This window comes from Actinoplanes ianthinogenes (assembly GCF_018324205.1).
Taxonomy (GTDB): domain Bacteria; phylum Actinomycetota; class Actinomycetes; order Mycobacteriales; family Micromonosporaceae; genus Actinoplanes; species Actinoplanes ianthinogenes.
This window is the reverse complement of the sequence record NZ_AP023356.1, coordinates 5500183-5557853: the sequence shown is the minus strand read 5'-3', so window position 1 is coordinate 5557853 and position 57671 is coordinate 5500183. Positions and strand designations below refer to the sequence as shown.

Sequence of the window (57671 nt, the reverse complement as noted above, 5' to 3'; positions counted from 1 at the left end):
GCCCAGCCCTGCCGTGTGCTGCCGAGCTGGCCCTGACGGCCCCGTCCCGCCCGGAGATAGGGCCACCAGCACCAGCCCGACAACCACCGGCTGGCCCTGACCGCCCTATCCCCACCCGGAATAGGGCCACCAGCACCAGCCCGACAACGCCAGCTGGCCCCGACCGCCCCGTCCCGGCCGGGCATAGGGCCACCAGCACCAGCCCGACAACCCCCAGCTGGCCCCGACCGCCCTATCCCGGCCGGGGACAGGGCCACTAGCGCCAGCCCGACAACCACCGGCTGGCCCTCACCGCCCTATCCCCACCCGGAATAGGGCCACCAGCACCAGCCCGACAACCCCAGCTGGCCCCGACCGCCCCGTCCCGGCCGGGCATAGGGCCACTAGCGCCAGCCCGACAACCCCCGGCTGGCCCTGACCGCCCTATCCCCACCCGGAATAGGACCACTGGCGCCAGCCCGACAACCGCCGGCTGGCCCTCACGGCCCTGTCCCGGCCGGGCATAGGGCCACTAGCACCAGCCCGACAACCGCCGGCTGGCCTTGACGGCCCTGTCCCGGCCGGGCATAGGGCCACTAGCGCCAGCCCGACAACCCCGGCTGGCCCTGACCGCCCTATCCCCACCGGGGACAGGGCCACTGGCGCCAGCCGGGAGCCGGCCCGAAGCGGTAGGTGGGCACGGTGCTGTGGGCGTACCGGAAATGTCGGACAACGGTCGAGGGTGGGCAGCGGACCGTGAGCCGGACGTGGATCGGCCTGGTGCCGGGCGGGCCGTGGGCGGCGGCCGGGTCGGCGCGAAGGGCGCTTCGTGGCCCGGGACGCATGATCGTTACCGGTGGCGGGCCGGGGCAGATCGGCGGCCCCGGGCGGAAACGGGAACGCCCCGCGCGGGAGATCCGCGCGGGGCATCGGGGTCGAGAGGGGTCAGCTGGTTTCGCCGGCCAGGCTGAAGGAGCCGAGGCGGTTGATCGCGACCACCGTGCACAGCACCACGAACACCGCGCTCATCACCGCGGCCGTCATCAGACCGACCTTGGCGTCGAGGATGGTGGTGGGGTGGAGCTTGTCCGCGATCGTGATCACGTACTGCTCGATGGAGAGGACGCGGGTGCCGCTCACCCAGCGGCCCAGCAGGCCCTCCCAGATCAGGATGTAGACCAGGCCGAGCAGGACCGGGCGCTTGGTGAGCAGGCTGAGCAGCAGGAACAGGGCGGTGTAGGCGAACGAGCCGACCAGCGCGGCGACCGCGAGGGCGACGCCGAACTGCACCGAGCCGGCCAGAGCGCCGGCCGCGAAGAGCGGGATCGTGGTGGTGACGGCGGTGGCCAGTACGGCGACCACGAATTTCGCCAGGATGATGTCCCGGCGGGGCAGCGGCTTGGTCAGGATGTGCACCAGCGTGCCGTCGTCGATCTCGGAGCCGAGGACCCCGGTGCCGACGATCAGGGCCACCACCGGCAGCACCACGGCGAAGCCGAGCCCGACGATGACCGCGGTGCCCCACTGGGTGGGGTCCAGGTCGTACGCCTTGCAGACGGCCGCCAGGCCGATCAGCAGCAGGGGCAGCGGCAGGAGCATGAGCGCCCGGCGCCGGCCGAAGAGGCCGCGCGCCGTGATCATGGCGACGGTCGACATCAGGCCTCCAGCAGGTAGGAGAAGACGCTCTCCAGGGACTCGTCCGACGGCACCAGCTGGTGCAGGCGGATCCCCTGGTCGAGGGCGATACGGGGAAGGGCGCGGGTGAAGTCGCCGTAGTCCGAGGCACGGACGGTCATCCCGCCGTTCTCGATCTCGATGCCGGCCACCGATTTCTCGGCGATCAGCGCGACCGCCAGCCGCCGGTCGTCGGAGCTGCGCACGGCGAACACGTGCGGCCGGTTGGTCATCAGCCGGCGGATCTTGCGGTAGTCGCCGGAGGCGGCGAGCCGGCCCGCCACGATCACCTGGACCAGCCCGGCGACCTGCTCGACCTCCTCCAGGATGTGCGAGCTGAACAGGATGGTGTGCCCGTTGTCGCCGAGGGAGTGCAGCAGCTCCATCATGTGCATCCGCTGCCGCGGGTCCATGCCGTTGAACGGCTCGTCGAGCAGCAGCACCTTCGGCTCGTGGACCAGCGCGGCGGCCACCCGGGTGCGCTGCCGCATGCCCTTGGAGAAGGTGCCGATCCGGCGGTTCGCGGCGTCGGTCATCTCGACCAGTTCGAGAGCGCGGCGGGTGGCCCCGGCCGGGTCACGCAGTTTCTGCATCTTGGCGCAGGCCAGCACGAACTGCTCGGCGGTGAGGAAGGCGTGCACCGCCTCGCGCTCGGTGACCAGGCCCAGGTCGCGATAGACGGCCGGGTTGCGCCAGGTGGGCTTGCCGTGGATGGTGACCGCACCCCGGGACGGGGCCAGGAAGCCGGCCATCATGTGCAGGATCGTGGTCTTGCCGGCGCCGTTCGGGCCGAGCAGGCCGGTCACGCCGGTGCCGAGCGCCATGGTGATGTCGTTGACCGCGACGACGTTGCCGTACCAGCGGGAGACGTTGCGCAGGTCGACCACGCCGGGCGCGATGTCGTCCGGCACCGCGGGGGCCGAGGGTTCCACAGAGGTCGTCACAGCGCGGCCACCTTCCGGTAGCGGGCGAGCAGGAGCAGGAGGCAGGCGGCGATCAGGCAGAACGCCTCGATGCCGTAGATCGGGCCGTACCGGCCCAGGTCGATGCCGATCTCGGTGCCGAACGCCCAGGAGCCGAACCCGCTGATCAGAGTCATCGGGCTGACCAGGCCGGCCAGGTGGTTGGCGGTGGTGGACGGCAGCACGCTCATCACACCGACCACCGGGGTGGTCATCAGGAACACCGCGACGATGCCGCCGGCGGCGAACGCCTGCTTGCCGGTCAGCGACGCGATCAGCAGGCCGATGCTGGTGAACAGCAGCGCCCAGACCACGCTGTACCCCAGTCCGGGCACCAGGTCCCGCACCTCGTCCCAGACCCCGGAGAAGCCCTTCTTGGTGGTGAACGCGGCGCCCAGGAACATGATCAGCTGCGGGACGCCGAGGAGCAGGAAGATGGCCGTGGTCATCGCCAGGAACTTGGCGATCACGTAGTCCGCGGCGCGCAGCGGGCGGCTGAAGTACAGCGGGAGCGTCCCGGAGCGGATGTCCCGGGAGACCAGCGTGGGCGCCAGGATCGCGGCGAAGAAGATGATCAGCCAGCTCAGCGAGTCGTCGAACTCGGCGTAACCGAACTCGAAGTCCGGGATCTGCGACTTGACCGCCGCGATGATCACCGCGACCAGCACGGTGATGCCGGCGACCAGCCACGGGAAGATCTTGGCTTTGGCGGAGCGGCCCAGCCCGTACGCGGCACGCAGCCCGTGCACGTAGAGCGCGTTGATCGCGGCGGCGCGGCCCAGCCGGGGGCCGGTGTACCGCTGATAGCCGATGTCATGGATGACGCCGGTCTCAGACATCGGCGGTCTCCTTCGTGGTGAAGAGCTCGGCCACCCGGTGCCGGCGCTGGTCCAGACGGTGCAGGTTGAGGTCGAGCTCGGTGACGGCGCGCAGGATCCGGTCGTACGCCGCGTCCGAGTCGAGCGGCACCAGCAGCATCCGCCCGTCGCGGGACACCACCAGACCCATCTGGGTGAGGTGGGCGGCGAGCTGGTCGGCGCCCTCGCTGACCTCGACCGCCAGCACGTCGGAGGCGGCGGTCATCGAGGAGATCCGGTCGGCGCGCAGCAGGCGGCCGCCCTGGATGGCGATCAGCGAGTCGCAGATCCGCTCGACCTCGCCGAGCAGGTGCGAGCAGACCACCACGGAGATGCCGAACTCGTTGCCGATCCGGTGGATCAGGGCGAGCATGGCGTCCCGGCCGGCCGGGTCGAGGCCGTTGGTCGGCTCGTCCAGCAGTAGCAGGTCGGGGTCGTGCACCAGCGCCTGGGCGAGCTTGACCCGCTGCTTCATGCCGGTGGAGTAGCCACCGATCTGCCGATACCGCTCCTCGTAGAGGCCGACGTGCCGCAGCGCCTCGGAGGCCCGCTCCCGGGCCGTGGTGCGCGGCAGGCCGCTCATCCGGGCCAGGTGGGTGACGAACTCGGCGGCCGACACGTCGGGCGGCAGGCAGTCGTTCTCCGGCATGTATCCGACCCTGGCCCGCACCTTGTCGGTCTGGGTGACCGGGTCGAGGTCGAAGACCCGGACCGTGCCGGCGCTGGGCGCGATCAAGCCGAGCATGATTTTGATGAACGTGCTCTTGCCGGCGCCGTTGGCGCCGACAAGGCCGATGACGCCGGCCTCGACCTCGACGGTGAGATCGGCCAGGGCGGTCACCCCGCCCCCGTACGTCTTGGTGAGCGCTTGAGTAGCGATGATGTTCACGGCCTCAGCCTAGGAAGCCATCGCACCCCACTGAATCCGGAAGGACCCTGAGGCGCTCTCAGGGTCCCTCAGCATCCTCACAGGTTCAGCCCAGCGACACCTGGAAGACCGGGAGCTTGCCGAGCCGCCGGTACTCGCGCAGGGCGGCCGGCGTGCAGTCCACCGACGAGTCCTGCCCCTTCTGATTGGCCGGCGTCTCGAAGTGCACCATCGCCTTGATCGCCGGGAACCGCCCGATCTGCTGCCCCACCTCGCGGTAGAACTCGGCCATGTGCCCGGGGTTGCGCTTGCTGAACCACACCCCCCACTCGGCCACCATCAGCGGCTTCCCGGGGTGCCGGGCGCGCACCCAGTTGTAGAACCCGGGCCACCCCGGCTTGAGCGCCGACCGCCGGTTGAGCAGCTCGGCGAAGTCCCCGTGTCCGTACCCCGGGTCGCTGTACGAGTAGGTGTCGAACCCGATCCAGTCGACCACGTCGTCCCCCGGATACATGTCGCTGAACCAGCTCTTCGTGGTGTGCGGGACATACGCCATGTGCACCAGCACGGTCACCATGTTGGTCGCCCCGTGCGCCCGCAGCCGCTGCACCACGTGCCGGAACATCGCCGCGTAGTCGCGCGCCGTGTACCCCGAGCCGCGCCGCTCGCGCACCTGGTCCTCGGCCTCGTGGTGGATCGCGAAGTAGAACGGCTCGCGGAAGTCGCGGCGCAGGTGCTCGGCCATCCGGTCGAGGAACGCGTCGGTGCGCCGGTCGCCGCGGGCGATCCCGGCCCAGGTGGTGCTCTCCGGTTTCCAGTTGAGCAGCAGGATCCGCTTGCGCCCGGGCTGCCGGGCGATGGCGATCTCCTGCTCGGTCGGGAACACCTGCCGGATCCCGTGGTGGTAGGCGTGGTAGATCGCCTGGTGCCGGCCGGTCTTGCGCTCGAAGTCGGCGAGCGCGCCGGGCCCGCGCTCCTCGGTCCGCGCGCCGGGCGCCACGCCCCACAGCACGCCGCAGGTGGGCACCAGCTTGTCCGCGAGGTGGCAGGGCTTGCGTGCCGAGGCCGCGCCGCCCGGCAGGCCCTGCCGCAGCGGTCGCTCCGCGCCGCTGAGCACGGTCGGCCGGATCCGGGACGGCCGATCCAGGTCCGCGGTGAAGGTCGCGGTGGGCGAGGTGGTCTCGGCAGGCTGAATTTTCCGGTACGCCGTGCTGGCGCCCGGTGCGGCGGTGACCACCGGATCTCCGTACGGGGTCAGCCCGAGCTGTTCCACACCTCCGGTCCAGGCCCAGGCCAGGGTGGCCGCGACGGACATCGCGAAGGCGGTGCCCAGCGCGGTGACGTGCAGGATCTGTCTCACAATCGCCCAGTATTAGAGGATGATCCGTAATTGTCCAGGAAGCTCCGCTCGCAAACTGGTATCGGGCAAACGGACGATTTTGGGGCCGCCGACGCGAGATCGCGATCCCGCCTCGACCGGATCAGACCGGGCTGCGAAACTGTCACCCAAGTCAGCCGCGGCAAGGGGATCGCAAGGTGAGTGGCTCGGTACTGCCCGAAGACGTCCTGCGGGACGCACCGTCGTTCGCCCCGCGCCCGTTTGAGCTGGCAGATCTCGAGCTGCTGCTCTCCGGGGCGTACGCACCGCTGACCGGGTTCCTGGTCCGCGCCGATCTGGTCGCGCTCGGGCGGACCGGCCGGCTGGCCGACGGCACGCCCTGGCCGGTCCCGGTCACCCTGGAGGTCCCGGCCGAGATCGCCGAGAAGGTCGACCCCGCCGACCCGGCCCGGCGCACCGTGGTGCTGACCGACCTGGAGGGCGCGCCGATCGCCGCGATCGAGGCGGCCGACGTCTGGCGGATCGCCGACAACCGGTTCGGCCTGGGCGGCCCGGTGCGCAAGATGGGCGACGGCGGGCACGGCCCGTTCCAGCGCCTGCGCCGCTCGCCGGAGGAGGTCAAGGCGCTGCTGCCGCCCGGCCGGGTGCTCGGCGTGATCGCCGACCGGCCGCTGCACCGGCCGCAGCTCGCGCAGATCGCGCACGCCGCCCGGACGCTCGCCGCGCACCTGCTCATCCTGATCCCGATCAGCGGGCACGGGCCGGACGGCCTGCCACCCGAGGCGCTGGTCCGGGCGGTCTTCGCGGCCCGCGACCGGATGCCCCCGGCCACCGTGGTCGCGGTGCCGCTGATGCCGCGCGGCGACGAGATGCGCGACGCCCTGCTGCGCTCCCGGGTGGCCGCCGCTTACGGCGTGACCCACGTGCTCTCCACCGTCGAGGCGCTGCCCGGCGCCGGCCTGCGGGTGCTGGTCCCGCGCGAGTTGGCGTACGACAACCGGGACGGGCAGTGGCGCTGGCGCGACGACATCCCGCCGCGCAACCGCCGGCTGGCGATGACCCCGGCCGAGATCGACGACCTGCTGGACCGGGGCTTCCCGCTGCCCGAGTGGCACACCCCGCCCGCGGTGGCCAAGGAGCTGTCCCGGGTCCGGCCGCCGCGCCGGCACCGCGGCCTGGTGGTCTTCTTCACCGGGCTGTCCGGCTCCGGCAAGTCGACCATCGCCCGCAACCTGGCGGACGCGCTGCGGGAGACCGGCGACCGGACGGTGACCCTGCTCGACGGTGACGTGGTGCGCCGCGAGCTGACCGCCGGGCTGGGCTTCAGCAAGGCCGACCGGGACCGCAACGTGCGCCGGATCGGCTGGGTGGCGGCCGAGGTGGGCCGGCACCGCGGGATGGCGGTGGCCTGCCCGATCGCGCCGTACGAGGCGGCCCGTGCCGCGGTGCGCCGGATGGCCGTGGAGGCCGGCGCCGGCTTCATCCTGGTGCACGTGGCCACCCCGCTCGAGGTCTGCGAGCGCCGCGACCGCAAGGGCCTGTACGCCCGCGCCCGGGCCGGCCAGCTGCGCGGCATGACCGGCATCGACGACCCGTACGAGGAGCCGGCCGACGCCGAGCTGACCCTGGACACCACCACGATGTCCGTCGCCGAGGCCGTCGAGCTGGTCCTCGGCTACCTGGTCGAGAACGGCTGGGTGGAGCCCAAGCTCAGCTGACCCATCACTCGCGGCAGGAGTCGGGCGTTGACCCCCTTGGGGCGAAACGCCCAAAACTCCTCCTCGAAAGGCCGCGGAAACCGATGGAAGCGGATCGTCCACCGTCCTCCGATGTCGCCCACTACCTGGGCGCGGTTCGCCGGCACTGGTGGATCGCCCTGCTGGCGACGGCCGCCGGCCTGGGTGTCGGCACGGTGGTGACGCACGCGCTGCCCCGGGTCTACGAATCCTCCTCGGCGGTCCTGGTGCAGGCGGTGGACCAGGACGTGAACGCGCAGGGCGGCCGCACCAAGGGCGCGGTCAACCTGGACACCGAGGCGCAGCTGGTCGGCTCCGGCGCGGTCGCCGCGAAGGCCGCCGCGCTGCTGCGCACCGACGTGTCGCCGCTGGAGCTGGCGCACTCGGTGTCGGTGCAGGTGCCGGCGAACACCACGGTTCTGATGATCACCTTCCAGGCGGACACGCCGATGAAGGCGCAGGCCGGGTCGCACGCGTTCGCCGAGGCGTACCTGCGCAACCGGGAGGAGACCGCCCGGTCCGCGCTGGACAAGCAGATCGCCTCGCTGAACCTGAAGGTCAAGCAGCTCACCGCCACGCTCACTGGGATCAACGCCCGGCTGGCCACCGCGCGCAAGGGCAGCTCGTCGGAGAGCAACCTGCAAAGCCTGCGCAGCAACTCGCAGAACCAGCTGAACAGCCTCACCGGCCGGTTGAACGAGCTGACCACCACCACGGTCGGCGGCGGCGCGATCATCAGCGACGCCCGGATGCCGGACACCCCGTCCAGCCCGAACACGCCGCTGGACATCGCCACCGGTGGGATGATCGGGCTGCTGCTCGGGCTGGCGCTGGCGTATCTGCGGGAGCGCTTCGACCGGCGGCTGGTCACCGCGGTGGACGTCCGTGACCGGGGACGGGTGCCGGTGCTGGCCGCCCTCGACGAGCGGACCACCCCGCACTTCGACGACGTGCTTCAGCCCTACGGACCGGGTGGCCGGGTCTTCAACCGGCTGCGCAACGAGGTGCTGGCCAGCCTGCGCCCGGAGGACCGGGTGATCGTGGTGACCGGCACCAGCCGGGGCTCGGCGAGCACCCTGGTCGCGGCGAACCTGGCGGCCGCGCTGGCCCGGACCGGCGGTGACGTGGTCCTGATCGGCGCGCACCTGCCGGACAGCGTGGTGGACGCCGCGCCGCTGGCCCGGATGCTCGGCGTCGCGGCCACGCCCGGCCTCTCCGACCTGCTGGCCGGCCGGGTCGCCCTGTCCCGGGCCTTGCAGCGCACCCCGCGCATCCCGTCCCTGCGGGTGATCACCACCGGCGGCACCGCGACCGCGGCCGGGCTGATGCAGTCGCAGCGGCTGCGCGACACCCTGGACGCGCTGCGCCGGCAGGGCGGTTACGTGGTCGTCGAGGCCCCGTCGACCAGCAGCAGCGCCGACGCGCAGAGCCTGGCCAGTCTCGCCGACGCGGCCATCCTCGCGGTCGAGCTGCGCCGCACCCGGCGCCCGGCGCTGGTGGACGCCACCGAACAGCTCCAGCGGGTGGGCACCCGGCTGCTCGGCGCCGTGGTGCTGCCGCGGCTGGCCGCGCGGCGGCCCGGCGACGTGTCCGGCCCGGCGGTCACGTTGCCGCTGACCGGCACCGAACCGGTGATCGACGAGGCCACCCAGCAGATCTCCTCGCTCAAGGACCGCTCCTCGCTGCCGGAGCGCGGGGAGCCGGTGTCCGCCACGGTCCGGCCGCGACCCGCCGACGGCGATTCCGCCGACCAGACCTCCGTCATCGACCGCGTCACCACGGACGGCGACGAGAAGTGACCGCGGTCGCCCCGGCGGCGCCGCCTCACCATCGCGCCGGGCGGGACCTGAGTCTGCCGGCCTGGCCGGTGAGCGGGATCCTGCTGCTGTACCCGCTCTGGTGGGCTCTCGGGCTAGGTGTGCTGATCTTCCCGCTGGCCGCCGTACCGATGCTGGTCCTGATGATCCGGCGGCGGGCCGCGGGCCGCCCGCTCCGCCTGCCCCCGGGTTTCGCCTGGTGGGCGATCTTCCTGATCGCCGCGGTGGTGAGCATCGCGGCGCTGGGCGCGGACCCGGCGCAGACGGTGGTGGAGCGGGCCGCCGGCCGGCTCCCGGCGGCCGCCTACAAGCTGGCCATGTACGGCTCGCTGACCGTGCTGCTGCTGTACGCCGGGAACCTGACCGAGCGCGAGCTGCCCCGCCGCCGGCTGGTCCGGCTGCTCGCCGGAATGTTCGTGCTGACCGTGCTGGGCGGGCTGCTCGGCATGGTCGCCGGGACGTTCGAGTTCACCTCACCGGTGGAGTGGCTGCTGCCGCACGGGATCCGCGAGAAGGGGTTCGTCCGGTCGCTGGTGCACCCCTACGCCGCGCAGATCATGGACATCGTCGGCGGTGACAAGCCGCGCCCGGCCGCGCCGTGGGGATACACCAACACCTGGGGCAACAACTTCTGCCTGCTGGTCCCGTGGCTGCTGGTGGCCGCCGCGGCCGCCCGGCGCCCGGGGCGGCGGGTGCTGGCCTGGCTCTGCCTGCTGGTCTCGGTGGCGCCGGCCGTGGTCTCGTTGAACCGCGGCCTGTGGATCGGCCTCGGCGTGCTGATCGGCTATGTCGCGATCCGCTACGTGCTGGCCGGCAAGATCTGGGTGCTCGGCGCGCTGGCGCTGGCCGCCGCCGGGATCTCGGTGGCGCTGCTGGCCACCCCGCTCGGCGAGACCGTGCAGGCCCGGCTGGACAACGGCAAGTCGAACGGGGTCCGCTCGTTCCTGATCGAGCGGGCGATGGACGGTTTCGCCGACTCCCCGGTGATCGGTTACGGCGGCACCCGCAACACCCTCGGCGGGCGCAACTCGATCACGGTCGGCGAGAGCTCCGAGTGCGAGCGCTGCGGCAACTTCACCGTCGGCGGCAACGGTCAGCTCTGGCAACTGCTCTATTCGCACGGCGCGGTCGGCGCCGCCGGATATCTGGGCTTCTTCGCGTACGGCCTGTGGCGTTTCCGCCGCGACCGCAGTGCCGTCGGGGTGGCCGGCAGCGCGGCGCTGGTCAGCTCGTTCTCCGCGATGCTCTGGTACAACGCGCTGGTCACCCCTCTGGCGTTCATGGTTGTCGGGTACGCGCTGCTCTGGCGCAACTGGATCGAGGGGAATAACGATTGAGTCCGGTAAAGACCGCGCCGGCGGAGCTGACCGCCGGTGACGCGGCGCTGCGCACCCAGTACCTCACCGAGGTTCTCGGCCTGCTCTACCCGCCGCCGTGCGACGCGAACGGCGGCGAGGGCAACCTGATCGCCGAGTACCTGGTGGTGCCGAACGCGCACCGCCCTCGCCTGCTGGTCCCGAACGCGTCCCGGCCGGTCGCCGCCGCCGCGGTCCGCCGATACGCCGAGCCGCAGTCCCGGATGGCCCGCCTCAAGCGCACCGCCGTGGTGGCCGCCGTGCAGACCCGGACCGACCGGCTCGTCTTCCGCGACCGGATCCGGGTCACCGGCCCGGTGTCGGCCAGCATCGACGGCTACCTGAGCGACGCACTCCGGCGCGATTTGTCAGTAAGTGTTCACATCGGTCCGGCTCGGGCCAACCGCAAACCGGTCCTCCAGCTGCTCACCCCGGAGGGCGAGACGTTCGCCTTCGGCAAGATCGGTACCGGGCCGCTCACCCAGCGCCTGGTCCGCGCCGAGACGGCGGCGCTGCACGCGCTCAGCACCAGCGGGCTGACCAAGCTGACCGTGCCGCGGGTGCTGCACGCCGGGCAGTGGCGCGGCCTCCAGGTGCTGGTCCAGACCGCGCTGCCGGTCTGGCTGCCGCGGGCGCCGCTGACCCCGCGCCGGCTTGCCGCGGCGATGGTCGACATCGCCGGGTGCTGCGGATACACCACCGGGCCGCTGGTGCAGAGCGCGTACTGGCACGAGCTGCGGGCCCGGCTGGCCGCGGTCGCCGAGCGTTCCGAGGGCGCCGGGCTGGCCGCCGCCGTGGACCTGCTCGCCGCGCACAGCGGCGAGACCACGCTGCGCTACGGCGCGTGGCACGGCGACTGGGCGCCCTGGAACATGGCCAACCTGGCCGACGCGCTGCTGGTCTGGGACTGGGAGCGGTTCGCCACCGGGGTGCCGCTCGGCTTCGACGCCGTGCACCACGAGCTGCAAAAACGCATCCAGACCAGCGGCGACGCCCGGGGCGCGGTGGAGGCCACGGTACGCCGGGCCGACGAGCTGCTCGCCCCGTTCGGCGTGGCGCCGGTGGCCCGCGAGACCACCGCGCTGCTCTACCTGGTCGATCTCGCCGTGCGCTACCTGACCGACCGCCAGGCCGAGGCCGGCGCCCGGCTCGGCGTGCTCGGCACCTGGCTGCTGCCGGTGCTCATCCGGCGCGTGGAGGAACTCTGATGAACGTCCGCAACCTGCCCGCCCCGATGAAGGCGGTGGTGCACCTGGGCTCCCGCTCGTTCGGCCGGCTCACCTCCGACCAGCGGATGCTCCCGTCGTTCCTGATCTGCGGCGGCCAGCGCTGCGGCACCACCTCGCTGTACCGGGCGATGGCCGCGCACCCGGTGGTGCTCAAGGCGGTGCTGCACAAGGGCGTGCACTACTTCGACACGTCGTATCACCGCGGGATCGACTGGTACCGGGCGCACTTCCCGGCCCGGCGCGCGGCGGAACGGGTGGCCGAACGGTACGGCGTCCCGGCACAGACCTTCGAGTCCAGTCCGTACTACATGTACCACCCGCAGGCGGTCGCTCGGATCGCGCGCGACCTGCCGTACGCGAAGATCGTGGTCCTGGTCCGTGATCCGGTGGAGCGCGCCTACTCACAGCACCATCACGAGGTGGCTCGCGGTTTCGACACCGAGCGTGACTTCGGTGCGGCACTCGCGCTGGAGCCGGCCCGGCTGCACCGGCAGGAGGAACGGCTGGCCGCGGAGCCGAACTACTACAGCTTCGCCCACCAGCACCACGCCTACCGCGCCCGCGGCGAGTACGCCCGCTACCTGAGCGTGATGGCCCAGCACGTCGGCCGGGAACGCATCCACGTGGTGGAGTCCGAGCGGTTCTTCACCGACCCGGAGCCGGTCTACGACGAGGTCTGCCGCTTCCTCGGGCTGCCGCCGCAGCTGGAACGCCCGGCGTTCGAGCGGCACAACGCCCGCCCCCGGCAGGCCGACATGGACCCGGGGCTGCGGCGCGAGCTGCGCGCCTACTACCAGCCGCACGACGAGGCCCTGGCCGGCTGGCTGGGGCGCACGCCGATCTGGCGTCGCGGGTGACGCACGGGGTACTCGCGGCGGACCCGGCCAGGGCCACCCGCGGCGCGGCCCGCGGCGGACTGGCCAACATGGCCGGATCCGCCCTGGCCGGCGGCGTCGGCGTGGTGGTGACCTGGGTCGTCGCGCGCCGCCTCGGGCAGGCCGAGGCCGGCGCGTTCTTCTCCGCCACCGCCGCGTTCGTGCTGGCCGGCGGCGTGGCCAAGCTGGGCACCGGCACCGGCCTGGTCTACTGGCCGGCCCGGCTGCGGGCCACCGGCCGCGACCATCTGCTCGGCGCCTGCCTGCGCACCGGACTCGGCCCGGTGGTCGCGCTCTCGCTGGCCCTGGCGGCGGCGTTGTGGTTCGCCGCGCCGAACGACACGCTGCGGACGCTGGCGCTCTTCCTGCCGCTCCAGGTGCTCACCGACACCCTGCTCACCGCCACCCGCGGGTATCGCTCGATGCGCCCGACCGTGCTGGTGGACCGGGTGATCCGCAACGTCCTCCAGCTGCTCACGGTCGGCGCCGCGGCGCTGTGGTTCGCCTCGCTGCCCGGTCTGGCGCTGGCCTGGGCCCTGCCCTACCTCCCGGCCGCCGTGCTCGCCGGACTCGCGGCCCGCCGCCTCTACCGGGCCGGGCGACCCACCGGCGCGACCAGCCGCCAGGTCGAGCGGCGTGCCCTGCGCCGCGAGTTCTGGCTGTTCACCGGCCCCCGCGCGGTCGCCGCGGTGGCCCAGCTCGCCCTGCAACGGGTGGACGTGCTGCTGGTCGCCGCCCTCGGCGGGCTCGGGGCGGCCGCGGTCTACGCCGTCGCCGGCCGCTTCGTGATCCTGATCCAGTTCGCCAACCAGGGCATCTCGCAGTCCGTGCAGCCCCGGCTGGCCGAGGCGCTGAGCACCGGCGACCGCGCCGCCGCCAACCGGCTCTACCAGGTCGCCACCGGCTGGCTGGTGCTGATCACCTGGCCGATCAACCTGCTGGTGATCCTGTTCGCGCCGTACTACCTGCGGTTCTTCGGCGACGGCTACGCCGCCGGGACGCCGGTGGTCCGGGTGCTGGCGGTCGCCATGCTGGTCGCCACCGGCTGCGGCATGGTCGACATGGTGCTGGCGATGGCCGGGCGTACCTCGCTCAACCTCGGCAACGTGCTGGTCGCGCTGGCCGTCACGATCGGCCTCGACGTGCTGTTGATCCCCCGGTGGGGCGCGCTCGGCGCGGCCGCGGGACTGGCCGGCGCGATGGTCGCCAACAATCTGCTGCCGCTGGTCCAGGTGTACCGCGGCACCCGTCTGCATCCGTTCGGCCCGGGCACCCGGGCCGCCGCGCTGCTCTCGATCGGCTGCTTCGGCCTGCTGCCGCAGGCGGTGACCGCCCTCGCCGGGGACGGTCCGGCCGGCCTGGCGCTGGCCACCGCGGTCGCGGTGCCGGCCTTCACGGCCGGCGCCTGGCTGCTGCGTGACCGGCTCGAACTCGGCGCGTTCACCCGACGAAACCCTCAGGAGGCGAGTTGACCAGCGACTACACGCAGGTGTTCCGGGACACCGAGGCGGTGGAGAAATACGAGTCGGTGACCTACGCGCCGGACAGTTACGCGTCCCGGATCAACGACCGGCAGCGCGATTACCTGCGCGGGCTGGTCCGTCGCGAGTTCGAGGGCCACCACCCGCCGGTGCAGCACGACTTCGCCTGCGGCACCGGGCGGGCCATCCGGACCCTGCACGGGCTGGTCCGCGAGGCGCACGGCTACGACACCTCCGCCGAGATGATGGCGAAGGCGGCCGAGGTGGGGTCGCGGGCGTACTGGCACCAGGTGGCCACCGACGGGCCGGTGCCGACCCCGGTGGCGGCCGGCTTCCCGGCCATCGTGACGGTGTTCCGGCTGCTGCTCAACGTGGACGAGACGGTCCGCGACCGGGCCCTGGCGTTCGCCGCCAAGGCACTGCCGCACCGCGGCTCCGGGGTGCTGGTGGTGGAGAACCACGGCAACGCCGGCTCGGTCCGGCACCTGCGCGCCCGGCGGCACCAGGGCGAGCGCTGGTTCGCCGAGCTGTCCCACGAGGAGGTGGCCGCGCTGCTCGACCGGCACGGCTTCGAGATCGTGGAACGCCGCGGGTTCTCCATGCTCACCCCGTCGCTGCACGACCACCGGCTGGCCCGGCTCGCGGACGCGGCGGCGCGGCGGCTGCCCGGCACCGACGGGTACGCGGTGAACGTGCTCTACACCGCGCGGCGGGTTCATGCGTAGGGGGCTGCTCGGGGCGTTCCTCGCCGTACTGATGCTGTCGGCGGCCTGCACCGGCAACGACCGCGAGAATCCCGCCCCGCCACCCGCGCCGGACCTGTCCGGACGGCCGCGGGCCGTCGCGGTGCAGGATGGTCCGTTCGCCGCCGGACCGTTCACGCCTCCGGCGAGGGGAGCGTACGTCGGCGCCTGGATCAAACCGGAGGAGCTCACCCACGTGGGCCGGCTGGCCGCGGTCGACTCGCTGGAGAGCTCACTGGGCCGGCGGCTGGACATCCTGAACACGTACCGGCGTTTCGACCAGCTCGTCGGGACCGCGTCCGATCAGGAGTTCCTGGCACAGGGACAGTCCCTCATGATCAGCTGGGCGACCGGCGACAACCGGTCCATCCTGGACGGCGAGCACGACCGCCTGATCCACCAGCAGGCCCGCGCGATCCGCCGGATCAAGCAGCCGGTGCTGCTGCGGATGCGCTGGGAGATGGACCGGCCGAACCTGCGGGCGACCATGTGGTCCGGCGCCGACTACATCGCGGCCTGGAAGTACGTCCGGGCGATCTTCCGCCAGGAGCGCGCCGACAACGTCTCCTGGGTGTGGTGCCCGACCGCCGAGGGCTTCCAGCGCGGCGAGGCCGCGGACTTCTACCCGGGCGACGACCAGGTCGACTGGACCTGCGTCGACGTCTACGCCGGAGCGGACTTCCAGCCGATCGGCGACCTGATGGGCCCGTTCCTCCAGTGGGCCGCTCAACGACCGAAACCGATCATCATCGGCGAGTTCGGCGTGGCGAAGGCGTGGGGCTCGGCGAACCGGGCCGCCTGGCTCCGCGACGCGGAACGCACCTTCAAGGTGAACCGGCAGATCAAGGCGGTCGCGTACTTCGAGTCCGACCCTGAGGGGAACGGCCCCAACCAGCAGTTCCAGCTGGCCGGCGACCAGGTCGCCTTCAAGGCCTTCCACTCCCTGGTCCAGGACCCGTACTTCAACGTGGACCGTTAGTTGACCGGCTCCCCGGAGGGCCGGTACACCCCGCCCGCCAAGCGGGACAGGTCGCAGTACTCGGACACCAGCGTCTTCGCCTGATCGGCCCGGAGGGGGATGTCGCTGTCCAGGGTGCGGGCATCGTATCCAGCGGTGCCGCACTGCGACGGCTCATGAACCGCGTCCAGCAGGCCGCCGACCACCGCGCCGGAAGAGTCGAAGAACACCGCCGCGGTACCCCGGGGAGTCATCGGGCGGCAGGCCGTCGAGGTGACCGAGTACCGGACCGAGCCCGTCAGCCGCTCCTCCTTGGACCGCTCGATGTCGTGGACGGTGGCGGCGAACGGCGGGAACGACGCCGCGGTGTCCGCCGGCAGCCAGGTCACCGATCCGAACGCCACGTCGAACGAGGACACCTTGTCGGCAGCCCCGCCGACCACCTCGCGCGTGGCGACGGTGGCGCCGAGAGCGACCTGCTCACCGGGACGAATGACCGGAATCTGCTGGATCAGCCATCGGGCATGGGACGGGTGGACCGCATCCCGGCCCTGCGCGTCGACGACGCGCAGGCTGACCTCGGTGCGGTAGGCGATCCGGCCGCTCGTGTTCCGCACCACCGCGCCCAGGCTCACATTGGACCTGCCGTCGAACTGGCTGAACCCATGGTCGGTGACCTCGAGCCCCCGCCACCGGGGGCTTGCCCTGCCGGTGCGCCGGCCCCGGCCGGTGCGCTCGCGGGAATCGCGCACGCCGACGGACCGGTGGACGGTGTCCCGCGGTCGCATCCGCTCGCCGCCACCACGAGCATCAGGCCGAGCGGAAGGCCCCAGGAAATCCTCCGGGTCATGACACCCTCCTATCAGCCGTAGATCCGGGTCTTGAGATCTCTGATGCCGGCGAATTGATCGCGGATGACGGCCTGGGCCGCCTCGCCGAAACCCGCGGAGAACTGCCGCTCGTCGAGCACCCGCAACGCGCCGGCGGTGATCCACACGTGCCAGGCCCGCATCCCGCGAACGGTGACGACGATCCGGTCGTCCCGGGACCGCCCCTCCGCGACCAGTTGCTCTCGTTGCTCGACGTATGCCTGGTCGCGCCACCCGATCGCGGGCGGCTCCTTGGTGATCGTCCGTTCGAACGCCTCGCTGAGCGCCCGGAAATACCGTCGAACGTACTCGGCGTGCAACACCCGAGCCAGCGATGCCAGGTGGTCCGCCAGCTCCCGTTCGGAGAACCGCTGGTAGCAACCCGGCGCGAAGGCCAGATCGACCCTGTCACGGTGGTACAGCTCGGCGTTGATCGCGCCGCCCGCGACCGAGGCAGGCACCCGCATCCGGTCCAGTGAATCGCGCAGTCTCATCGCGCATGCCCCAAATACTTGTCGTCGAAGACGGTGCTCGGCGTCGCGTCGAGAAGCGCCGGCCGTGGCGATACGAACATTCCGCGGTGCTGGTCGATGGAGGCGTGCAGGGATCGCAGCACGCCGGCGATCAACTGCTCGCCCTGCTGGATCTCACCGATGGCCTGGGCCACCCCTCGGCGCATCTGCTCGATGACGACCGCCGCGGTCTCGCCGTGGTAGTGGGTCTCCTTCTTCGGGTTGAGCTGATGCGCCGCGATCACCTGCCCGGCCGCACCGACGGCGGTCACCGCGGCCGCGGCGCCAAGCAGCGAGGTGCCGGCCGAAAGCGGCACCGCGGCCACCGCGGCGACGGATGCCACGATGGTCCAGGTCATGGTCCACTGGTTCTGCCCGCAATGCCCCATGTTGTCGAGAGCGGTCAGGGTGTCGTGCGCGACCGTGTCGATGTTGGCCCGGGCATTGAGCCACAACGCCTTCTGTGCCTCCAGCGCGCCTCGGAGCACTGCGCACCCGATGAACTGGTTCGTCACGATGGATGAGAAGTCGTGGACGAATTTTGAGCGGAACTTGTCCCCGCCGTCACCAGTCCATTGATCCAGGTAGCTCTCGGTGGCCCCGACCCGGTCCAGGAGCACGTTCACCAAATAGGTGTCCCCGGTGATGGGGTCGTCGGGCATCCGGCCGGAGGACAGGTGGTTCATGCCGCCGCTGAGCTCCTGGAGGAGACCGTCGAACGACGCCGGGTCCGGTGTCATCGCGAACGGTTCGAACAACGACGGCACGTCGGCGAACTCGGAGAAAATCGCCGCGCGGGCAGCATCCTCGCCGGGGTGCGGCGTGTACGGCGGATCACCGGGCCTCGGCGCCTCGCGCACGCCTTTCTCCTTCATGGCGGCGGCGATCGCGGCGGCCTGGATGTCGCGGGCGTGCTCCATCAACTCATCGAAGCTCACAACCACTCCTCCGATTCAGAGGTGCAGCGTCGGCTCGGGCATACCGCGCGTGGCCAGTACCGACTGGAAGGCCGCAGCGGCCTCGTCGTCGGTCTCCTGGTACACCTTCACCGCCATGCAGCAGACCTCGGCCACGCCCAGGAGGTTGGTTCGGGTTTCCGCGAGGACGGCGGCAAGCGCGTCGCGCAGGTCGCGCCATGGCTGGTAGACCGGGCCGAACGCGCCGCCGCCGAAGACGTCCGGCCGCTGGAAGGCGTAGCTCAGTCCGCGCTCGGTCGCGTCGATCGGCGCGAGCGCCTGGGCGTACTGATAAGCGACCGACGGGTAATTGTCCTTTCCCGCAGTCAAAAGATCGTACAGGTCAACGCCGAGATTCGGATTCACTCGATCACGCTCCTAGCAGGACGCCTGACCAGTTACACGCCGCCATCGCGAATCGGGTTCAAAGAATGTCGTTGATCAATCAGCCGCGGAGCGGCTCCAGGAATTCCAGGCGGTTGCCGTGGCCGTCGGCGGAGTAGAGCCGCCGATGGCCCGGGAAGTGCGGATCCCACTCGACCGGGTGGCCGGCGGCCGTCAGCGTCTCGGCGAGCCCGTCCAGGTCGTCGATCAGCACACCCGGGTGCGCCTTGGTCGCCGGGGTGAAGTCCGGGACCGGGCTGAGGTGCACCTCCCAGCCGCCGGCCCGGAACCAGCAGCCGCCGCGGGCGGCCAGGACCGGGGGTTTCACCACCTCGGCCATGCCGAGGACGCCGCTGTAGAAGGCCCGCGCGACGGCTTCGCCGCCGGGTGGGGTCAGCAGTTGGACATGATGCAGACCGACGATGCGCATGGCGGCATTCTAACAGTACGTACGTACGGTTTTGGTATCACGAAAAGTGTCGTACACGTGTTCCATAGTGGGCCTGAGTCCGTCTTTCCCAGGGGGTCCCATGTCCGACTTCTTCAGTGAGCAGACCGAGATCATCCAGCGGTTCGGCTGGGCGGTGGTGCACGTGCTGCCGTCCGAGGAGGACCCGGCCGACGCCGTGCCGTTCGCCTACACCGTGGGCCTGACCGCCGACGGCCATCCCGAGCTGATCATCGCGGGGCTGCCGCCGGATCTCGGCCATCAGCTGCTCAACGAGGTGGCCGGCCGGGTGCACGAGGAGGGTGCCCGGTTCCGGCACGGCCGACGGGTCGCCGACCTGATCGTCGATCAGGACGTGGTGGTCCTCTCCGGGTCACCCACCGCCGAGCTGTGGCCCGGCGCCGCGCTGGCGCGTTACGGTCGCGGCCGGGTCCGCCTCCAGCAGCTCGTCTGGCCCGATCCGGAGGATCATTTCCCCTGGCAGGAGGACTATCCGGCGGAGGAGTACCGGCAGCCGCTGATCGACGCGCCGCCGGCCGCCGTGATCCGCTGCCGGGCGCCCCGCAGCCTGGCCGGGCCGCTCGGCCGCCGCAGCCGCCCCGGCCGGCGGACCCCATGACCGATGCACGGCCACCACCCGCCGACCGGGAGCGGCGCGCACCCGACCCGGGGCCAACGCGCCCGACCTGGGGCCAGCGCGCGCCCAACCCGGGTCCAACGCACGCCCAACCCGGGGCCAACGCGGGACCGATGCGCGCCCAACCCGGGGCCGACGCGCGCCCGACCCGAGAGCGGCGAACAACCAACCCGGATCCCGGCGCGACCGACCCCGGCAGCAGCTCGCGGCCCGCTCAGGCCCGGGCGCGCCGACGCCGGGGCGCCCGGGCCAGCAGCCGCAGCGCATAGGGCGCGTCATGGCGGAGATACCGCCCGGCCAGCCGCCGCGGCTCGGCCCCCAGGCGGTGCGCCCACTCCAGGCCGGTGCGCTGCATCCAGCGCGGCGCCCGGTGCACGTCGCCGGCCACGAAATTCACCGCGGCCCCGCACCCGACGAACCAGGCGGCCGGCAGGTGCCGGCGGAGGCGCTCGATGACCAGTTCCTGCTTGGGAAACCCGAGACCGACGAAGACCAGGTCCGGCCGCGCGTCCGCGACCTGCTCACAGACCTCCGCATAGGACGCCTCGTCCCGCTCGAAACCGAAGGGAGGACTGACCGCCCCGGCGATCCGCAACCCCGGGCTCGCCGCGGCGAGCCGCACGGCCGCGCGCACCGCGCCCGACGCCCGCACCTCACGCACCTCCCGCACGGTGACCACGCCGCCGGCCGAGTTCCGCCGCCGGCCCACGATCGGCACCTCGACGGTGGGCCCGGCCAGCGCCGCGGCCGGCCCGTCACCGGTGATCGTTCGCGGGGACGGGGTCCCGCCGAGCACGAAGACGGAGCGGCCGTCACGGCCCAGCCCGCGCGACAGCGTCCAGATCAGGCTGCTCCCGGCCACCCGCTCCGGCAGCGGCGCCCCGCCCAGCTTGCTGGCCCAGATCAGCGGCATCCCGTCGGCCACGATCAGATCGGCGTCGTCGAGGTGGCGGCGGGCGTCCGGGTCGGTGGACGCGCGGCGCAGGATGTCGACGTTCGGGGTGATGATCCGGCCGCCGCGACCGCGGGACAGCGCGTCCCGGACCACCGCGACCACCTCGTCCTCGGTGATCCGGTCGATCCCCGTGCCGTCCAGATGCACGCGGTCGAAAGCCTCGATAACCACCTGACGCCTCCTTTTGCCTGCTTCACTCGTTACCAGAGCGAAACGATCGAAGGCGGGCCAAAGTGGCACAAGTGCTATTTCTGGGCGGATTGGGGCGAAGCGGCACCACACTCGTCGAACGTCTGCTCGGCGAACTTCCCGGCGTCTGCGCTCTCGGTGAGGTCGTCCACCTGTGGCAGCGCGACCTGCGCGACGACGAGCGCTGCGGATGCGGCGAGCGCTTCTCGGCCTGCTCGTTCTGGCAGCAGGTCGGCAAGAACGCCTTCGACGGCTGGGCGAACGTCGACGTCGACCGGGTGCACGCCCTGCGCGACGCGGTCGAGCGGACCCGGCACATCCCCCGCCTGGCGGCCTGCACGACGCCCACCGCCGACGTCCGCGAGTACGCCGACTACTACGCCCGGATCTACACCGCCGCGGCCGAGATCTCCGGCGCACAGCTGGTGGTCGACTCCTCCAAGCACTCCGCGCTGGCCCACGTGCTGCGCGCGGCCGGCGGCATCGACCTCAAGGTGGTGCACGTGGTCCGCGACGCCCGCGGGGTCGCGTACTCGTGGACCAAACGGGTCACCCGCCCGGAGACCGACGGCGCCGACGAGATGACGCGCTACTCCCCCGGCCGCTCGGCGCTGCTGTGGAACGCGCACAACGCCGCGTTCGGCCTGCTCGCCCGGCGCGGCGTGCCGGTCCGGCGGATCCGCTACGAGGAGTTCCTGGCCGACCCGCGGGCCGGCCTGATCCGGCTGGCCGACTTCGCCGGGCTGGCGCTGCACCCCACCGACCTGGACTTCCTCCGGCCCGGCCACGCCGACCTGCGGACCGGGCACAGCGCGGCGGGCAACCCGATGCGGTTCACCGTGGGCCGCCTGCCGCTGCGCCACGACGACGCCTGGATGCAATCGCTGCCGGCCGCTCAGCGCCGCCTGGTCGGCGCGGTGTGCGGGCCGATGCTGCGCGCGTACGGCTACCCGCTGAACCCACAGGAGGCGCGATGAACTGGCCGTCGGTCGGGGTCGTCATCCCCACCCGGAACCGCCCGGAGCTGGTCCGCCGCTCGATCGCCGCGGTACGGGAGCAGCGGTACCCGGGCGAACTCAAGGTCATCGTGGTCTACGACCAGACCGAGCCGGACTTCTCGCTCGCCTGTACCGAGGACGTACCGGTGCTGGTCCTGACCAACTGGCGGCCCGCCGGTCTGGCCGGCGCCCGCAACACCGGCGTCCTGGCCCTGGACACCGAGCTGGTGGCGTTCTGCGACGACGACGACCGCTGGTTGCCGGACAAGCTGCGCCGGCAGGTGGCCGCACTGCTGGCCGAGCCGGACGCCGAGTTCGCCACCTGCGCGATCGAGGTGGAGTTCGAGGGGCACACCACGCCCCGGCTGGCCGGGCGCAGCCGGGTGACCGTCGACGACCTGGCCCGGTCCCGGATGGCGATGCTGCACTCGTCGTCGTTCCTGATCCGCCGGGAGGCGCTCGCCGAGGACGCCGTCGGGCTGGTCGCCGAGGACGCCCCGGGCAGCCAGAACGAGGATTGGGACCTTTTGCTCAGGGCGGCCCGGCGTACGCCGATCGTGCATCTGGACGAGCCTCTCGTCCAGGTGCTCTGGGGGCGCAGCTCGCACTACGCCTACGAGTACGCCACCAAGATCTCCTCGCTGCGCTGGATGATGCAGCGGCACCCGGAGATCAGCGGCTGCCGGCCCGGCGCCGCCCGGGTGTACGGGCAGCTCGCGTGCTGGTCGGCCGCGTCCGGCAACCGCAGCCAGGCCTGGCAGTTCAGCAAGGAGGCGGTACGCGCGAACTGGAAGGAACCGCGTACCGCGATCGCACTCGCCGCGATGACCGGCGCGGTCAAGGTGGAGAATGTGCTTTCAGCGCTGCACAAGCGCGGCCGGGGTATCTGAGGTCACTCTTTCGCGCACACCCGATCAGCAGGTACTGTTCAAGTGTGTTCGAAATAGTGCGGATACCCCGACCGAAGATGGTGGATTGTTAATGCTGGCACAGCAACGTCAAGCTGCCATCCTGGACCGGGTCCGCGCCACCGGAGGCGTCCGGGTCAGCGAGCTCGCCGCGGAGTACGGCGTCTCCGACATGACCATCCGCCGCGACCTCGAGGCGCTGGCCGACCGCGGACTGCTGGCGAAAGTACACGGCGGCGCGACCACCGTCAGCCCCGGTTCCGCACACGAGCCGGGCTTCGCCGCCAAGTCGGTGCGCCAGCGCGACGAGAAGGCCGCGATCGCGGCCCGCGCGGCCGCCCTGGTCTCCCCCGGTGACGCCATCGCGCTGTCGGCCGGCACCACCACGGCGGTGCTCGCCCAGCGCCTGGTCGACGTGCCCTCGCTGACCGTGGTGACCAACTCGATCCCGGTCGCCGACGTGTTCTACCGCGCCGGCCGGCCGGACCAGACCGTGGTGCTGACCGGCGGCACCCGCACCCCGTCCGACGCCCTGGTCGGCCCGGTGGCGGTGGCCGCGATCGGCACCCTGCACCTCGACGTGCTGTTCCTCGGCGTGCACGGGATGAGCGAGCGCGCCGGTTACACCACGCCCAACCTGATGGAGGCCGACGTCAACCGGGCCCTGGTGGAGGCCGCGGAGCGTCTGGTCGTGCTCGCCGACAGCACCAAGTGGGGCACCGTCGGCATCTCCTCGATCGTTCCGTTGCAGCGCGCCGACGTGCTGATCACCGACGACGGGCTGGACGCCACCACGCGTTCCCTGCTCTCCGAAACCGTCCCCGAGCTCGTGGTGGTGAACCCCCAGTGACCCTCGTCCGCTCCGCCGTCACTCTCTCCGACGGCCGCGAACTCATCTACTTCGACGAGAAGCCGGACTCCGGCCGGGCGAAGTATCAGGACACCAGGGACCTGCCGCCGCCTCCGCCGGCCTCGCAGTTGCGTTACGACCCGCTGGTCGACGAGTGGGTCGCGGTCGCCGCGCACCGGCAGACCCGCACGTTCCTGCCGCCGTCCGACGCCTGCCCGCTCTGCCCGACGAACGCGACCTTCGCCAGCGAGATCCCCGCGCCGGACTACGACGTGGTCGTCTTCGAGAACCAGTTTCCCTCGTTCAGCTACCGCGAGGTGCCCGGCGGCGAGATCACCGAGCTGACCGACATGGTGCCGGTCAAGCCGGGCCTGGGCCGCTGCGAGGTGGTCTGCTTCACCAGCGACCACAACAGCTCGTTCGGCGCGCTGACCCCGGCCCGGGTCCGCACGGTGGTGGACGCGCTGGCCGACCGGACCGCCGAGATGTCGGAGCTCCCCGGCGTCGCCCAGGTCTTCCCGTTCGAGAACAGGGGCGTCGAGATCGGCGTCACGCTGCACCACCCGCACGGGCAGATCTATGCGTACCCGACGGTGCCGCCGCGCACCGCCGCCATGGTGCGGGCCGCGCGCAAGCACGCGGAGAAGACCGGTGGCCGCAATCTGTACGCCGACGTGCTCGCCGCCGAGCAGGCGGCGAAGGTACGCGTGATCAGCGCCAACGAGCACTGGACGGCGTACGTGCCGGCCGCCGCCCGCTGGCCGTTCGAGGTGCAGCTGGCCCCGCACCGCCAGGTCGCCGACCTGCCCGCGCTGACCGAGGAGGAGCGCGACGCGTTCGGCCCGCTCTACCTCGACGTGCTGCGCCGCTTCGACGGGCTGTTCGGCAAGCCGATGCCGTACATCTCGGCCTGGCACCAGGCGGTCGTCGGCGCCGGCCGCGAGTTGGGCTACCTGCACCTTCAGGTGTTCAGCATCCGCCGGGCCGCCGACAAGCTCAAGTTCCTAGCCGGCTCGGAGTCCGCGATGGGCGCCTTCGTCAGCGACGTGGTGCCGGAGAAGGCCGCGCAGATGCTGCGCGACGTGGTCTGACCAGGTCCGCGCCCGCCCACCGACCGCGCTCCGATTCTTTCGGTACGCCCGCAGCACCGGTCTCGCCACCCGCGGGCCCGCCCATCACCCGCCGTGGCCGGCCGACGTCCCGGCGCGCCACGCGGTCCTGACTCGGCCGACGGCAGCAGGCGCCCACCGGCGCCCTCGTCATGATTCCGGCCGCCGGTCGCGGCCGGCGACGGCTCGCGGCTGCGCGCCACGCCACGCAGCCGCTGGTCACAGGCTCCGGCCGCCGGGCCACGGCCAACCGATGACCCGGGTCAGCACATCCGCTTACTCGCACCCCACTCACTGAACCCGAGCCCACCCGGCTGGCCCTGGTAGCCCTATCCGACCCCGGAACAGGGCCCTGGACGCCAGCCCGACAACCACAGCCAGCCCTGCCCGAGCCAAGCGACACGCACTGTCCGGCTGGCCCTGGTGGCCCTATCCGGCCCCGGAATAGGGCCGTAGACGCCAGCCCGACAACCACAGCTGGCCCTGGTAGCCCTATCCGACCCCGGGACAGGGCCGTGGACGCCAGCCCGACAACCACAACCGGCCCTGCCCGAGCCAGGCGACGCGCACCGTCCGGCTGGCCCTGACGGCCCTATCCAAGCCCGGGACAGGGCCGTAGACGCCAGCCCGACAACCACAGCTGGCCTCGGTGGCCCTATCCGACCCCGGAATAGGGCCGTGGACCCCAGCCCGACAACCACAGCCGGCCCTGCCCGAGCCAGGCGACGCGCACTGTCCGGCTGGCCCTGACGGCCCTATCCGACCCCGGAACAGGGCCCTGGACGCCAGCCCTACAAACTACAGCCGGGCCTGCGGGTTCTGATCGGGCCGGGGACCGCCGGGTGACGACGGCATGTGGCGGGGAATGCTGGCACGGGTCAACGGTGGCGAGCGCGAGCGGGAACACCGGGTTGGGGCGCTGAGAGCACATCGTGGAACGGGCCACTTCATCGCCACACGGCATCGGGGCGGGCCCCGGGACGGGCGGGGCCGGGATCCGCTGGGGGTGCGGGCGGCGGAAAGGGGACCAGCGGGGGCCCGGGACAAGGCCCCCGCTGAAGGGGACGGCGAGCGGCGTACCCAAGCCCACCACCCGCACCACTGAGACAAACGAGTCCACTTACCCGGCAGTTACGATCTAAAACATCATTTTTACGCAGTTTTTGTCCGGCAAACGAAAAAAGCCCGCCGACCTGAGGTCGGCGGGCTTCCCGTGAGAACGGAGCGGGCGGATCAGGCCAGCTTGCGAGCCAGGTTCTCGTCCAGCGCGTTCATGAACTCGTCCGTGGTCAGCCACGGCGCGTCCTTGCTGATCAGCAGCGCGAGGTCCTTGGTCATCTGACCACCCTCGACGGTGTCGATGCAGACCCGCTCCAGCGTCTCGGCGAACTGGGTGACCTCCGGCGTCCCATCCAGTTTGCCGCGGTGCTTGAGCCCGCCCGTCCACGCGAAGATGGACGCGATCGGGTTGGTCGAGGTCTTCTCGCCCTTCTGCCACTGCCGGTAGTGCCGGGTGACGGTGCCGTGCGCGGCCTCGGCCTCGACGGTCTGGCCGTCCGGCGTCATCAGGACCGAGGTCATCAGGCCGAGCGAGCCGAAGCCCTGCGCGACCGTGTCCGACTGCACGTCACCGTCGTAGTTCTTGCAGGCCCAGACGTAGCCACCCTCCCACTTGAGCGCGGCCGCGACCATGTCGTCGATCAGCCGGTGCTCGTAGGTGATGCCGGCCTCCTTGAACTGGTCCGCGAACTCGGTCTCGAAGATCTCCGCGAACAGGTCCTTGAAGCGGCCGTCGTAGGCCTTCAGGATGGTGTTCTTGGTCGAGAGGTAGACCGGGTAGTTGCGGGCCAGGCCGTACCGGAACGAGGCGCGCGCGAAGTCGCGGATCGACTCGTCGAAGTTGTACATGGCCATGCCGACGCCGCCGGCCGGGAAGTCGGCCACGTGCATCTCGATCGGCTCCGACCCGTCCTCCGGGGTGAAGGTGACGGTCATCTTGCCCTTGCTGGGCGCGACGAAGTCGGAGGCCTTGTACTGGTCACCGTGGGCGTGACGGCCGATGATGATCGGCTTGGTCCAGCTGGGTACCAGCCGGGGTACGTTCTTCAGGATGATCGGCTCACGGAAGACCACGCCGCCGAGGATGTTGCGGATGGTGCCGTTCGGCGACCGCCACATCTTCTTCAGGCCGAACTCCTGAACCCGCGCCTCATCCGGGGTGATGGTGGCGCACTTGACGCCGACACCGTGCCGCTTGATGGCGTTGGCGGAGTCGATCGTCACCTGGTCGTCGGTCTCGTCCCGGTACTGGATGCCGAGGTCGTAGTACTCGAGGTTGACGTCGAGGTAGGGCAGGATCAGCTGCTCACGGATCTGCTTCCAGATGATCCGGGTCATCTCGTCGCCGTCGATCTCGACGACCGGGTTCTTGACCTTGATTTTCGCCATCGGCCGGCGCTCCTCTCCCGAAACACATGCTTAGCAGTACGAGCGTACTGCCCACCCACTGAAGATCGCCGGGCGGCCCCGAACTGGTGATCTGCCTCTACCATCCCAGGCGATGAAGATCCGGCGCAGCGATCAGCGATACCAGCCCCGACACGGTGGCGCTCGATACGAGACGGTGCGCCAAGTGTTGCGCTTCCTCGGCGTGATGGCCGCGGCCCTCGCGGTGGTCGCCTTCTACATGGTCACCGGGGAGCACTTCAAGGCGTCGGTGCTCGAGCTGGCCCGCGCGGCGACCGGCGGCTCGGACCGCGGCATGGCGGTCGCGGCCTGGGCTCTCGTGCACGTGCCGATCTGGCTCGCGGCCGCTCTCGCCCTCGGCCTGCGCCGGATCTGGCTGGGGATCCCGCCGCTGCTGCTGCTCGTGCCGATGGCGCCGTTCCTGCCCGGCCGGGGCGAGCGGGTCGACGCGATGGTGTCCGGCCCGGGCGCGGCCGGCTTCGCGGACGGGCTGCGCTGGGCCGGGTTCGCGCTGATCGCCATCCCGATCATCGGAGTGATCTCGACCTCGCTGGAGGGGCCGGGCTTCCGCCGTGGCGAGCCGGTGGTGGCGGCCGACCCCGCCGAGCGGCGACGGTTGCTGCTCTGCGTGCTGATCGGCGCGGCGTTCAGCGGGGGCGCGCTGATCATGGCGGTCACGGTCGCCGGCTGATTAACGATCAAGCGCTTTCGGTACGGCGCGAGCACCGCTCATCGCCGGGTCGGGCACGCGCGCTCCGGCCGTACCGAAAAGCGCTCCGGCCGTACCGAAAAAGCAGCGGCGCCGGACCGCAAGCGGTCCGGCGCCGAACAGCGGACCTCAATGGTAGAAGTGGCGGGTGCCGGTCAGGTAGACGGTGAGGCCGGCCTTCTCGGCGGCCTCGATCACCAGGTTGTCGCGGATCGAGCCGCCCGGCTGCACCACGGCCTTGATGCCGGCCGCGATCAGCACCTCCAGGCCGTCCGGGAACGGGAAGAACGCGTCCGAGGCGGCCACGCTGCCCGCCGCGCGCTCGGCGCCGGCCCGGTCGACCGCGAGTTTCGCCGAGTCGACCCGGTTGACCTGGCCCATCCCGACGCCGACCGTGGCGCCGTCGCGGGCCAGCAGGATGGCGTTGCTCTTCACGCTGCGGATCGCCCGCCACGCGAAGACCAGATCTTTCAGCACCTCGCCGGACGCGGCCGGGCCGGTGGCCAGCGTCCAGTTCGCCGGGTCGTCGCCGTCGGCGTCGATCCGGTCGGCCATCTGCACCAGCACGCCGCCGCCGATCTGCTTGATCTCGGCGGGCGGCGGGTTCCAGGCCGGGGCGACCAGGACGCGCAGGTTCTTCTTCTCCTGGAGCAGGGCCAGAGCGTCGGGCGCGTAGGCCGGCGCCACGATCACCTCGGTGAAGATCTCCGCGACCTGCCGCGCGAGCGCGAGGGTGACCTCCTGGTTGACGGCGATCACGCCGCCGAACGCGGAGACCGGGTCGCACTCGTGCGCCTTCCGGTGTGCCTCGGCCACGTCCGCGCCGATCGCCACGCCGCACGGGTTGGCGTGCTTGATGATCGCCACGGCCGGGTCGGTGAAGTCGTTGGCGGTGCGCCACGCGGCGTCCGCGTCGACGTAGTTGTTGTAGGACATCTCCTTGCCGTTGAGCTGCTCGGCCTGAGCCAGCCCGGCGGGAGCGTTCGGGTCCAGGTAGAGGGCCGCCTGCTGGTGCGGGTTCTCGCCGTACCGGAGGGTGTCCTGCTTCGTCAGCGCGATCCCGGCGAACTCCGGCCACTCCGCGCTCTCGACCAGCGTGGACGCGGTCCAGTTCGCCACCGCGATGTCGTACTCCGCGATGTTGATGAAGGCCCGGGAGGCGAGCAGCTTGCGCTGGGCCAGGGTGAAGCCGCCGTTCTTGATCGCCTCGAGGATCAGCGGGTAACCCTCGGTGGAGACGACGACGGCGACCGACGCGTGGTTCTTCGCGGCCGCGCGGACCATCGCCGGCCCGCCGATGTCGATCTTGGCGATGCACTCCTCCTCGCCGGCCCCCGAGGCGACCGTCTCGGAGAACGGGTAGAGGCTGCTGACCAGCAGGTCGAACGGCTCGATCCCGTGCTCGGCCAGCTCCGCCACGTGGCTCTCCAGCCGCATGTCGGCGAGCAGCCCACCGTGCACCCGGGGGTGCAGGGTCTTCACCCGGTCGCTGAGGATCTCCGGAAAGCCGGTCAGGTCCTCGACCCGGGTCACCGGCACGCCGGCTTTCTCCACGGTGGTGGCGGTGGAACCGGTCGAGACGACCTCCACCCCGGCCGCGTGCAGGGCCTGAGCGAGCTCGACGATCCCCGCCTTGTCCCACACGCTCAGCAGCGCCCGCTTGATCGGGCGAAGCCCCTCGTCGCTCACGGAATCCGTACCTTCCTGTCTTGAATGGTCCAGCCGTCGCGCACCAGGCGGCCGACGAACTCGACCAGCTGGGCCCGCTCGGCCACCTTGATCCGCTCGGTCAGCGTCTCCTCCGTGTCGTCGTCGAGCACGGGGACGCTGACCTGGGCGATGATCGGTCCGGTGTCGACTCCGGCGTCGACGAAGAAGAGCGTCGCTCCGGCGACCTTCACCCCGTAGGCGAGCGCGTCGCGCGGGCCGTGGATGCCGGGGAACGACGGCAGCAGCGCGTTGTGCGTGTTCACATAACGGTCGCCGAACGCGTCCAGGAACTGCTTGCCGACCAGTTTCAGGAAGCCGGCCGAGATGACCAGGTCGGGGCGGTGGGCCGCGACGTGCTCGGTGAGCGCGGTGTCCCAGTCGTCGCGGGTCGGGTAAGCCTTCACCGAGTCCACGAAGGTGGGCACCCCGGCCGCGGCGGCGATGTCGAGACCGGCGATGCCGTCCCGGTCGGCGCCGACGGCGACCACCTCGGCCCCGTAGGCCGGGTCGCGGGTCGCGTCGAGGAGGGCTTGCAGGTTGCTGCCCGATCCGGAGATCAGGACGACCAGGCGGGCGGGCGCGGGGTCAGTCACCCGTGCACCCTATCCGGGCAGAGCCTACTTCCGGCCTTTGGGGCGGCGCGGTGGGTGGAAGGCACGCGCGGCGGAGGCGCCCGCCAGCACCGCGATCGCGGCGACGATCGCGGCCACCAGACCGACCTGTCCGGCGGCCGGCCCGATCTCGGCCAGCCGCCCGCCGCCGACCGGGCCGCCGGAGGCCGCGGCGAGCACCGCCATCGTCAGCCCCGCCACCGGGCCGGCCAGCAGACTCGCGCCGATCAGCGGCGACCAGGCCGGCTCCGGCCCGTCGGCGCCGGACCCGCGGCCCGGACCCCAGGCGTGCGCGCGGCCGTAGCGCAGCCGCTGGGTGAGACCCCAGCCGGCCACGCCCCCGGCGAGGACCGGAAGCATCAGCAGCAGCGTGCCGGCCGCGCCGATCGGCCCGTTCGGCAGGCCGGCCAGCAGCGGCAGGGCGGGCAGGTCGCCGGCGGTGAACTCGGTGAGCCGGATCACCGAGCCGACGCCCAGCGCGAAGCCCGGCCCGAGCAGGTAGGCGGTGGCCCAGATCGCGGCGTTCGCCGCGTAGGCCACGCTGATCAGGGTGATCCCGGCCTGACCGGCCACCCCGGCGTGATAGGCGGAGAGGATCTTCGTCGCGTCGCCGCCACCGAGCGCCAGGGACAGGCCGCCGACCGCCGCGCCCGCGGCGACCATCAGGAAGACCGCGACCAGGCCGGTCCGCACCCCGTGCCGGAGCACCGCCGGCACCCGGCGGGCCAGGGTGGTCACCGCGTCGCTGCCGCGCAGCGCGCCGATCAGCGCCCCGGCCAGGCCGAGGAGCAGGAAGTGCCACGCGGCGTCCGCGGTGGAGACGTGGGTGCCGCGGCCGTCGGTCAGGTGGGCGGTCAGGGCGCCGATTCCCGCGTACGCCACCGCGACCCCCGTGGCCACGCCCAGCGCCGCCCCGATCGACCCGGAGCGCCGCGCCCCGATCGCCCGGACCACGTGCAGCCCGGCCCGGTTCAGCCGCCACAGCACCAGCCCGGTGAGCAGCAGCGGGGCCAGCCCGAGCGGGCCGAGCGAGGTGCCGATCGCGACGCCGTGCCCGAGCAGCCAGGCGGCCGCCCCGGCCCGGGCCGCGCCGAGCAGTCCGCCGGCGCCCTCCAGCGTGCGGGCCAGCCCGAGCACCGCGGCGACCGGCACGTAGGTCAGCAGCGCGGCCCAGAGCGTGGCGAAGACGACGGCCACCGGCAGCGGCGCGCCGCGGCGGCGTTCCGGCCGGCGCGGGCCGGGCACCCGGACGGTGTCCCGGCGGCCGAGCATCGCCTCGTCGACGACGACGGTGTCCCGGTTCTCCTCGTCGCGGTCCGGCGGGATCTCCAGCGCCTCGGTGTCCCGCACCACGGATTGCAGCGCCTCGGCGACCGCGAACGGGTCCTCCGAGCCGCCGGGACGGTCGGTTGTGCTGGACATCGCGACTACCTTGTCACGCCGTGGCGCTCACGGCGATGCAGAAACAGCGGCGCGCCGCCGATCGGGTCGCATCGACCTGATCGACGGCGCGCCGTCGGTGCCGTGCTCAGCTCATGACCTCGCGCATGAGCTGCGCGGTCTCGCTCGGCGTCTTGCCGACCTTGACGCCGGCCGCCTCCAACGCGGTCTTCTTCGCGTCGGCGGTGCCGGCCGAGCCGGAGATGATCGCGCCGGCGTGACCCATGGTCTTGCCGGGCGGGGCGGTGAAGCCCGCGATGTAACCGACCACCGGCTTGGTGACGTTGGCCTTGATGAACTCGGCGGCCCGCTCCTCGGCGTCGCCACCGATCTCACCGATCATGACGATCGCGTCGGTGTCCGGGTCCTCCTGGAACGCCTTCAGCGCGTCGATGTGCGTGGTGCCGATGATCGGGTCACCACCGATGCCGACCGCGGTGGAGAAGCCGAACTCGCGCAGCTCGTACATCAGCTGGTAGGTCAGCGTGCCGCTCTTGCTGACCAGACCGATCCGGCCCTGCGGGGTGATGTCGGCCGGGATGATGCCGGCGTTCGACGCGCCCGGCGAGGCGATGCCCGGGCAGTTCGGGCCGATGATCCGGGTCTTCTCGCCCTTGGACACGTTGTACGCCCAGAAGGCCGCCGAGTCCTGCACCGGCACGCCCTCGGTGATCACCACGGCGAGCGGGATCTCGGCGTCGATCGCCTCGACCACGGCGGCCTTGGTGAACGCCGGCGGTACGAAGATCACCGATACGTCGGCGCCGGTCTCCTTGATCGCCTCCGCGACGGTGGCGAAGACCGGGAGCTCGGTGCCGTCGAAGTCGACCTTGGTACCGGCCTTGCGCGGGTTCACGCCGCCGACCACCTGGGTGCCCGCGGCGAGCATCCGCTTGGTGTGCTTCGAGCCCTCACCGCCGGTGATGCCCTGGACGATGACCTTGGAGTCCTTGGTGAGCCAGATAGCCATTAGTTCACTTCCCCGCAGCCGCGAGCTCGGCGGCGCGCTCGGCCGCTCCGTCCATCGTGTCGACCCGCTCGACCAGCGGGTTGTTGGCGCCGTCGAGGATGGCGCGGCCGGCCTCGGCGTTGTTGCCGTCGAGACGCACCACGAGCGGCTTGGTGACCGTCTCGCCGCGCTCGGCCAGCAGGGCGAGGGCCTGGATGATGCCGTTGGCCACCGCGTCGCAGGCGGTGATGCCGCCGAAGACGTTGACGAAGACCGACTTCACCGACGGGTCGCCGAGGACGATCTCCAGGCCGTTCGCCATCACCTGGGCGCTCGCGCCACCGCCGATGTCGAGGAAGTTGGCCGGCTTGACGTTGCCGTGCCGCTCACCGGCGTACGCGACCACGTCCAGCGTCGACATGACCAGGCCCGCGCCGTTGCCGATGATGCCGACCTCGCCGTCGAGCTTGACGTAGTTGAGGTTCTTGGCCTTGGCCGCCTGCTCGATCGGGTCGACCGCGGACTTGTCCTCGAGCGCCTCGTGGTCGGGGTGCCGGAAGCCGGCGTTCTCGTCCAGGGTGACCTTGGCGTCCAGCGCCAGCACCCGGCCGTCGCCGACCTTGGCCAGCGGGTTGACCTCGACCAGCAGGGCGTCCTCGGCGACGAACGCCTGCCACAGCTTCACCGCGATGTCGACGACCTGCTCGGCGACGTCGGCCGGGAACTTGGCGGCGGCGACGATCTCCCGCGCCTTCGCCTCGTCCACACCCTTGCTCGCGTCGATCGCGATCTTGGCGACCCGCTCCGGGTCCTCCTCGGCGACCGTCTCGATCTCCATACCGCCGGCGACGCTGGCGATGCAGAGGAACGTGCGGTTGGCCCGGTCCAGCAGGTAGGAGAAGTAGTACTCCTCCTTGATGTCGGCCGTCTCGGCCAGCATCACCTTCTGCACCGTGTGGCCCTTGATGTCCATGCCCAGGATGTCGGTCGCGCGGGCCTCCGCCTCGTCCGCGCCGTCGGCCAGCTTGACGCCACCGGCCTTGCCGCGGCCGCCGACCTTGACCTGCGCCTTGACGACGACCTTGCCACCGAGGCGCTCGGCGATCGCCCGGGCCTCCTGCGGGGTCTCGGCGACGCCGCCGCCCAGCACGGGCAGCCCGTGCCGTTCGAACAGGTCGCGCCCCTGATACTCGAACAGGTCCACGTGTCTCCTTTCGCTCGCGACGCCAAGCGCCGGCAAGCCGCACCGTTGCGTCCCGACCTGTTGTGTGCGCGGCGCGTCGCATGTGCGCCGCCAGCGAGGATGTCGGCCATCCGCGGTCCTGCCGAATGGCCCTCATCCGCAGACTAGCGACCGAATCGGGCCCCGTGCCCGCGCGGGTACACCGTGTGCAAGACCACACACCAGAGGGACGAAATCGCAGCTCCGGGACGGTCGGGACGACTGTGCGCGCCAGTGACTGACGTGACTCTCCGGCAACTGGTCAGAAAAAGTCACCAGCCCATGCGTAACCCGGTGAAGAAGGGCGTCGTTGAGTGTGATGTCAGCGAGGTGCTACACGGGCCCGCGGATGAGAACGGCCGATGCCCTGTCGGTCGAGGGGTGGCGGCGGGGCATCGCGCATAGAGGGGCCGGACGTGTGAGGGGTGCGTCCGGCCTCTCCCTTTTTCTGCTCAGCCGGATCGGTGCTCAGCCGACCTGGGTCCCGACATTGGCGCGGACCCATTCGATGATGGACGCCGTAGTCGCACCCGGCGTGAATACCTTGGCTACCCCGAGTGATTCCAATTCCGTGATGTCATCCTCCGGAATGATGCCGCCACCGAATACCACGATGTCCGCGGCATCACGCTCCGCCAACAGTTCCATCACGCGGCGGAACAACGTCATGTGGGCGCCGGAGAGGATCGACAGGCCGACCGCGTCGGCGTCCTCCTGAATGGCCGTCTCGACGATCTGCTCGGGCGTCTGGTGCAACCCGGTGTAGACGACTTCCATGCCGGCGTCGCGCAGCGCCCGGGCAACCACCTTGGCACCTCGGTCATGCCCGTCCAGCCCGGGCTTCGCGACGACGACCCTGATCCGTGCTTGCATGCCAACCCCTCCACACCGGGGACCTCGACGTCCCACCTGAACGAACGGTAACCCGCGCCCCGGGACCCCGGGTAGCGGCTCCCGCCGCGACACGGCCAAGTAATGGTTACTCCGGTCACATTACTTTCCGTTTTATAGGCGATCACGCACCGTCGCTAATTTCCCCCTAAGGAAAGGTGGCCAATTCGGACAATAGCTGATCAATACCGGCGCGGAACTGTCACGAAAATGGCGCTGCGACTTGTGACCCGGCGGCCGTTTCGTTACCGTGGCCACGGCTGTCGCACAGGTTCACCCCCCAGCGACCGCCCGGCCAACACTCGTTAACCGCTTGCGCGGGGCCATGAGCGTGCCGCCGCAATGCCACCGACGGAGGGTCCTTCGTGCGCCAGCGCTTGTCGTCTGAGCCCGATCGCTATCGCGGCAGACGCCGTGTGCCGACCCCTCCGCGCAGCCGCTACGCCGCAGTCGTCACCTCCGCCTTCGTCGGCGCCGGTGTGGTCGCCCTCGGCGCGGCCTCCAACCTCCCGGACGCCAAGACGGTCAACCCGGACGTCCTGTCAGCCCTGGACAAGGCCCAGGTCTCCACGGACGCGCTGCAGAGCCGTGCCGGTGACGCCACCCGCGCCTCCCGCTCGGAGAGCCGGGACACCGCCGCCAAGGCGAACACCAAGCTGAACGACGAGCAGGCCGCCGCCGAGGTCTACCTGCTCCCCCTGGACGACTACCAGTTCACGTCGGCGTTCGGCGTCCGGTTCGGCAAGCTGCACGCCGGCATCGATCTGGCGGCCCCGGACGGCACGCCGTACAAGTCGATCCACGCCGGCACGGTCACCGCCGCCGGTTACAACGGTGGCTACGGATACTCGATCACCGTCCAGCAGGACGACGGCACCGAGGTCATCTACGCCCACTCCCGGCGGCTGCTGGTGAAAAAGGGTGACGTGGTCAAGGCCGGGCAGGTGATCGGCGAGGTGGGCAACACCGGTTATTCGTACGGCACGCACCTGCACCTGGAGATCCACGTCGACGGTAAGCCGGTCGACGCGATCACCTTCCTCAAGCCGCACGGCGTGGACATCCAGCTCCAGATGGAGTCGCTGTACGCGGGCCTCGCCGCCGCCGAAGCAGCCTCCTGACCTTTCCCGGTACTACCCGGTTGCAGGTCGGTTGAACCACCCGCCACACCCCTCAGCGTGCCCCGCCCCGGGCCGACAGAACCGTGACAGCACTGATCACGGACGTCGGGAGGGGAGTCGCGCGTGCCGCAGACTTCGGCATCGGGCACCACCGGCCGGCACCGCCAGGAGCGGCTCCACCGGCACCGCGCCCCGGCTTTCCCGGCCCTGTTCGCCACCCGCAGCCGTTCCGCCGTCTCGCTCACCGCGCTGACCGCCACCCTGGCCTCCGGGATCGGCGCGGCCGGCGCCGCCGCGTACGCCGCCCCGGTGGGACACACCTCCAGCGAGAAGCACACCGCCGCGCACTCCCCCGCCGCCCTGCCGATCGTCCCGCCGAGCGGGGACGAGGCCCCGGCCAAGACGCACGCGTGGGAACCCGCCGCCGAGGCCGCCATCGTGCCCGCCACGGTCCGGCGCAAGGAGAAGAAGGTGACGGTGGCCGGCGTCGGCGCCGCCTGGGTGCATCCCAACCCGACGGCCCGGGTCACCTCCTGCTTCGGCCCGCGCTGGGGCCGCCTGCACGCCGGCGTCGACCTGGCCGCCCCGGACGGCACCCCGATCGTCGCGGCCGGCGCCGGCGTGATCGTGGCGGCCGGCTCGGCCCAGGGCTACGGCAACGCCGTCCTGATCGACCACGGTGACGGCTGGCTCACCCACTACGGCCACCTCTCGAAGATCACCGTGACGGTGGGCGAGACGGTCCGCGCCGGGCAGCAGATCGGCAACGAGGGCTCGACCGGCCACTCGACCGGCCCGCACCTGCACTTCGAGGTGCACCAGGGGCACTACAAGAACCCGGTCGAGCCGACCGCCTGGATGCACGAGCACGGCGTGGACATCTCCGGCTGCGGAGCTGCCGCAGGCCCTCACTAGGAGTGGCGGCTGCTCACCGATCCGGCGGTCTACCTGGCGGTTCGCCACAAGGCGGCACGATGCGACAGCGAGCACACCGGCCGCCGATGCGAAATCGTGCACCTTCCCACGGCGAAGTGATCATCGTCGGCCGGGCGTCCTACGTCGTCGGGACCAAGGGTGCGGTCGAGCCGGCCTCGATTGCCTCGCGGACCTTGCTGAGGGCGTCGCGGATCATGGCGCCGTAGTCATCCGCCGGGAGCTCGTCGAGCGCAGCGGTGGCCTCGCCCAAGAACTGCCGCGCCTCCTTCTCGTGTCCGGCCCGGCGGTGGACGTCGGCCAGATTGAGGTGCAGAGAAGGCAGGAACGCCCGCGCCCGCCAGGAATCGTCACCAGCGCGGGTCCGCTCGTCGGTGAGATCCGGGAACGCCGCGAGCGCGAGCTCGTCCCACCGCAGCTCGTCTTCCACCGAGTCCTGCTGGTCAGCGAGGTAGTGGGCGATGGTGCACCGGTGAAGGGGATCCTCGGTGGTCCCCCACAGACGCTCCAGGGCAGCGCGGGCACCGGCCTTGTCGCCGGCGACGTTCAGCTCCTGGGCCTTGCGGATCTCTTCCATCACGACATCGGTCACGGCTCGTCCTCCGGTCAGCGGTCCCGCGACGCGCAGAACCGCACGTCGTCCAACCCGGGACAGAGCTTCGCCCCTCAACCAGGTCGAGGGTCAAGCATCGCGGACGACATGCACGCCGAGCCGCGCTGATCACCCGGACCCGGGAAGCAGCGGAGAAAGGCTGCCAGCACGGACGTCAAGGTTGGTCCGGCACGCCCTGCCGGACCCAGAGCCGGATCTGCTCGGCGGCCTGGTCGGCGACGACGTGTCCCACCGGGCGAGTCACGAGATCACTCAACGCAAACATGTCCAGAACCCGGCCGAGATGAGCCCAGCCCTCGACCAGCGGCAGGTCCGCGGGCTGGTGGGCGGCGAAGCCCGCACGGAATCCGTCCAGGAAGCCGGCGGGATAGTCGGCGCCGAACCGGAGCATGTTCGCGGCATCGCCGTACGGGCAACCGGAGTAGCTGAACTCCCAGTCCAGCAGCGCGGCCACCCGCCAGCCGCCGCCTGCTCGGGAGACCAGGACGTTCTTCGGGTTGACGTCGGCATGCACCAGCCGGGTGTGACCGTCGACGGTCGCCAGCAGTGGCGCGCTGACCTCGCACAACCGCACCCAATCACGGCGGGTCACGCCGTCGAGGCGGCTCTCGGGAACCGCGGCCATACAGCTCTCGGCGACCTCGGCCAGCTGCCGCGACCACGGCTGTTCCTCCTTGACGGTGAGGCCACCGTCCGCGAAGAAGCCTCGCCGGTCGAACGTGACCGCGGCGACCCCGGCGACGGCCGCGCCGACCTCCGCTCCGAGTTCGGCGAGCTCCGATCGGCCGAGGTCACCCCGATCGAGCACCCCGCTCAGCACCAGGCCGTCCACGTACTCGATGACCATCGCGGGCCGTCCGAGCTCATCGCCGGCGGGCACGACCAGCACGACATCCGGAACCGGCACATGCCGGCGGGCAGCGGCCATGACCCCTGCCTCGATCACCGGGTCGGTCCCTCCGAAACGCGCGACGACGCGTCCCTCGGCGAGCGTGAGCAGGCACGTCTCGTGAGAGAAGCCGCCCGCCAGCACGGACGTCGTCACGATCTTGCTGCCCAGCGCCTCCGCGATGCCCTGCATCTCCGCGATCCGCATCCGGCCAGTCAACCAGGACAGCGAGAACATCCGGCCGGCACGCACGACGCACGTGCTGAAGAACGCGTGCTGACCGCGTACGAAAAAAGCGGGTCTAGATCTTTTCGATCGGGGCGTGCCGCAGGATCAGCCACATCACCTGATCGCCGAAGTCGATCTGCGCCCGGGCCCCCGGCCCCTGCCCCTCGACCACGACCACCCGGCCCAACCCATATCGCTGGTGATTGACCCGGTCGCCGGGCGCCACTTTCGGCGTCTGCTTGAGGTCGCTGGCGGTGGCCAGTTTGCTGGCGTCGATGCCGAGCCGCTCGGCGATGCGCTGCGCCTTGGGCGTGCCCCCGGCGAAGCCACCGCCGCGCTGACGGTCCCCGCCACCGCGGCCGCCCACCCCGCCACCGGTGCCCGACCAGGACGTGTACGACCCACCGGTCCGCTCCCAGCGGACCAGCTCGGCCGGCAGCTCGTCGGTGAACCGGGACGGCGGGTTGTACTGCGGCTGGCCCCAGGCGGACCGGGTGACCGCCCGGGACAGGTAGAGCCGCTGCCGGGCGCGGGTGATCCCGACATAGGCCAACCGGCGCTCCTCCTCCAGCTCGGCGTTGTCGGACATCGCCCGCATGTGCGGGAAGACACCGTCCTCCAGGCCGGTGAGGAAGACCACCGGGAACTCCAGGCCTTTCGCCGTGTGCAGCGTCATCAGGGTGACCACGCCCTGGTGGTCGGGGTCGTCGGTGGGGATCTGGTCGGCGTCGGCGACCAGCGCGACCTGCTCGAGGAAGCCGGCCAGGGTGGCCGTCTCGTCCTCCTGCGCCTCCACCCGCTCGGTGTACTCCCGGGCCACGCTGACCAGCTCCTGAAGGTTCTCCACCCGGCCCTGGTCCTGCGGGTCGAGGCTCTCCTCCAGCTCGCTGAGCAGGCCGGAGCGCTGCAACACCGACTCCAGCACCTCCTCCGGCGGGGCGGTCACCGACAGCTCCCGCAGGTCGTCGAGCAGCTGCACGAAGTCGCCGATGCTGTTCGCCGCCCGGGTGGAGATGCCCGGGGCGTTGCGCGCGTGCCGCAGCGCCTGGCCGAACGAGATCCGGTCCCGGTTCGACAGCGCCTCGACGCAGGCCTCGGCCCGGTCGCCGATCCCGCGTTTCGGCGTGTTCAGCACCCGGCGGACGCTGACCGTGTCGTCCTCGTTCACGATCGCGCGCAGGTAGGCCAGCGCGTCGCGCACCTCCTTGCGCTCGTAGAAGCGCACCCCGCCGACCACCTTGTAGGGCAGGCCGACGCGGATGAACACCTCCTCGAACACCCGGGACTGGTTGTTGGTGCGATAGAAGACGGCCACGTCGCCGGGACGCACCTCGTGCCGGTCGGACAGCCGGTCGATCTCCCGCGCCACCCAGTCGGCCTCGGCGTGCTCGGTGTCGGCCACGTAGCCGACGATCTGCTCGCCGGCGCCCTGGTCGCTCCAGAGACGTTTGGGCTTGCGCGAGGTGTTCCGGTCGATCACCGCGTTGGCCGCGGACAGGATGGTCTGGGTGGAGCGGTAGTTCTGCTCCAGCAGGATGGTGCGGGCGTCCGGGTAGTCGCGCTCGAACTCCAGGATGTTGCGGATCGTCGCGCCGCGGAACGCGTAGATCGACTGGTCCGCGTCACCGACGACGCAGAGCTCCGACGGGTCCTCGGTGCCGACCAGTTCCCGGATCAGCGTGTACTGCGCGTGGTTGGTGTCCTGGTACTCGTCGACCAGGACGTGCCGGAACCGGCGGCGGTAGGCCTCGGCGACCAGCGGGTGCGACTGGAACAGGTGCACCACGGCCATGATGATGTCGTCGAAGTCCAGCGCGTGCGCCTCCTTGAGGCGGCGCTGATAGAGCTCGTAGGCCTCGGCGACGGCCCGCTCGTTGGGGCCCTTGGCCTTCTGCTTGAACTCCTCCGGGTCGACCAGCTCGTTCTTCAGGTTCGACACCTGGGCGGCGAGGCCGCGGGCGGTGTACCGCTTCGGGTCCAGGTCCAGCTCCCGGGCCACCATCTGCATCAGGCGGCGGGAGTCGTCCGCGTCGTAGATGGAGAAGGTGCTTTTCAGCCCGGCGTGCTCATGCTCGGCCCGCAGGATCCGGACGCAGGCCGAGTGGAACGTCGACACCCACATCAGCCGGGCGCGCGGGCCGACCAGGTGGGCCACCCGCTCCTTCATCTCGCCGGCCGCCTTGTTGGTGAACGTGATCGCGATGATCTCGCCGGGATGCACGTCCCGCTTGGCCAGCAGGTAGGCGATCCGGTGGGTGAGCACCCGGGTCTTGCCCGAGCCCGCACCGGCCACGATCAGCAGCGGCCCACCGGCGTGGGTCACCGCGTCGCGCTGCGGGCCGTTCAGCCCCACCAGCAGCGACTCCGGGTCGACGGCGGGACGCGGCGCGCGCTGCACGACGGGTGCCGGCGGGGCCACCGTGGGCAGCGCGAACAGGGCGTTGTCGGAAGGTTCTGAAGAAGGTCGCATCGCGGGAGCCAGTGTATGCCGCCCCTCCGACAGGAAATCGCACCGTGGCGGCGCGTCCATCGGTGTCCGGCAATCGACTTGTCACCGGGAAGTGGTGGCGCCCACCCCGCTGATCCACCAGGCTGATCGAGTCACATGACCGTCCACTCCGACCGAGGGATCGAATATCATGACATCTCCGCTACGGCGGCGGATCGCCGTGCCGGCGGTCGCGCTCGCCGTCGCCGGCGCGCTCAGCACGGTGCCCACCCAGTCGGCCACCGCCGCGCCACCCGCCGAGTTCGCCCCGGTGACCGCGTCGTACGGCGCCGGCAAGGGCACTGCCCTGGTCAAGGGCCAGTTCCTCAGCTACAACGACTTCCACGGCGCGATCGACCCACCCACCGGCAGCGGCGCGGTGGTCAACGCGAGCGGCACCAGCACCCCGGCCGGCGGTGTGGAGTACCTCGCGACGTACCTCAAGAAGTTGCGTGCCGAGGCCAAGGCCGAGGGGCGGCAGACCACCACGGTCGGCGCCGGTGACCTGATCGGCGCGACCCCGCTGGTCAGCGCCGCGTTCCACGACGAGCCGACGATCGAGCTGATGAACACCGTCGGCCTCCAGGTCAGCTCGGTGGGCAACCACGAGTTCGACGAGGGCGTGGCCGAGCTGATCCGGATGCAGCGCGGCGGCTGCCACCCGGTCGACGGCTGCCAGGACGGCGACGGCTTCGGCGGGGCGAAATTCAGCTACCTCGCGGCGAACACCATCGACAACAAGACCGGGCGCCCGATCCTGCCGCCGGTCGACATCAGGTTCGTCGGTGGCGTGCCGGTCGGCTTCATCGGCATGACGCTGGAGGGCACGGCCGGCATCGTGAACCCGGCCGGCATCACGAACGTGCACTTCACCGACGAGGTGGAGACGGCCAACAAGTGGAGCCGGATCCTCAAGCTGTTCGGCGTCAGGGCCCAGGTGCTGCTGCTGCACGAGGGCGGCGCGCAGGGCACCGCCACGCCCACCCCCGGCGTCTCGGACTGCGTGAACTTCTCCGGCGCCGTCGTGCCGATCGTGGCCGGGCTGAACCCGGAGATCGGCATCGTGGTGTCCGGGCACACCCACCGGTTCTACTCCTGCAAGCTGCCGAACAAGGCCGGCACCGACACCGTGGTGACCAGCGCCGGGACCAACGGCCAGCTGATCACCGACATCGACTACTCGCTGGACAAGCGCACCGGCAGGTTCGCCGAGATCACCGCGAAGAACGTGATCGTGGAGAACGGCGTGCCGGACGGCAACGGCGGCTGGAAGAAGGACGCGTCCGGCGTCTACCTGAAGAACCCGGACACCGTCGACCCGGCGGCGAAGAAGGTGGCCGACAAGTACCGCGTCGCGGTCGCCCCGATCGCCAACAAGCTGGTCGGCAGCATCTCCGGCGACATCGTGCGCACCAACAACGCGGCCGGCGAGAGCCCGCTCGGCGACGTGATCGCGGACGCCCAGCTGAAGTACACGACGAGCGCCGGCGCGCAGATCGCGCTGATGAACCCGGGTGGCATCCGGGCCGACCTGGACGCCGACCAGTCGTCCGGCGGTGAGGCCTACGGCCAGGTCACCTACGGCGAGGCGTTCACCGTGCAGCCGTTCAACAACCTGGTGACCACCGAGCCGCTCACCGGCGCGCAGCTCAAGGAGGTGCTGGAGCAGCAGTTCGCCGGCTACGCGGGCCAGAACACCACCAAGATCCTCCAGGTCTCGGCGGGCTTCACCTACACCTGGAGCGCCTCGGCTCCGCTCGGCTCCAAGGTCAGCAACCTGGCGCTGAACGGCACCCCGATCGACCCGGCCACCACGTACCGGGTCACGGTGAACAACTTCCTGGCCAACGGCGGCGACAACTTCAGCAAGCTGGTCGTCGACCCGTCGCTGGTGGTGACCGCTCCGGGCTTCGACGTCGACGCGCTGACCGCGTACCTCGGCGCCGGCACGGTCCAGCCGGGCCCGGCCAACCGCATCACCACGGTCTCCTGACCGACCGCTTCACCTCGCGGCCCGGCCTTCGCGCCGGGCCGCTTCCTTTCCTTCGGTACGCCCGCAGCGCCGCGTCCCATGGTTCGGGCGGTTTCCTTGCGGGCCGGTCCGGCAGCGGGGCATACTCGGCTCGTGATCCAGCAGGCGCGATTTTTTTACTACGGCACCGGAAGTCCGGCAGCCGTAGGTCGCCTTTGAACGACAGACCTACTTCAAGCCCCGGGCCTTCCACAGCCCGGGGCTTGTCTGCTTCCCGGGCCGGGCTGTCCGGGGCGACGAGCACCCGAGGAGCACGACATGACCGCCGACGTGATGTCCACCGACGCCGAGAAGTCCCCCAGCACCGCGACGGACCAGTCCACCGGCGCGGGCAAGCCGCTGGCCGCCGACGAGATCCGCGCCATGCGTGAGCGCATCGACGAGATCGACCAGGCCCTCATCGACCTTTGGCTGGAACGGTCCCGGCTCTCCCAGGAGGTCGGCAAGACCCGGATGGCCTCCGGCGGCACCCGCCTGGTGCTGGCCCGCGAGCGGGAGATCGTCGACCGCTTCCGCGCCGCCCTCGGCCCGGACGGCACGCAGGTCGCCCTGCTGCTGCTCCGCTCCGGCCGCGGCCCGCTGTAGGTGGGGGTGGGCTGGGCTGGCTGGCTGGGCTAGCTTTGCTTCGCTTCGCTCCGCGCACAAAACGCCTTGTAACCGGTGAGATGGGCGCGTCTTTTCCGCCGCCGCAAACCCCGCGGCGTCGGAAAAGCCGAGCCCATCTCACCGGCGGCGTTTCGTGAGAAACCTAGGGGCCTGAGCACGTTCCGGGGTTCGGTGACCACCGCGGACAGCGACGGCATCCCAGGTGCCAGGGGTGTCAAGCGGCGTGCCACGATCCCACGCCTGCCCAAGGCGCTAAGGACCAGCCGAGCAGTGTCCAGCTGGCCCTGATGGCCCTTTCCGGGAGTGGGATAGGGCGCTGGAGACCAGCCGAGCAGTATCGGGCTGGCCCTGACGGCCCTACCCAGCAACGGGACAGGGCGCTGGACGCCAGCCGAGCAGTATCGGGCTGGCCCTGACGGCCCTAACCAGCAACGGAACAGGGCGCTGGACGCCAGCCGAGCAGTATCGGGCTGGCCCTGACGGCCCTAACCAGCAACGGAACAGGGCGCTGGACGCCAGCCGAGCAGTATCGGGCTGGCCCTGACGGCCCTACCCAGCAACGGAACAGGGCGCTGGACGCCAGCCAAGCAGTATCGGGCTGGCCCTGACGGCCCTAACCAGCAACGGAACAGGGCGCTGGACGCCAGCCAAGCAGTATCGGGCTGGCCCTGACGGCCCTACCCAGCAACGGAACAGGGCGCTGGAGGCCAGCCGAGCAGCATCGGGCTGGCCCTGACGGCCCTATCCGGGCACGGGATAGGGCGCTGGGGGCCAGCTGGGGAGTGTCGGGCTGGGCGTGGTGGCCCTATTCGGGGGTGGGATAGGGCGCTGGGGGGCAGCTGGGGGTTGATCTCCGGAACCAACCGCGGGCAGTGAAGGGTGGGCTGATTGTTTTGGACGCGCCAGCGGCCAGATCAGGCCGCCCGGCCCGCGCGGGAGCATGCGATCTGTACCCCGGCGGACCTGCGTGAATGAAGATTTTGCACTTGAATGTGGTCTTTGATTTTGGTGTCGCCCGGCGGATTTGCGCTGGACGGCAAAAGGCCGGGCCGACAACGGCCCGGCCTTTCCTCGCGAATCAGCGGCCGTGCACGACGTCGCGGATCTCCGCGAAGTGGCATGCGCTGGGGTGCGGGGAGCGGTCGCGGATCTGGAGCAGCGGCTCCTGCTGCGCGCAGATCTCCGCGGCCTTCCAGCACCGGGTGCGGAACCGGCAGCCCGAGGGCGGGTTGGCCGGCGACGGGACGTCACCCTCCAGCACGATCTGGTCGCGGTGGCCGCGCAGGCGCGGGTCCGGGACCGGCACGGCGGAGAGCAGCGCCTGCGTGTACGGGTGCGTCGGCTGCTCGTAGATCGCCTGGTCGTGACCCGTCTCGATGACCTTGCCGAGGTACATCACGGCGACCCGGTCGGAGATGTGCCGGACCACCGACAGGTCGTGCGCGATGAAGATGTACGACAGGCCGAACTCGTTCTGGAGGCGCTCCAGCAGGTTGATCACCTGCGCCTGGATGGACACGTCCAGCGCCGACACCGGCTCGTCGCAGACGATGATCTCCGGCTTGAGCGCGAGCGCCCGGGCGATGCCGATGCGCTGGCGCTGACCGCCGGAGAACTGGTGCGGGTACCGGTTGATGTGGTCGGGGTTGAGACCGACCGTGTCCAGCAGGTCCTGCACCGCGCGCTGCCGGCCGCCCTTCGGAACCACCTCGGGGTGGATCGTGAACGGCTCCCCGATGATGTCGCCGACCGTCATGCGCGGGTTCAGCGACGTGTACGGGTCCTGCAACACCATCTGGATGTTCCGCCGGGCCCGGCGCAGCGCCGAACCCTTCAGCTTCACCATGTCCTGGCCGCGCACGTTGATCGAGCCGGCGGTCGGTTTCTCCAGGCCCACCAGCAGCTTGGCCAGCGTCGACTTGCCACAGCCGGACTCGCCGACGACGCCCAGGGTCTCGCCCCGGCGCAGGTGGATGTCGACACCGTCGACCGCCCGGACCGCGCCGACCTTGCTCTTGAAGACGATGCCCTGGGTGATCGGGAAGTGCTTGACCAGACCCTTGGTCTCGAGGACGACGTCACTCACCGATGACCTCCCGGAAGAAGTGGCAGCGGGCCGTGCGCTGCGGCGCCACGGCGTACGCGGGCGGCGGCGGATCCTGCCGGCAGGCGTCCCGGGCGTACGCGCACCGCGGGTTGAACGCGCAACCACGCGGGATGTCGGTCAGCGCCGGAGGCAGGCCCCGGATGACGCTGAGCTGCTGCCCCTTCATGTCGAGCCGGGGAATCGACTCGAGCAGGGCCCGGGTGTACGGGTGCGCCGGCCGGGAGTAGATGTCGTAGACACCCGCCTCCTCGACCACCTTGCCCGCGTACATCACCGAGATCCGGTCGGCCACGTCGGCGACCACGCCCATGTCGTGCGTGATCAGGATGAGGCCCATGTTGCGCTGCCGCTGCAGGTCCGCGAGCAGGCCCATGATCTGCGCCTGCACGGTGACGTCGAGCGCCGTGGTGGGCTCGTCGGCGATCAGCACCTCGGGGTCGAGCGCCAGCGCCATGGCGATCATGACGCGCTGCCGCATACCACCCGAGAACTGGTGCGGGTAGTCGTCGACCCGGGTCCGGGCGGCCGGGATCTTGACCTGCTCCAGCAGGTCGATCGACCGCTTCTTGGCGTCCGCCCGGGACATCCCCCGGTGCTTGCGGAACAGCTCGCTGAGCTGGAAACCGACCGTGTAGACCGGGTTCAGCGCGGAGAGCGCGTCCTGGAAGATCATCGCGATCTTGTTGGCCCGGACCTTGCGGCGGTCGTCCTCCTTGAGCTTCAGGAGGTCGACGCCGCGGTACCGGATCTCGCCCTGCGTGATGTAGCCGGGCGGGGTGTCCAGGATGCCCATGATGGCCTGCGCGGTCACCGACTTGCCACAGCCGGACTCGCCCAGGATGGCGAGGGACTCGCCCGGGGAGAGCCGGAAGTTCGCGCCGTTGACGGCCTTGGCCACGCCGTACTGGGTGCGGAACTCGACGTGCAGATCGGTCACGTCGAGCAGGGGTGCGCGCGGGTCGACGCCCGGTAGGACGTCCAGTTGCGCCTTGATATCAGTCACAGGGTCACCGCAACTTCGGGTCGAAGGCGTCGCGGATGGCGTCGCCGAGCATGATGAACGCGAGCACCGTCACGGCGAGGAAGATCGCCGGCCAGACCAGCGGCCACGGCTGGGTGCGGGCGAACTGGGTGCCCTCGGAGATCATGATGCCCCAGCTGATCGCGCCGTTCTTCAGACCGACGCCGAGGAACGACAGGGTCGCCTCGCTGGAGATGTTGATGCCGAGGAGCAGGGTCAGCATGACGATGTAGGACGCGATGGAGTTCGGCAGGATGTGCTTGAGCATCAACCGGCTCGGCTTGGCGCCCAGCATCCGGGCGGCCGCCACGTAGTCCTGCTGCTTCGCCGAGATGACCGCGGACCGCATGACACGGGCCCCGGAGGTCCAGGTCAGCAGGCCCAGGGTCAGCGTCACCGCGAGCACACCGTCGGACTGGGGGTCGGACCCGAGCCGGCGGGACAGCACGATGCCGGCCAGCAGGAACGGGACACCCAGCATGATGTCGATGATCCGGGACAGGACCGCGTCCGTCGCACCGCCGAAGTAGCCGGCGGCCAGACCGAAGATCAGGCCGATGATGCCGGAGATCGCGGTGGAGAGCACCCCGATCTTGATCGAGTTCCAGGCGCCGTTGACGATCTTGGCGTAGATGTCGCAGCCCTGGAAGTCGTACCCGAACAGGGCGTTGCCGCTCGGGCCCTTGAACTGGTTCGCCAGCGTGCAGGCGCCCGGGTCGGCCGTGGTGAACAGCGACGGGAACAGCGCCATCACCAGGACGAAGGCCACCAGCACGACGGCCACCCAGAAGATCTTGCGCTTGCGCAGATCCGCCCAGGCGTCGCCGGCCAGACTCCGCGGCTTGTCCTTCTTGACCGGGCCGTGCGGGACGTTCGGCTGACCGCCCGGCAGCTCGGCCTCGGTCACGGTGTTCAAGTCACTCATAGCGGATCCTGGGGTCGAGGGCGGCGTACAGCAGGTCGACGAGCAGGTTGATGAACAGAACGAGGATCACCAAGATGCTCACGAAACCGACCACGAGCGGGCCGTCCTCGGTCCGGATCGCGCGGGCCAGGTTGAAGCCGACACCCGGGATGTTGAAGACGTGCTCGGTCACGATGGCGCCGGACAGCAGCGTTCCCAGGTCGACACCGATCAGGGTGACCACCGGGATGAGCGAGTTGCGCATGACATGCACCCAGATGACGCGCATCCGGTTGAGGCCCTTGGCCCGAGCGGTCCGGACGTAGTCGGCGCGGAGGTTCTCCACGACCGAGGTCCGGGTTACCCGCATCTCCGGGGCGATCACGATGCAGGCCAGCACGATCGCCGGTAAAAGCAGTTGCCAGAGGGTCGCGTCCCGTGTTGCGGTAGGTGAGAACCACCCCAACTGAATACCGAAGATGAGCTGAGCCAGCGGCGCGATCACGACGATCGGCATGGCGAGGAGGACCAGCGTGACGACGAGGGAGACGTTGTCGAACAGGCCACCCCGCTTGAGGGCGGAGTAAACGCCCACGGTGATCGAGAAGGCCACCGCGATGATCATGGCGATGATGGCGAGCTTGATGGTCACCGGCCAGGCGTCGGCCATCATGTCGGCGATCTTGCGGCCGGTCATCGAGGTACCGAAGTCCCCGGTCAGCACGCCCTTGATGTAGTACCAGTACTGCATGAAGAAACCTTCATCCAGGTGGTACCGCTCGGTCAGCGCGATGCGCTGACTCTCGGAGATGGGTCGTTCGCCAACCAACGCCTGGATGGGGTCGGTCTGGTTGGCGAACATCAGCGCGAATACCAGGAAGGTCGCACCGAAGAAGGTGAGGACCATCTGTAGTAAGCGCCGCACGATGTAGCGGAACATACGGGTTTAGCCTCTTCCGCGGAAGAGCGCCGGCCTCGTGAGCACGGCGACATGAGGTAGGGGTAACACAGTGGTGGCGCCACGGTTTCACATTCTCCGTGACGCCACCACTGGTCTAGCGGTCAGATCAGCCGACAACTTCGATCTTGTAGATGTCAACCCGCTGGAACAGGTCGACGTTCACGTTGTTGACCTTGGTCGAGTAACCGAACACGTTCTGGCCGACACGCAGCGGGATGACCGGCATGTCCTTGGCCAGGATGTCCTCGGCGGCCTGCCACTTGGCGATGGCCTGCTCCGTGGTCGCCGCCTCGGAGCCCTCCTTGACCAGGTTGTCGAAGGTCGGGTTGCTGTACCCGTAGTAGTTGGAGGAACCGTCGGTGCTGTACAGCGGGCCGAGGTAGTTCTCCATCAGCGGGTAGTCCATGATCCAGCCGAGGCGGATCAGGCCGACCGGCTGCTTCTTCTCCACCTTGGTCAGCAGGTCGGCGAACTTCGGCTCCTCGCCGCCGACGCAGTTGATGCCCAGGGAAGCCTTGATCTGGTTGCACGTCGCGTCCACCCACGCCTTGTGGTTGCCGTCGACGTTGTACGTGATCTTGATTTCCTTGGGACCCTTGGCCGCCTCGTACAGCTTCTTGGCCTCGGTCGGGTTGTACTCACAGTTCGCGCCACAGGAGTTCGGGCGGTAGCCCGCGACGACCGGGGAGACGAACGAGGTGGCCGGCGACTGCGAACCCAGGAAGATCTGGTCGGTGATCTCCTGGCGGTTGATCGCCATCGAGATCGCCCGGCGGACGTCGACGTTCTGGAACTCCTTCTGGAACGTCGGGAAACCGACGAACTGGAAGACGGAGTTCGGGCTCTTCTTGAACCGGTCACCCAGGTCGGCCGAGGCCTTGGCCAGGCTCTCGATCGGGATGGTGGTCTGCACGTCGACGGTGCCCGAGATCAGGTCGGCGTACTCGGCCTGCTGGTCCTGGTAGATCTTCCAGGTGATGCCGTCGACCTTGGGAACGGTGCCCTTGAAGTCGGCGACCTTCTCCACGACGATCTGCGAGTCGTGCTCCCACTTGCCCTTCAGCTTGAAGGGGCCGTTACCGATGATGGCGTCCTCGAAGCCGTCGGCGATGACGCCGTCCGACGAGAAGGCGGCCTTCGGCAGCGGGTAGAAGGCGGTGTAGCCCATGACGGACTGCCAGCCGGCGAACGGCGCCGACAGGGTCACCTTGAAGGTGGTGTCGTCCACCTTCTCCAGACCGGTCAGCTTCTTCGCCTTGGGCTCGGGGGCCTTCTGCGGGCCCTCCTCGCCATCCGGGTCCTTGGACTGCAGGTCCGCGTAGCCCTTGATGCGCTCGAAGAAGTACGACGCGCCCTGGCCGTTCGGGCCGTAGGCGCCGTAGTTCCAGGCGTTGATGTAGTTGTCCGAGGTAACCGGCTCGCCGTTACTGAACGTGAAGCCGGACTTCAGCTTGATGGTCCAGACGGTGTTCTTCGCGTCCGGGGTGATCGACTCAGCGGCGACCGGAACCGGCTGGTTCTGCGCGTCGAAGTCGACCAGGGGGTAGAACAGCGAGGCGAGCACCTCGGCACCGTTGGACTCGGTAGCGTTGGAGGGAATCAGGTGCTGCGGTTCGCCGATACCGATAACGACCGTATTCGAAGTGGTGTCCGAGCCTTCCGACCCGCCACCACCGCAACCGGCGGCCAACAAGGCGATGGCGGTCGCACCGACCGCCATCTTCCATGGGCTTTTCCCAGGCATGGGAGTGCCTCCTTCAGGGGCGCTCACGAGGGGTTGTGTGAGTAGCTGCCACTGTGACACAGGGGCACTGAAACCAAAGAGCGCCGTTATCAAGCCGATATTAGCCGTTTACGTCCGTACGCACGGCCAAAGATCGTTCTTTCGGCTGATTCGACGGGTCTGAGCTGCGCGTACTCCCCCCAGTGGCCGAACGTACACCCAGCGCAGCCGTTCGTGCGAACTTCCGTGACGCTCGGTGGATGCCGCTCACACCAGCCGGCGGTCGGCAGCCCAGCGTGACAACTCGTAGCGGTTGCTCATCTGAAGTTTGCGCAGCACGTTGGAGACGTGGGTCTCGACCGTCTTGATCGAGATGTACAGCTCCTTGGCGATCTCCTTGTACGCGTACCCCCGCGCGAGCAGCCGCAGCACCTCCCGCTCCCGGTTGGTCAGCTGGTCCAGCTCGGGGTCGGCGACCGGCACGTCCGGCCGGGAGGCGAACGCGTCCAGCACGAACCCGGCCAGCCGGGGGCTGAACACCGCGTCCCCGTCGGCCACCCGGCGCACCGCGGCGGCCAGCTCGTCCGGCGAGATGGTCTTGGTGACGTAGCCCCGGGCGCCGGCCCGGATCAGGCCGATCACGTCCTCGGCCGCGTCCGAGACGGACAGCGCCAGGAACTTGACCTGCGGGTGGGTGCGCCGGATGCTCTCCAGCACCGCGCGCCCGCCGCCGTCCGGCATGTGCACGTCGAGCAGCACCACGTCGGGCTGGATGGCGCCGATCCGGCTGATCGCCTCGGCCACCGTGCTGGCCTCGCCCACCACCTCGACGTGCTGGCCCAGCTCGGCGCGCACCCCGGCGCGGAACATCGCGTGGTCGTCGACCAGGAAGACGGTCAGCCGGCCGGCCGACTGGGTCACGGGCTCGGTCATCGTGCTGACTCCTTACCGGCGGTCACGCTCTCCCGGGAGACCGGGAGGGTGAGACGCACTTCCGTACCGTTGCCGACGCCGCTGCGGATCTCCGCGCGCCCGCCGTGGCGCTGCATGCGCCCGATGATCGAACCACGTACCCCGTGCCGTGTCTCGGCCACACCGCTCAGCTCGAACCCGGCGCCGCGGTCCCGGACGAAGACGCTCAGCTCGTCCGGCTCCACCTCGGCGTAGAGCGACACGGTCTGCACCCCGGCGTGCCGGGCCGCGTTGACCAGCGCCTCGCGCGCCGCGGCGACCAGGGCGGCCACCCGCTCGTCGCACTGGGTGTCGCCGACCACCACCGCCTCCACGCTGATCGCGTAGGTGTCCTCGACCTCGGCGGCGGCCTGCTCCAGCGCGGCGGAGAACCGCTCGGTCGGCGAGGCGGTCGGCTTGTAGAGCCAGTTGCGCAGGCTGCGCTCCTGGCCGCGGGCCAGCCGCTGCACCTCCTTGATGTCCGCCGAGTTGCGCTGGATCAGGGCCAGCGTGTGCAGCACCTGATCGTGGATCATCGCGGCCACCTCGGCCCGCTCCTGCTCCCGGATCCGGCCCTCGCGCTCGGCGCGCAGCTGGCCGAAGGTGCGCCAGACCAGCGGCGCCACCACCACGCCGACGCCGAGCAGGCCGACCAGCGCGAAGATCATGCCGTTCAGCACCGAGGAGAGCGAGCCGGCCGGCGAGTAGATCGCGACCACGCCGATCACCCCGATGGAGACCAGCACGCCGCCGCCGACGAAGCGGAGCATGAACGAGCGCCGGTCGGTCTCGCCGACGATCGCGGCCATCCAGCCGGACTTCCCGTTCGCGTCGGTCCACTGCTCGCGGCGGCTCGGATCGGACTGGTGCCAGATCACCCCGGCGCCGACCGCGACCACCGCGATCATCCAGCCCACCGTGGTGGCCACCTGGTCACCGAAGACCAGCGCCTGGAGCAGCACCACCCCCAGGCCGATCGCCGCGAACGGGACCAGCGCGGCGAAGTCGCGGCGGGTGTGCTGCTCGTCGTTGCGCGCCTCCTGCGGGAGCACCGCCCAGTAGGCGGCGTAGAGCAGCAGGCCGAGAGCGTTGAAGCCGAGCAGGACCACGAGGCTGATGCGCACCGCGATGACCGGCACACCCAGGTGGCGGGCCAGCCCCGAGGCGACACCGGCCACGATCCGGTGCTCGCGAGGGCGATACAACCGGCGTGGTTGCGGCGGGGCGGCGGCGGTAGTCACCCTCAAATCGTCACACGTACGGCAAGCCCCGGCCACGGGGAACTTCCCCGGTACCGGCCCGCCCGGATCTCAGGGTGGCCTCAGGGTCGGCGCCTGAGGCGACTCGGGCGTTCCCGGCCTCAGGATCGAAGGCATGAACGACGAAGCTGCTGAACCCCGTACCCCGGGTACCGGTCCAGAGGGCGGGCCGGCACCTTCCGCTCCCCCGCCGGGGGCCAATGTTCCGCCGTGGCTCTCCGCGGCGGGCGCCGCGTTCGCCCGGCAGCAACTGGTCCGCCCGCGGGAGGGCCGGTACATCGCCGGCGTCTGCGGCGCGCTGGCCCGGCGCACCAACACCGACCCGGTGCTCTGGCGGGTGCTGCTCGCCGTGCTCGGCGTGCTCGGCGGCGCCGGCGTGCTGTTCTACCTGATCGGCTGGCTGATCATCCCGTCCGAGGGCGACTCCGCCTCGCCGGTCGAGTCGCTGCTCGGCAAGGGCCACTCCGGGATGTCGCCGCTCTCCGTGGTGCTGCTCGGCAGCGCGGCGCTGCTCACCTTCTCGTTCGTGGTCAGCGACGGCGCCCGGGCCAGCATGCTCGCGGCCGCGGTCCTGGTCGGCGCGTTCCTGCTGATCAAGCGAGGTGCGCCGGCCGGTGCCTTTCCGCCGCCCCCGGCGGCGGCGCCACCTACCGGTCCGGCGCCGGCCCCGTCGTCCGAGGAGCCCACGATGGCGTTCACTGCCCCGGCCCCGGCCGCACCGGCCGGCGAACCGGTGACCCCGCCGGCCCCGCCGCCCTACGAGCCGCCGCGCTGGACCCCGCCGGCCGAGTCGGGGTACCGGCCGCCGTTCGCGCCGCACGGCCCGTTCGCCGGGCACGGGCACGTCCCGCACCCGCCGCACCCGCCGCACACCCCGCGGCCGCCGAAACCGCCCAAGCCGCCGAAGGAGCGCTCGATCCTGGGCCGGCTCACCTTCTTCGCGCTGATCATGGTGGTCGGCGTGCTGGCCGCGCTGGACATGGCCGGCGTCCGCGTGGCGGTCTCCGCGTACTTCGCCGCCGCCCTGGTCACCATCGCGCTCGGCCTGCTGGTCGGCGCCTGGTTCGGCCGGGCCCGGGGGCTGATCTTCCTGGCCTTCCTGACCACTGTCGGTCTGGTGGTCTCCACCGGCACCGAGCGCTGGGGCAGTGAGTTCCGGGACAGCGTCTACCGGCCGGCCAGCCTGGCCGAGGTCGCCGACTCCTACGAGTTCACCCTCGGCAACGTCACCCTCGACCTGCGCGGGGTGGACTTCACCGGCGCCGAGCAGACCACCGCGGTCACCATGAAGGTGGGCCAGCTGCGGGTCCTGCTGCCGGACGAGGTGGACACCACGGCACAGATCCGGGTCGGTGGCCGCGCCGAGGTCTTCGGCCAGGAGTACAGCGGCAACGAGGCACAGTCGAAGTCGATCACCGACGTCGGACGGGACGGGACCGGCGGCGGCCAGCTCCACCTCGACCTGCGGCTCGACACCGGAAACCTGGAGGTACTGCGATGAAACCGCATCGCCTGGACGGCGTCTCGCTGACCTTCGGCCTGCTCTTCCTGCTGATCGCGATCTGGTGGGCGGTCTCCCAGGTGGTCACCCTGCACCTGCCCGCGCTGGGCTGGACGGTGGCCGGCGGACTGATCCTGTTCGGCATGATCGGCCTGCTCGGAGCGATCAGTTCCGGACGCCGGGAGCAGCCGGCTCCTCCGGTCGCGGAGCCGGTCAAGGTCCCGAGCACCCCCGGTGACCTGCCGCCGGAGATGCACGCCTCGATCGTCCAGGAGCTCCTGGAGGACCCGGGCAGCCGCTTCCAGAAGGAGCACCCGGACGCCGACCGGCAGCCGGAGAAGTGACCGATGCCCCGCCCACGGGCCACCGCTCGCGGGCGGGGCAATATGCTCGCTGAATGACCCCGTTTCCCGCCGTGTCCGCCACGCCCGTTCCGGCCGTGGGAGCCCGGGCCGCTCGTGCCCTGACCGCCGAGTTCGCCCGGCAGAACGCGGCCACCACCGCCCTGCTGATCGGCGCCGACCACGCCTCCGCCGTGGTGGCCGCCGCCGTCGAGGCTCTCCTGCCCGGCGACACGCTGGTCCTGGTGGCCGGCGAGCACAGCAGCGCCGACCTGCTCCGCGGCCACATCACCGGCCTGGGCAGCTGGGTGGCCGACCGGGTGAAGATCGTCGAGTCCCTGGACGAGGCGCCCTCCGCCGACGTGGTGATCGTCGGTGAGCCGCTGACCGGCACCGCCGAGGACACCCGCGGCCTCATCGACAAGCTGGCGAAACACCTCGCCGACGGCGCCGTGCTGAGCATCGCCGCCCCGGCCGGCCCGGGCCGCACCCAGGGTGCCGCGGCCGAGCTGTTCCGGCAGGGCTCGCTCTTCGGTGTCGGCTCCGACCTGGTGGTCCGCAACCAGCCGCCGCTGCGCGTGCACAAGCTGCGCTTCACCCCGGCCGACGTGTCCACGGCCGCCGGCCTGGCCCCGGCCTACCGCTCCTCCAGCGTCCCGCTGACCCGTGGCATGCACATCGACTCGAACGGCGTCGCCGCCGCCGGCATCGCGCTCGGCCTGGCCGCGCTGGCCCGCCGCGCCCGGCCGCAGTCCAAGCTGTGGCTGATCCCGGCGCTGGCCGCCGCCCCGGTCGCGGCGTTCTTCCGCGACCCGGAGCGGGACGTGCCCACCGACGCGTCCGCCGTGGTCGCCGCCGCCGACGGCAAGGTGCTCTCGGTCGAGCGGATGCACGACGACCGTTTCGGCCCGGGCGAGTTCCTCCGCGTCGCGGTCTTCCTCTCCGTCTTCGACGTGCACGTCAACCGCTCGCCGGTCGCCGGCCGGGTCGCCGACTACTTCGTCGAGGAGGGCGGCTTCGCGAACGCGGCGACCGCCGCCGCCGAGCACAACGTCGCGGCCTACACGGTCCTGGACACCGATCACGGCACCGTCGCGGTGGCCCAGCGCACCGGCCTGATCGCCCGCCGCATCGTCCAGCGCGCGCCGGTCGGCACCCTGCTGGCCAAGGGCGAGCGCTACGGCCTGATCCGCTTCGGCTCGCGCACCGACGTCTACCTGCCGGCCGACAAGGTCGACGCCCTGGTCAGCGTCGGCGAGCGAGTCGTCGGCGGATCGACGGTCATCGCGCGCTGGAAGTAGGCCGGGCGCGCTCCGCGTCCTCGATCCACGAGCTTTATTTACGCAGGTCCGCGCGGGTGCAGATCGCATGCTCCCGCGCGGGCCGGGCCCCGGCGTTTTGCCGCGGCGCGAAGCACCCGTCATTGCCCGCGGGTGGTTCCGGAGATCAACCCCGGCCCGCGGCAGCGGACGGAACGGGCGTTGCCAGGCATTCATCCCGACATCGAATACCGCTGCTCCGGGCGGGCGGGACAGGTAACGAGAGTCGTGGGCACGAGCGGCTGGTCGTACCGAAAGGCTGGCGGCCGAGAGTCATGAGCGGTCGCAAGCGGGAGGCGGCCGGACATGCGGAAGGCCGCCTCCGAGGAGGCGGCCTCTGCGGTGGAGCGGACGTCAGGCGCGCTTGGCGCGGACCCACAGGATCGGGCCGCTGACCAGGTATGTCGCGACGACCAGGACGAACGTCATCTTCGAATCGACCAGGGCGCCGACGATCGGGAGCACCCAGAGCCACGGCGGGAGCTTCACGATGCGGGCCAGCTTCGCGTAAGGGAAGCTGGACACCATCGCGAAGGCCAGCAACGCGACGCCGGCCAGGACGGCCATGCCGGGGAGCGGCAGGCCGATCAGCACGGCCAGGGCGAGGACCGCGGCGACCATCGTGGTGGGCACGCCGCAGAAGAACCGGCCGTCTTTCGGCGAGACGTTGAAGCGGGCCAGCCGGATCGCGGCGCAACCGGCCACCAGGGCGCAGGCCACCGCGGCGGCCGACTGGGGCGCCTTGTCGGCCAGCGAGGCGTAGACCACGACCGGCGCGGCCAGGCCGAACGAGCACATGTCGACGAGCGAGTCCATCTGGGCGCCGAACGGGCTGGCGACCCCGAGCTTGCGGGCCAGCGCGCCGTCGAGGCCGTCGAAGACCACGCAGGCGACCAGGCACGCGGCCGCGACCTCGACCCGGCCGGCCATGGCCAGGAAGATGGCCAGCAGGCCGAGCCCGAGGCTGCTCAGGGTGCAGGCGTTGACCAGGGCGAATCGGGCACGGCGTGCCATCGTCTGCTCACCGGGGAGCAGCGGGATGGTGGCCGGCACGGCCTGGTCGTCGAAGGTGGCAGACGTGTCCAGCGGAACTCCGGGGGCGGGAATCGTGCGGCTCAGCCCCGGCTCCAGCCCGGTGTAAAGCACCTCGGCTCGGGTCGCGGTGGCGGCCCGGCTCGTCTCGGCTGAGCGGCGACCCACGCGAACCAGCAAGGCCTGCCGGGCGAGGGACCCGCCGCGGCGTATGCGACCAGCCCAACGACGTCCGGCGGGACGGGGACTATCCGTCGACCGACGCCGGCGCCAAGGGGTACTCGGCACGTGCTTCCTCCATGGAGTTCGTGGTCACCGGCGTCTTCCTTGAGCCCGGCGAAATTGCGGGTTACACCATCGCACAGCGCGGCGGCCTTGGCGAGAGTTCATCTGGTTGCGCTGTGTGACGGGCCGCTTCGCGTCTTACCTGTAACGACGTAGCCGTCGCGTTATTCCTCCGGACGATTTTAGCCCGCGTCCGCGAGTGACTCCTGGGCCAGTTCGGTCAGCGGCAGTTCGGCGACCTCAGCGGGGGTGAACCAGGACGCCCGGTCGGTGGATCCGCCGGCCGCCTCGGTGACCGTGGCGGGGACCGGATCGTCCACGCGTACGCGGTACACCACCCGGATCACGTGCCAGTCCATCGGGACCCCCTCGGGACCGAGGGCGGCCGGGTCGTAGCGGTGCCCGACGCTGATCAGCCCGTCCAGCCGGCCGATCTGCGAGGTCTCCTCGTAGAGCTCGCGGATCAGGGCCTGCTCCGGGGTCTCGCCGTAGTCGGTGCCCCCGCCGGGCAGGTGCCAGCGGCCGCCACCCGGGAAGCCCTCGCTGATCCGGGCCAGCAGGATCCGCCCGTCCGGGTCGGTGACCAGCCCGTACGCCCCGAAGCGCTGCACCGGGCCGGTCCGGTGCACCGGCTCGTCGTCGACCGGCGCCTCGGCGGGCGCGGCGAACGG

51 protein-coding genes (1 of these 51 running past the window's edge) are annotated in these 57671 nt (G+C 70.9%); 21 read left to right on the top strand and 30 right to left on the bottom strand.

What is annotated here, in order from left to right; genetic code table 11:
- Positions 1-924 precede the first annotated feature (924 nt).
- The 5 genes from Aiant_RS25205 to Aiant_RS25185 all read right to left on the bottom strand — a co-directional run bounded on the left by Aiant_RS25205 (position 925) and on the right by Aiant_RS25185 (position 5700).
- The gene (locus Aiant_RS25205) at positions 925-1635 is read right to left on the bottom strand and encodes an ABC transporter permease (RefSeq protein ID WP_189329303.1); all 711 of its coding nucleotides are present in this window, start codon (positions 1633-1635) and stop codon (positions 925-927) included.
- Complete coding sequence (locus tag Aiant_RS25200; RefSeq protein ID WP_425322617.1) at positions 1635-2597, bottom strand: ABC transporter ATP-binding protein; 963 nt, start codon at positions 2595-2597, stop codon at positions 1635-1637. The genes Aiant_RS25205 and Aiant_RS25200 overlap by 1 nt, the downstream gene beginning before the upstream one ends.
- On the bottom strand, positions 2594-3454 hold the full coding sequence (locus Aiant_RS25195; RefSeq protein ID WP_189329302.1) for an ABC transporter permease: 861 nt from the start codon (positions 3452-3454) through the stop codon (positions 2594-2596). The genes Aiant_RS25200 and Aiant_RS25195 overlap by 4 nt, the downstream gene beginning before the upstream one ends.
- Positions 3447-4361, bottom strand: a complete 915-nt coding sequence (locus Aiant_RS25190; protein ID WP_189329301.1) for an ABC transporter ATP-binding protein — start codon at positions 4359-4361, stop codon at positions 3447-3449. Before Aiant_RS25190 ends, Aiant_RS25195 begins: the two co-directional genes overlap by 8 nt.
- Positions 4362-4446: 85 nt before the next feature.
- On the bottom strand, positions 4447-5700 hold the full coding sequence (locus Aiant_RS25185) for a glycosyl hydrolase (protein ID WP_229829888.1): 1254 nt from the start codon (positions 5698-5700) through the stop codon (positions 4447-4449).
- Positions 5701-5876: 176 nt separating this feature from the next.
- Between Aiant_RS25185 and cysC the strand changes: the two genes are divergently transcribed.
- The 8 genes from cysC to Aiant_RS25145 all read left to right on the top strand — a co-directional run bounded on the left by cysC (position 5877) and on the right by Aiant_RS25145 (position 15894).
- Positions 5877-7397, top strand: a complete 1521-nt coding sequence (gene cysC / locus Aiant_RS25180; RefSeq protein WP_189329300.1) for an adenylyl-sulfate kinase — start codon at positions 5877-5879, stop codon at positions 7395-7397.
- A gap of 83 nt (positions 7398-7480) precedes the next feature.
- The gene (locus tag Aiant_RS25175) at positions 7481-9214 is read left to right on the top strand and encodes a Wzz/FepE/Etk N-terminal domain-containing protein (RefSeq protein ID WP_189329299.1); all 1734 of its coding nucleotides are present in this window, start codon (positions 7481-7483) and stop codon (positions 9212-9214) included.
- Complete coding sequence (locus tag Aiant_RS25170) at positions 9211-10569, top strand: O-antigen ligase family protein (protein WP_189329298.1); 1359 nt, start codon at positions 9211-9213, stop codon at positions 10567-10569. Before Aiant_RS25175 ends, Aiant_RS25170 begins: the two co-directional genes overlap by 4 nt.
- Positions 10566-11795: a phosphotransferase gene (locus tag Aiant_RS25165; protein ID WP_189329297.1), complete on the top strand. Its 1230-nt coding sequence runs from the start codon at positions 10566-10568 to the stop codon at positions 11793-11795. The genes Aiant_RS25170 and Aiant_RS25165 overlap by 4 nt, the downstream gene beginning before the upstream one ends.
- The gene (locus tag Aiant_RS25160) at positions 11795-12673 is read left to right on the top strand and encodes a sulfotransferase domain-containing protein (protein ID WP_189329296.1); all 879 of its coding nucleotides are present in this window, start codon (positions 11795-11797) and stop codon (positions 12671-12673) included. Before Aiant_RS25165 ends, Aiant_RS25160 begins: the two co-directional genes overlap by 1 nt.
- Complete coding sequence (locus Aiant_RS25155) at positions 12670-14163, top strand: MATE family efflux transporter (protein WP_229829887.1); 1494 nt, start codon at positions 12670-12672, stop codon at positions 14161-14163. Before Aiant_RS25160 ends, Aiant_RS25155 begins: the two co-directional genes overlap by 4 nt.
- Positions 14160-14897 (top strand): class I SAM-dependent methyltransferase, encoded by a 738-nt coding sequence (locus Aiant_RS25150; RefSeq protein ID WP_189329295.1) that lies wholly within the window; start codon positions 14160-14162, stop codon positions 14895-14897. The genes Aiant_RS25155 and Aiant_RS25150 overlap by 4 nt, the downstream gene beginning before the upstream one ends.
- Positions 14890-15894, top strand: a complete 1005-nt coding sequence (locus tag Aiant_RS25145; RefSeq protein WP_189329294.1) for a glycosyl hydrolase — start codon at positions 14890-14892, stop codon at positions 15892-15894. Before Aiant_RS25150 ends, Aiant_RS25145 begins: the two co-directional genes overlap by 8 nt.
- Here the strand turns inward: Aiant_RS25145 and Aiant_RS25140 are convergent.
- The 5 genes from Aiant_RS25140 to Aiant_RS25120 form a co-directional block, all read right to left on the bottom strand.
- A complete protein-coding gene (locus tag Aiant_RS25140) occupies positions 15891-16661 on the bottom strand; it encodes a hypothetical protein (RefSeq protein ID WP_212846513.1) in 771 nt (256 codons plus the stop codon). The genes Aiant_RS25145 and Aiant_RS25140 overlap by 4 nt on opposite strands.
- Positions 16662-16735: 74 nt before the next feature.
- Positions 16736-17236 (bottom strand): hypothetical protein, encoded by a 501-nt coding sequence (locus Aiant_RS25135; protein ID WP_189329292.1) that lies wholly within the window; start codon positions 17234-17236, stop codon positions 16736-16738.
- Positions 17233-18192: a hypothetical protein gene (locus Aiant_RS25130; protein WP_189329291.1), complete on the bottom strand. Its 960-nt coding sequence runs from the start codon at positions 18190-18192 to the stop codon at positions 17233-17235. Before Aiant_RS25130 ends, Aiant_RS25135 begins: the two co-directional genes overlap by 4 nt.
- 15 nt (positions 18193-18207) lie before the next feature.
- Positions 18208-18576, bottom strand: coding sequence for a hypothetical protein (locus Aiant_RS25125; RefSeq protein WP_189329290.1), 369 nt, complete (start codon positions 18574-18576; stop codon positions 18208-18210).
- A gap of 79 nt (positions 18577-18655) precedes the next feature.
- Complete coding sequence (locus Aiant_RS25120; protein ID WP_189329289.1) at positions 18656-19024, bottom strand: VOC family protein; 369 nt, start codon at positions 19022-19024, stop codon at positions 18656-18658.
- Positions 19025-19124: 100 nt separating this feature from the next.
- On the opposite strand from Aiant_RS25120, the gene Aiant_RS25115 reads away from it, so the two are divergent.
- A complete protein-coding gene (locus tag Aiant_RS25115; RefSeq protein ID WP_189329288.1) occupies positions 19125-19661 on the top strand; it encodes a DUF4262 domain-containing protein in 537 nt (178 codons plus the stop codon).
- 232 nt (positions 19662-19893) lie between these two features.
- On the opposite strand, the gene Aiant_RS25110 is transcribed toward Aiant_RS25115, so the two are convergent.
- A complete protein-coding gene (locus Aiant_RS25110) occupies positions 19894-20805 on the bottom strand; it encodes a WecB/TagA/CpsF family glycosyltransferase (protein ID WP_189329287.1) in 912 nt (303 codons plus the stop codon).
- 62 nt (positions 20806-20867) lie between these two features.
- Here Aiant_RS25110 and Aiant_RS25105 point away from each other — a divergent pair, with 62 nt between their 5' ends.
- The 4 genes from Aiant_RS25105 (at position 20868) to galT (ending at position 24670) form a co-directional block, all read left to right on the top strand.
- Entirely contained in the window at positions 20868-21800 is a 933-nt protein-coding gene (locus Aiant_RS25105; protein ID WP_189329286.1) for a sulfotransferase family protein, read from the top strand.
- Positions 21797-22711, top strand: a complete 915-nt coding sequence (locus Aiant_RS25100) for a glycosyltransferase family A protein (RefSeq protein WP_189329285.1) — start codon at positions 21797-21799, stop codon at positions 22709-22711. Before Aiant_RS25105 ends, Aiant_RS25100 begins: the two co-directional genes overlap by 4 nt.
- A 91-nt stretch (positions 22712-22802) precedes the next feature.
- Entirely contained in the window at positions 22803-23579 is a 777-nt protein-coding gene (locus tag Aiant_RS25095; RefSeq protein ID WP_189329284.1) for a DeoR/GlpR family DNA-binding transcription regulator, read from the top strand.
- Entirely contained in the window at positions 23576-24670 is a 1095-nt protein-coding gene (gene galT, locus Aiant_RS25090) for a galactose-1-phosphate uridylyltransferase (protein ID WP_189329283.1), read from the top strand. The genes Aiant_RS25095 and galT overlap by 4 nt, the downstream gene beginning before the upstream one ends.
- A gap of 1251 nt (positions 24671-25921) precedes the next feature.
- Here the strand turns inward: galT and Aiant_RS25085 are convergent.
- On the bottom strand, positions 25922-27136 hold the full coding sequence (locus tag Aiant_RS25085) for an NADP-dependent isocitrate dehydrogenase (protein ID WP_189329282.1): 1215 nt from the start codon (positions 27134-27136) through the stop codon (positions 25922-25924).
- A gap of 112 nt (positions 27137-27248) precedes the next feature.
- On the opposite strand from Aiant_RS25085, the gene Aiant_RS25080 reads away from it, so the two are divergent.
- The gene (locus Aiant_RS25080) at positions 27249-27845 is read left to right on the top strand and encodes a hypothetical protein (RefSeq protein ID WP_189329281.1); all 597 of its coding nucleotides are present in this window, start codon (positions 27249-27251) and stop codon (positions 27843-27845) included.
- Positions 27846-27992: 147 nt separating this feature from the next.
- On the opposite strand, the gene purH is transcribed toward Aiant_RS25080, so the two are convergent.
- The 6 genes from purH to icmB all read right to left on the bottom strand — a co-directional run bounded on the left by purH (position 27993) and on the right by icmB (position 34668).
- Positions 27993-29552 (bottom strand): bifunctional phosphoribosylaminoimidazolecarboxamide formyltransferase/IMP cyclohydrolase, encoded by a 1560-nt coding sequence (purH, locus tag Aiant_RS25075; RefSeq protein WP_189329280.1) that lies wholly within the window; start codon positions 29550-29552, stop codon positions 27993-27995.
- Entirely contained in the window at positions 29549-30166 is a 618-nt protein-coding gene (purN, locus tag Aiant_RS25070; protein WP_189329279.1) for a phosphoribosylglycinamide formyltransferase, read from the bottom strand. The genes purH and purN overlap by 4 nt, the downstream gene beginning before the upstream one ends.
- A 24-nt stretch (positions 30167-30190) precedes the next feature.
- A complete protein-coding gene (locus Aiant_RS25065; protein ID WP_229829885.1) occupies positions 30191-31606 on the bottom strand; it encodes a cell division protein PerM in 1416 nt (471 codons plus the stop codon).
- Positions 31607-31712: 106 nt separating this feature from the next.
- Positions 31713-32594 carry a succinate--CoA ligase subunit alpha gene (gene sucD, locus Aiant_RS25060; protein ID WP_189329278.1) on the bottom strand — a complete coding sequence of 294 codons (882 nt, stop codon included), beginning with the start codon at positions 32592-32594 and terminating at the stop codon, positions 31713-31715.
- 4 nt (positions 32595-32598) lie between these two features.
- Positions 32599-33777, bottom strand: coding sequence for an ADP-forming succinate--CoA ligase subunit beta (gene sucC / locus Aiant_RS25055; RefSeq protein ID WP_189329277.1), 1179 nt, complete (start codon positions 33775-33777; stop codon positions 32599-32601).
- A 486-nt stretch (positions 33778-34263) separates the two neighbouring features.
- A complete protein-coding gene (gene icmB, locus Aiant_RS25050) occupies positions 34264-34668 on the bottom strand; it encodes a coenzyme B12-dependent isobutyryl CoA mutase small subunit (protein ID WP_185039544.1) in 405 nt (134 codons plus the stop codon).
- A 383-nt stretch (positions 34669-35051) separates the two neighbouring features.
- Between icmB and Aiant_RS25045 the strand changes: the two genes are divergently transcribed.
- Both Aiant_RS25045 and Aiant_RS25040 read left to right on the top strand, forming a co-directional pair.
- Entirely contained in the window at positions 35052-35807 is a 756-nt protein-coding gene (locus tag Aiant_RS25045; RefSeq protein WP_189329276.1) for a M23 family metallopeptidase, read from the top strand.
- Positions 35808-35930: 123 nt separating this feature from the next.
- Complete coding sequence (locus Aiant_RS25040; RefSeq protein WP_189329275.1) at positions 35931-36722, top strand: M23 family metallopeptidase; 792 nt, start codon at positions 35931-35933, stop codon at positions 36720-36722.
- A gap of 139 nt (positions 36723-36861) precedes the next feature.
- Here Aiant_RS25040 and Aiant_RS25035 read toward each other — a convergent pair whose 3' ends face one another.
- From Aiant_RS25035 to pcrA, 3 genes are all read right to left on the bottom strand, one after another.
- Complete coding sequence (locus Aiant_RS25035; RefSeq protein WP_425322714.1) at positions 36862-37350, bottom strand: hypothetical protein; 489 nt, start codon at positions 37348-37350, stop codon at positions 36862-36864.
- Positions 37351-37507: 157 nt separating this feature from the next.
- Entirely contained in the window at positions 37508-38449 is a 942-nt protein-coding gene (locus tag Aiant_RS25030) for a phosphotransferase (protein ID WP_189329274.1), read from the bottom strand.
- A 94-nt stretch (positions 38450-38543) separates the two neighbouring features.
- A complete protein-coding gene (gene pcrA, locus Aiant_RS25025) occupies positions 38544-40940 on the bottom strand; it encodes a DNA helicase PcrA (RefSeq protein WP_189329273.1) in 2397 nt (798 codons plus the stop codon).
- 169 nt (positions 40941-41109) lie between these two features.
- On the opposite strand from pcrA, the gene Aiant_RS25020 reads away from it, so the two are divergent.
- Both Aiant_RS25020 and Aiant_RS25015 read left to right on the top strand, forming a co-directional pair.
- Positions 41110-42951 (top strand): bifunctional metallophosphatase/5'-nucleotidase, encoded by a 1842-nt coding sequence (locus Aiant_RS25020; RefSeq protein WP_189329272.1) that lies wholly within the window; start codon positions 41110-41112, stop codon positions 42949-42951.
- A 312-nt stretch (positions 42952-43263) separates the two neighbouring features.
- Positions 43264-43575 carry a chorismate mutase gene (locus Aiant_RS25015; protein ID WP_229829932.1) on the top strand — a complete coding sequence of 104 codons (312 nt, stop codon included), beginning with the start codon at positions 43264-43266 and terminating at the stop codon, positions 43573-43575.
- Positions 43576-44674: 1099 nt separating this feature from the next.
- Here Aiant_RS25015 and Aiant_RS25010 read toward each other — a convergent pair.
- From Aiant_RS25010 to Aiant_RS24980, 7 genes are all read right to left on the bottom strand, one after another.
- Positions 44675-45682, bottom strand: a complete 1008-nt coding sequence (locus Aiant_RS25010; RefSeq protein ID WP_189329270.1) for an ABC transporter ATP-binding protein — start codon at positions 45680-45682, stop codon at positions 44675-44677.
- Positions 45675-46706 (bottom strand): ABC transporter ATP-binding protein, encoded by a 1032-nt coding sequence (locus Aiant_RS25005; protein WP_189329269.1) that lies wholly within the window; start codon positions 46704-46706, stop codon positions 45675-45677. The genes Aiant_RS25010 and Aiant_RS25005 overlap by 8 nt, the downstream gene beginning before the upstream one ends.
- Before the next feature lie 4 nt (positions 46707-46710).
- Complete coding sequence (locus Aiant_RS25000; RefSeq protein WP_189329268.1) at positions 46711-47649, bottom strand: ABC transporter permease; 939 nt, start codon at positions 47647-47649, stop codon at positions 46711-46713.
- Complete coding sequence (locus Aiant_RS24995; RefSeq protein ID WP_189329267.1) at positions 47642-48568, bottom strand: ABC transporter permease; 927 nt, start codon at positions 48566-48568, stop codon at positions 47642-47644. Before Aiant_RS24995 ends, Aiant_RS25000 begins: the two co-directional genes overlap by 8 nt.
- A gap of 127 nt (positions 48569-48695) precedes the next feature.
- Positions 48696-50333 (bottom strand): peptide ABC transporter substrate-binding protein, encoded by a 1638-nt coding sequence (locus Aiant_RS24990; protein ID WP_189329266.1) that lies wholly within the window; start codon positions 50331-50333, stop codon positions 48696-48698.
- Between the two features lie 246 nt (positions 50334-50579).
- The gene (locus Aiant_RS24985) at positions 50580-51245 is read right to left on the bottom strand and encodes a response regulator (RefSeq protein ID WP_189329265.1); all 666 of its coding nucleotides are present in this window, start codon (positions 51243-51245) and stop codon (positions 50580-50582) included.
- The gene (locus Aiant_RS24980) at positions 51242-52504 is read right to left on the bottom strand and encodes an ATP-binding protein (protein WP_268248685.1); all 1263 of its coding nucleotides are present in this window, start codon (positions 52502-52504) and stop codon (positions 51242-51244) included. The genes Aiant_RS24985 and Aiant_RS24980 overlap by 4 nt, the downstream gene beginning before the upstream one ends.
- 133 nt (positions 52505-52637) lie before the next feature.
- Here Aiant_RS24980 and Aiant_RS46610 point away from each other — a divergent pair, with 133 nt between their 5' ends.
- From Aiant_RS46610 to Aiant_RS24965, 3 genes are read left to right on the top strand one after another with little or no spacing between them, the layout of a single operon-like run.
- On the top strand, positions 52638-54023 hold the full coding sequence (locus Aiant_RS46610) for a PspC domain-containing protein (RefSeq protein WP_189329264.1): 1386 nt from the start codon (positions 52638-52640) through the stop codon (positions 54021-54023).
- Positions 54020-54367 carry a phage holin family protein gene (locus tag Aiant_RS24970; protein WP_189329263.1) on the top strand — a complete coding sequence of 116 codons (348 nt, stop codon included), beginning with the start codon at positions 54020-54022 and terminating at the stop codon, positions 54365-54367. The genes Aiant_RS46610 and Aiant_RS24970 overlap by 4 nt, the downstream gene beginning before the upstream one ends.
- Before the next feature lie 53 nt (positions 54368-54420).
- Positions 54421-55665 (top strand): phosphatidylserine decarboxylase, encoded by a 1245-nt coding sequence (locus tag Aiant_RS24965; RefSeq protein ID WP_189329262.1) that lies wholly within the window; start codon positions 54421-54423, stop codon positions 55663-55665.
- A 372-nt stretch (positions 55666-56037) separates the two neighbouring features.
- Here Aiant_RS24965 and Aiant_RS24960 read toward each other — a convergent pair whose 3' ends face one another.
- Positions 56038-57003, bottom strand: a complete 966-nt coding sequence (locus Aiant_RS24960) for a CDP-alcohol phosphatidyltransferase family protein (RefSeq protein WP_425322616.1) — start codon at positions 57001-57003, stop codon at positions 56038-56040.
- Positions 57004-57182: 179 nt separating this feature from the next.
- Positions 57183-57671: the 3' portion of an NUDIX hydrolase gene (locus Aiant_RS24955; protein ID WP_189329261.1), read on the bottom strand. 402 nt of this gene lie beyond the right edge of the window; only the last 489 of its 891 coding nucleotides appear in the window; its start codon lies off the right edge, out of view — the gene reads right to left on this strand; the stop codon is at positions 57183-57185.

What these genes read in the sequence shown, in the direction of transcription:
- Aiant_RS25205 (WP_189329303.1), bottom strand. Translation starts at nt 1,635, where the DNA reads ATGTCGACCGTCGCCATGATCACGGCGCGCGGCCTCTTCGGCCGGCGC.
- Aiant_RS25195 (WP_189329302.1), bottom strand. Translation starts at nt 3,454, where the DNA reads ATGTCTGAGACCGGCGTCATCCATGACATCGGCTATCAGCGGTACACC.
- Aiant_RS25175 (WP_189329299.1), top strand. Translation starts at nt 7,481, where the DNA reads ATGGAAGCGGATCGTCCACCGTCCTCCGATGTCGCCCACTACCTGGGC.
- Aiant_RS25160 (WP_189329296.1), top strand. Translation starts at nt 11,795, where the DNA reads ATGAACGTCCGCAACCTGCCCGCCCCGATGAAGGCGGTGGTGCACCTG.
- Aiant_RS25145 (WP_189329294.1), top strand. Translation starts at nt 14,890, where the DNA reads ATGCGTAGGGGGCTGCTCGGGGCGTTCCTCGCCGTACTGATGCTGTCG.
- Aiant_RS25140 (WP_212846513.1), bottom strand. Translation starts at nt 16,661, where the DNA reads ATGCGACCGCGGGACACCGTCCACCGGTCCGTCGGCGTGCGCGATTCC.
- Aiant_RS25135 (WP_189329292.1), bottom strand. Translation starts at nt 17,236, where the DNA reads ATGAGACTGCGCGATTCACTGGACCGGATGCGGGTGCCTGCCTCGGTC.
- Aiant_RS25120 (WP_189329289.1), bottom strand. Translation starts at nt 19,024, where the DNA reads ATGCGCATCGTCGGTCTGCATCATGTCCAACTGCTGACCCCACCCGGC.
- Aiant_RS25115 (WP_189329288.1), top strand. Translation starts at nt 19,125, where the DNA reads ATGTCCGACTTCTTCAGTGAGCAGACCGAGATCATCCAGCGGTTCGGC.
- Aiant_RS25100 (WP_189329285.1), top strand. Translation starts at nt 21,797, where the DNA reads ATGAACTGGCCGTCGGTCGGGGTCGTCATCCCCACCCGGAACCGCCCG.
- Aiant_RS25095 (WP_189329284.1), top strand. Translation starts at nt 22,803, where the DNA reads ATGCTGGCACAGCAACGTCAAGCTGCCATCCTGGACCGGGTCCGCGCC.
- Aiant_RS25085 (WP_189329282.1), bottom strand. Translation starts at nt 27,136, where the DNA reads ATGGCGAAAATCAAGGTCAAGAACCCGGTCGTCGAGATCGACGGCGAC.
- Aiant_RS25080 (WP_189329281.1), top strand. Translation starts at nt 27,249, where the DNA reads ATGAAGATCCGGCGCAGCGATCAGCGATACCAGCCCCGACACGGTGGC.
- Aiant_RS25065 (WP_229829885.1), bottom strand. Translation starts at nt 31,606, where the DNA reads ATGTCCAGCACAACCGACCGTCCCGGCGGCTCGGAGGACCCGTTCGCG.
- sucD (WP_189329278.1), bottom strand. Translation starts at nt 32,594, where the DNA reads ATGGCTATCTGGCTCACCAAGGACTCCAAGGTCATCGTCCAGGGCATC.
- icmB (WP_185039544.1), bottom strand. Translation starts at nt 34,668, where the DNA reads ATGCAAGCACGGATCAGGGTCGTCGTCGCGAAGCCCGGGCTGGACGGG.
- Aiant_RS25030 (WP_189329274.1), bottom strand. Translation starts at nt 38,449, where the DNA reads ATGCGGATCGCGGAGATGCAGGGCATCGCGGAGGCGCTGGGCAGCAAG.
- pcrA (WP_189329273.1), bottom strand. Translation starts at nt 40,940, where the DNA reads ATGCGACCTTCTTCAGAACCTTCCGACAACGCCCTGTTCGCGCTGCCC.
- Aiant_RS25020 (WP_189329272.1), top strand. Translation starts at nt 41,110, where the DNA reads ATGACATCTCCGCTACGGCGGCGGATCGCCGTGCCGGCGGTCGCGCTC.
- Aiant_RS25015 (WP_229829932.1), top strand. Translation starts at nt 43,264, where the DNA reads ATGTCCACCGACGCCGAGAAGTCCCCCAGCACCGCGACGGACCAGTCC.
- Aiant_RS25000 (WP_189329268.1), bottom strand. Translation starts at nt 47,649, where the DNA reads ATGAGTGACTTGAACACCGTGACCGAGGCCGAGCTGCCGGGCGGTCAG.
- Aiant_RS24995 (WP_189329267.1), bottom strand. Translation starts at nt 48,568, where the DNA reads ATGTTCCGCTACATCGTGCGGCGCTTACTACAGATGGTCCTCACCTTC.
- Aiant_RS24990 (WP_189329266.1), bottom strand. Translation starts at nt 50,333, where the DNA reads ATGCCTGGGAAAAGCCCATGGAAGATGGCGGTCGGTGCGACCGCCATC.
- Aiant_RS24985 (WP_189329265.1), bottom strand. Translation starts at nt 51,245, where the DNA reads ATGACCGAGCCCGTGACCCAGTCGGCCGGCCGGCTGACCGTCTTCCTG.
- Aiant_RS46610 (WP_189329264.1), top strand. Translation starts at nt 52,638, where the DNA reads ATGAACGACGAAGCTGCTGAACCCCGTACCCCGGGTACCGGTCCAGAG.
- Aiant_RS24970 (WP_189329263.1), top strand. Translation starts at nt 54,020, where the DNA reads ATGAAACCGCATCGCCTGGACGGCGTCTCGCTGACCTTCGGCCTGCTC.
- Aiant_RS24965 (WP_189329262.1), top strand. Translation starts at nt 54,421, where the DNA reads ATGACCCCGTTTCCCGCCGTGTCCGCCACGCCCGTTCCGGCCGTGGGA.